Genomic DNA, 56,652 nt, shown 5'->3' on the forward strand with positions numbered 1-56,652 from the left:
GGGGAGGATGTGGCCGAGATCTTAAGGCTGGGAGCGGACGGAGTGCAAATGGGGACCCGCTTTGCCCTTAGCGAAGAGAGCAGTGCTGCTCCCGCCTTTAAGAACTACTTGCTAAATGCCAAAGAAGAAGATATGGTAATCGTGCAAAGCCCGGTAGGTTTGCCTGGGCGGGGAATCAGCAATCCCTTCACGCAAAAACTGGCAGCTAACGAGGATGTGAAGCCCCGTGTCTGCACCCGTTGTCTTAAGCACTGCGCCGGAAATTTTTGTGTTCTCAGCCGCCTCTTACAGGCGCAGTCCGGGGATATGGACGAGGGCCTGATTTTCTCAGGTTCCAAGTTCCATAAAATCAAAGAGATATTATCGGTGCACCAGATTTTCGAGAATTTGAAAAAAGAGATACTCCAAGTGTGTGATTAAAGGAGGAAAGGTTAAAACATGAAGCACCGCGCGGTAATTACGGGAATGGGAGTGATATCTCCGGTTGGCAACAACCTTGAGGAATTTTGGGATAACTTGATAAACGGGAGATCGGGTATTGATCTTGCTACCCGTTTTGATACCAGCACTTTGCCTACGAAGGTTGCGGGGGAAGTCAGAAACTTCGAACCTACAGAATGGCTCGACAAGAAAGAAAGCAGGCGCATGGACCGTTTTGCCCAGTTCGCGGTAGCAGCTGCCAAGATGGCGGTTAAAGATGCCGGGCTGGATTTAGAGCAGATTGACCGGGACCGGGCCGGAGCGGTTATCGGCTGTGGCATTGGCGGGGTTATTACTTTTGAAGAGCAGAAAGAAGTCTTAATTGCCAAAGGGCCAGGTCGGGTAAGCCCGTTTTTTGTGCCGATGCTGATTAGCAATATGGCTGCCGGGCACATTTCGATCGCCTTCGGTTTGCAGGGGCCAAGCCTCACGGTTACTACTGCCTGCGCTTCGGCCACTGATGCTATCGGAAGGGCTTTGCGCCTGATTCAGAGCGGGGAAGTCGACTTAGTGCTGTGCGGCGGAACGGAGGCGCCCTTGACTGAACTGGCGTTTGCCGGGTTCTGTTCGATGAAGGCAATGTCTACCGAAAAAGAAAATCCGGCTGAAGCCTGTCGTCCTTTCGACCAGCGCCGCAGTGGCTTTGTGATGGGAGAAGGGTCAGGGATTCTGGTGCTTGAGTCTCTCGAACACGCACAAGCGCGCGGAGCTCGTATTTATGCCGAATTGGCCGGATATGGTGCATCCTCTGACGCCTATCATATAACGACTCCGGTTCCGGGAGGAGAAGGAGCGGCGAAAGCTATGCGCAAAGCCTTGGCGGATGCAGCCCTGAATCCGGAAGACGTGACTTATATTAATGCCCATGGCACCGGCACTGATGCCAATGATGCCACGGAAACTGCAGCGATCAAGGGAGTTTTTGGCCCGGCGGCGGCGCAAGTGGCAATTAGTTCAACTAAATCGATGACCGGGCATTTAATGGGGGCAGCAGGCGGGGTTGAAGCCATCATTTCGGCCTTGGCGATTGAGCGCGGAGTGATCCCCCCCACCATTAATTATGGAGAACCGGATCCGGACTGTGATCTTGATTATGTGCCCAATAAAGCTCGGATGGCAGAGGTTAAGGCAGCGATGTCGAATAATCTTGGTTTTGGCGGACACAATGCTACGGTTATTCTTAAGAAATTTGCCTAAAGATAAGGGGTCGTGCCAATTGTGAAAAAGCACCGCCGTAATTATAGTGTGCGTCCGGACAAAGCGGGCAGCGGGGAATCTGAGACGGGCAGCCGTAAGCGGGTCGGTTGGCGGCTGGCGCAGAAGCTCGGGCTGGAAGGCCAGCCGGATCATCTCCTGGTTACTGCCTTGACCCATCCTTCCTTTCTCTTTGAGAACCCTGTTTCAGGGAAGGAGAATAACCAAAGGCTGGAGTTTCTCGGGGATGCCATCCTGGATTTCATCGTGGGGGAATATCTCTATCTTAATTACCCTGGAAAACCTGAAGGGGAACTTACCAAGATGCGGGCCGCAGTTGTCAACGAAACCACCTTGGCGCAAAAGGCTAGAGAGATTGAACTTGGCACGGAGCTGTTGCTGGGCCGGGGTGAACAGGCTTCCGGGGGCAGAGAGCGCCCGTCGATCTTGGCCGACGCCTGGGAAGCGGTAATTGGAGCTATCTATCTCAAGTACGGCTTGGCCGAAGCGCGCAGGATTATTATAAATCTCCTGAAGCCTGCGATCGAGGAAGTGGCCAAAGGAAACTACGGAGATTATAAGACCATGCTGCAGGAAAAGGCGCAGCGGGAAGAACACGAAGTCTCATATCGGATTCTGGCAGAAGATGGGCCGGATCACTGTAAAGAGTTCACAGCAGGGGTTTTCCTCAAGGGCAAGCTCATGGCAAGCGGCAGTGGCCGCACGAAAAAAGAAGCGGAACAGCACGCCGCGCAACAAGTATTGGAACAATGGGGGAGGGAGAGCGATGGGCGCTGAACTCCCTGTTTTTTTGAAAGAAATTCAAATTCAGGGGTTTAAGTCATTTGCTGACCGGATACGGCTTGAACTTGGCACGGGGTTAAGTGTGATCGTAGGGCCGAACGGGAGTGGCAAGAGTAATGTGGTTGATGCCCTGCGCTGGGTTTTAGGGGAGCAAAGTGCTAAAAGTCTGCGCGGGAGCAAAATGGAAGATGTGATTTTTTCCGGGAGTTCCCGCCGCCGTCCGGTAGGAATGGCCGAAGTCACGCTCGTTTTTGACAATGCGAGTGGGCTTTTTCCGTTGGATTTTCGGGAAGTAACCATCACCAGGCGAGTGTACCGGGACGGGGAAGGACAGTATTTTATCAATAAGGCTCCCTGCCGTCTGAAAGATATCCATGAGCTTTTTATGGATACGGGGGCAGGCAAGGAGGGTTTTTCCGTCATCGGCCAGGGCCGGGTGGAAGAAATTCTGAACTCCAAAGCCGAGGAAAGGCGCTTCCTCATCGAAGAAGCGGCCGGGATCAGCAAGTACCGTGTGCGCAAGCGCGAAGCCGTCAAACGTCTGGAGGATACCGAGCGCAACCTGGAACGGCTGGAAGACATTAAGCAAGAGATTGAAATTCAGTTGGAGCCGCTGGCAGTTCAGGCTGAGTCTGCTAAACGCTTTGTAGTGCTGGCAGAGGAGAAGCGTCATTTAGAAATCCAGTTGGCTGTGTCCGAACTGAGCGGGGTCAGAGGGAAAACGGACAGGGCCGAGCAGGAACGTACAGGATTAATTGATGCGCAGGCTGAGGCCCAAGCAGGTTTGGCCCGCTCTGAAGCCTTGTATGTGGAGGACAAGCTTGCTTTAGGCAGGCTGGAAGAGCGCTTGCAGGAGCGGCAGCAGGCAGTATTTGCCGCCGAACAGCTAAGTCAGGGCGCTGACAATAATTTGAAGTTGAACCAGGAGCGTCAGCATAATTGCGCGGAACAACATAAAAGAGTTGCCGCAGAGTCCCAGGAAGAAGTAGTGAAGCGCACCAGAATTCAGGAAAAGATAGAATCCCTGGCCGGGCGGCAAAGTGTCCTCCGGGCTACGGTTAGGGAAGCCCTGGCTAAGCTGAAAGAAGAGGAAGGTAAGCTCCTCCGGCTCAAAGAGAGCCACGGGGTTGAAGAACTGGAGCGGCTGAAAGCGGAGTTGTTTGAAATTCTGACTGAACAAAGCCGATGTTCCAATGAACTTACAGGCTTTAAGCACAACCTGGCAGCAATAAATCAGGAACAGAGCCAAATCTCGGCTGAACGCAGTGCTAAAGAAGCCCAGCTTCAAGAACTTGCGGTTGCCCATGAGAACCTTGATTCCTCTCTTAAGGAGCTGGAGCTTAAGGAAAGAGAGTATGCCGGTCTGGAGGAGACTTTCCAACTAAAGCTGGCTGAGCTTGGCAAAGCCCTGGCTGAGGAGGGCCGGACAGATACGGAGTTATCGCGGCGGCTGGAGCAGACTAAGGCCAAATATCAGGCTCTCAAAGCCCTCGAAGATTCTTTGGAAGGATATCAGCGCGGGGTGCGCGAAGTTTTGCTAGCTAAGAAAAAAGGAGTAAAGGCCTGCAGTGGTCTGTGCGGCACGGTGGCTGACCTGGTAAAAGTGGAAGAGAAATTAGAACTGGCGATCGAGACTGCGGCAGGTGGGAGCCTGCAAAGTGTGGTCGCTGAGACGTTGGACTTTGCTAAAGCCGGTATCGCATACTTAAAGGAACAGAAGCTGGGGCGGGCAACTTTTCTACCCTTGGACGTTATTCAAGGGAGCAGGCTGGAGCCGGAACGCGCAGTCCGGAGTGACCCGGGCTTTGTCGGATTGGCCAGTGATTTGGTCCAGGTGGAGCCAAAGTACCGTCCTGCTCTGGAATTTGTGTTAGGACGCACTTTGGTAGCGGCAGATATGGACTCTGCCACTAGGATCGCACGCCACAGCGGGTATAGAGTGCGGATTGTAACCCTGGAAGGGGACCAAATTCATCCAGGAGGCTCCCTTACCGGGGGCAGTGTCCAGCGGAAGGGTCCAAATCTCCTGACGCGCTCGCGCGAACTCAAAGAACTGGTACAGGAATTGGACCGCCTCGAACAAACAAAGGCTGAACAAACAAAGAGATTAGCGCTTATACGCGCAGACAGGGAGGAAGCGGAATCTCAGTATGCCGCCCTTGATGCCGGGAGTCGGGAGCTTAGGGAGGAAAAGGCGGCCCTAAGTGTGCGGGTGGAACAAGTGCGCCTGCAGCTCAAAAGGCTGGAAGATGAGCTTAAGCTCCTGGGACTCCGTGCTCAAGAGGCCGTTGGACGGCAGACAGAAATAATGACCGCTTTTAATCAGGCTGCTGCCGGTTTAGCGGAGATTGAGGACAAGGCAGGGAGCGTGCGCCGGGACTTGGCTCAAAAAGAACAACTGGCCAAGGAAACGGCGGCGGGAATCGAAGCTTTGACCACAGAACTAACTGAGAGTAAAGTACAATATGCCAAGTGGGAACAGGAACTCACCCAGGCCGAATCTCTCCTGGCTGCGGAGCGTATAGCGCTTCAGGAGAATGAAAAAGCGCTCGCTGCCAAGCAGGAAAATGAGCGTCAGCTTTTACAAGCCCTGGGTACTCTTGAACAAGAGCGAGAAAACCTGCAGCAACGCTTGGCTGAAGTAAGAGACACTCTTAGACGTGAGCAGGAACTTCTGATCCAGTTGCGGCTCGAAAAAGAGACACTCTCGGCTGCGGTGGTTAGGCGGGAAGAAGAGGCTCAGGACAAGCGTCGGGAATTACACGAACTTGACCAGAAACTGCATGTGCTTGAGGTTCGGCTGGCCCGTTTAGAAGCGGAATGGGAGAGCGGCCTTAAACACCTGGCTGAGGAGTTTTCCCTAAGTTGGGAGGAAGCCAGAGCTTTGAATTCCAGTCAAGGACGGGAAGGCCTAGCGCAAAGGATTCAGGAGCTGAAAGCTGAGATCGAAGGCATCGGACCGGTCAATCAGGCCGCAATCGAGGAATACCCAAAGCTAAGGCAAAGGCATGAGTTTTTAACGGCCCAGCACCGTGACTTAGTGGACGCGTACCGAACTTTGCGCTCTTTAATCTCGGAACTGGACAAGACGATGAACGAGCGCTTTCACAGCGGTTTTGAAGCAGTGCGCGATGCCTTTGGCGAAGTGTTTAAGGAACTGTTTCATGGCGGACAGGCTGAACTCAGGCTGGTGGAACCAGATAATCTGTTGGAAACGGGGATAGAGATAGTGGCCCAGCCTCCGGGCAAAAAGCTTCAGCTCTTATCCTTACTCTCGGGAGGGGAAAGGGCTCTAACCGCAATTGCCCTGCTTTTTGCCCTGTTGCGCGTGAAGCCGAGCCCGTTTTGTGTCCTGGATGAGATTGAGGCATCACTTGATGACGTCAATGTGACCAGGTTTGCCGAGTATCTCAGGCGCTTGGCCCATTCGACCCAATTTATAGTTATTTCCCACCGCAAGGGAACCATGGAAGCGGCAGACGTCCTCTGCGGGATTACGATGGAGGAGTCAGGGGTGTCGAAGCTGTTGACGGTGCAGATGGATGAGCCTTGGGATGACCCGGCTTCAGCTTAAGAAATGTTGGCATGCTCCACAGCACGCTCAGCCTTCTCATTGCGGCACCTCGATTGAGCAGAGGGAGGAATTGTGATAAAATAGCGGCAGACATCCCCTTAGGAAGGAAGGCATAAAATGGCAGGCTTTTTTGCCCAGCTTAAAGCAGGATTAACTAAAACACGGGAAAATTTCGTGCAAAAAGTCGAGCAGTTATTTACAGGGCGCACGAAAATAGATGATGACTTATATGAGGAATTGGAAGAACTCCTCATCCGCTCTGATGTTGGTGTGAATACTTCCCTTGAACTGGTCCGGCGTTTGCGGGAAGAGGTAAAGAGAAAGAAAATTTCCGAGGCTGGCGAAATCCAGACAGTATTGCAAGAACTTATTGCGGAAATGCTGGGGGAGCAGCAGACTCTTAATATTGCCGCAGGTGGGCCAAGTATTATCTTGGTGGTGGGCGTGAACGGGGTTGGCAAAACCACTACGATCGGAAAACTCGCCAACCACCTGCGCCAGGAAGGTAAGAGAGTGCTCCTGGCAGCGGGTGACACTTTCCGGGCTGCAGCCATTGACCAGTTAGAAATATGGGGTACACGCAGCGGAGCGGAAGTGATCAAGCAGAAAGAAGGGGCTGATCCGGCGGCAGTGGCATATGACGCCATCCAGGCAGCCAAGTCGCGCGCGGCGGATGTGGTGCTCATGGATACTGCCGGACGCCTTCACAACAAAGTGAACTTAATGGAAGAACTGCGTAAGGTCAAGAAGGTTATCTCCCGGGAAATTCCGGAAGCCCCGCATGAAGTGCTGTTGGTGCTTGACGCCACCACTGGCCAGAACGCTTTGCAGCAGGCTAAGCTTTTTCAGGAAGTGGCCGGAGTCACGGGTATAGTGCTGACCAAGCTTGACGGAACGGCCAAAGGCGGTGTCGTACTGGGGATTCAGGGAGAGATAGGGATTCCGGTAAAATGGATCGGGATCGGAGAGGGAATGGAGGATTTGCGCCCGTTCGTGCCTGGGGATTTTGCGGCAGCGCTTTTTGATCACGCAGAAGAGTAGCCGCGCCAGCGGCAAGGGGGTCTGTATTTGAGAAAGGAGGTTGGGATGTGAAAGCGATCGAATGGCTGGGGAATGCCCTCAAAATTTTGGATCAGACTAAACTCCCGCTTCAAACTCTTTTCAGGGAAGCAAAATCGTATGAGGAAGTAGCGGAAGCGATTGAACGCATGGAGGTGCGCGGGGCGCCGGCTATTGGCGCGGCGGCTGCTTATGGCTATGCTTTAGGGGCTTTGTCCTTTAGCGGGCCGCGGGCAGAGTTTACCACTTACATGGAAGAGGTGCAAAACCGGCTGGCAGCTACCCGCCCTACTGCTGTCAACTTGTTCTGGGCTTTAAGGCGCATGGAAGATCGTCTGCGGGAAGTGTGGGATGAGGAAGATTTGGATGATATAAGGCAGGCTCTGATCGCAGAAGCGGACAGTATTGCGGAAGATGACCGGCGCATGAACCGTTTAATCGGCGAGCACGGCAATTCTCTCATCCCGGAGAACGCGGACATATTAACCCACTGTAATGCTGGAGCTTTGGCTACAGTCGAGTACGGCACAGCCCTTGGGATTATGCGCTCTGCTCATGCGGCCGGGAAAAAGATTCATGTGTATGCGGATGAGACGCGGCCATTTCTGCAGGGAGCACGGCTGACCACGTGGGAACTGATGCAGGATAAAATTCCGGTCACCTTAATCGCCGATAATATGGCCGGAAGCCTGATGCAGCAGGGGAAAATCGACCTTGTTGTCGTAGGGGCGGATCGGATTGCAGCCAATGGAGATACAGCCAATAAGATTGGTACTTATTCACTGGCGGTATTGGCCCAGGTGCACAGCATTCCCTTTTATGTGGCTGCTCCCACTTCTACTATCGATTTGAAAGTCCCAAGCGGGCAGGATATTCCGATTGAGGAGCGTTCCCCGCAGGAGATGCGGGAAGTGTTCGGAGTGCCGATCGCTCCGCCAGATGTACAAGTTTATAACCCTGCCTTTGATGTTACTCCCGCTAAGTATATTACCGGGATTATCACGGAAAAGGGAATCGTCTCTTCTCCTTATTCCGTCAATTTGCTTAAGCTGATGGTTCGCTCATGAGCCTTAAACAAGATTTGCTTAAAGCCGGCAGAAAAATCCTGGCCTCTGGAATGGTGGCAGGCACCTGGGGCAACCTCTCGGCCTGGGATCAGGAACGGGAGGGTTTTTGGATTACCCCAAGCGGCATGGACTACCTAACACTTACCGAGGATGACCTGGTCTTGCTTAACCGCGAAGGCCAGGTTTTAAGCGGCACGCGCAAACCGTCCTCAGAATACATGCTCCACGCCCATATTTACGAACAACGGCCTGATGTCAAGGGGATTATACATACGCATTCAGTTTACGCTACGGCTCATGCTGTAACGAGAACGGAGATTCCGGCTGTGGTGGAAGATTTAGCCCAGATCGTGGGAGGGGCCGTTGCGACCGCTTCCTATGAATCCCCCGGTACGCGTGAATTAGGGATAGCAGCTGTTCGCGCTCTTGGAAACAAAAGCGCGGTACTCCTCGCCAACCACGGGCTGGTAGGAGTGGGGCCAAACCTCACTGAAGCATTAAAAGTTTGCCAGATCGTAGAGAAGGCCGCGCAAATCAACCTCTTGGCCCGGCTAATCGGAACCCCTGTTTCTTTAGACCAAGAAGATATTGCTAAGATGCGGTATAGTTATTTACATAGTTATGGGCAGAGGTGAGGAGGTTTGAGTATGAAGATACTGATTCGTGCGATGGTCCTGCCAATGACGGGATCTGATGTTTTTTACCCGGATGGGGAAATAGCGATAGAGGAGGACCGCATTCTCTCAGTGGGAGAGCGGGGTTCAGCCCCGGATGGTTTTACACCCGATAGGGTTTTGGACTATCCTGATGATGTCTTTATGCCTGGCCTGATAAATACTCATACCCATGCAGCGATGACCCTGCTGCGCAGTTATGCCGATGACCTCCCTTTGATGCCCTGGCTTGAAACGAAGGTCTGGCCGTTTGAGGAGAAGCTCACAGATGAAGATATCTATTGGGGCACGGCGTTAGCTTTGTGCGAAATGATCCGTTCCGGCACCACTACCATGCTCGACATGTATGCATCGATGGATCAGGTCGCGCAAGCGGCACTCAAGGCCGGGACGAGGGCTGTTATTTCCCGCGGCTTGATCGGGAACGGACCCAACGGGCGCAAAGCCTTAGCGGAGAATATCCAGCTTATTCAACGTTATCATAAGGCGGGGGACGGACGCATCCAAGTGATGTTTGGCCCGCACGCCCCCTACACCTGCTCTGGGGATTTTCTGCAGGAAGTTAAGGCAGAAGCTGACCGCCACGGGGTCGGAATCCACATTCACGTGGCGGAAACACTGGACGAGATCAAGATTATCCGGGACCAGTATGGCAAAACTCCGGTTGAGTGGCTGGATGAGCTTGGCCTTTTCGGCGGCCAGGTGGTGGCAGCCCATTGTGTCCATTTAACGGAAAAAGATATGGACATTCTCGCCGCCAAGGGAGTAGCCGTGGCTCATAATCCGGAGAGCAACATGAAGCTGAACAGCGGCACGGCACCCATTCCAGAACTGCGTGCCCGCGGAGTGACGGTGGGTTTAGGCACGGACGGGGCTTCAAGCAATAACAATCTCGACCTCTTCGGTGAAATGCGTTCCGCCGCCTTCCAGCAAAAGCTCAAAGCAGGTTCAACCGCTCTTCCGGCCTATGAAGTCCTGGAAATGGCGACCATCGGCGGGGCTAAGGCTCTGGGCCTTGAAGAAGTGGGAATGCTGGCCCCAGACTTTAAAGCGGATCTCATCAGTGTCAACATGGATCAGCCCCACTTTTACCCGCGCTTTTCCATTCCTGCGCATTTGGTGTACGCGGCTCACGCCGGAGACGTCCGCACCGTTATCGTGGACGGCAAGCTCTTAATGGAAGAAAGAAAACTCCTCACCCTCGATGAAAAGAGGATCTGTCAGGAAGTCGAGGAGCGAGCCAAGCGGATTGAGGGAGAATTGATTTAATAGGATAAGCCTTGAATGCGAACAGAGTATCAGGGAGTTTTTTGTCTATGTAGCCATCGATTTAGCACCAAATCCAGAATGAATACGATTAACGAGGCTAAGATAATGGATGTCAAGAAGGCGAATATCAACACTGGAATTACTAGAACATCTCCTCTGGGTCCTCCAATATAACGATTAACTATGATGATTACTGGAAAAACAATTCTTTCAATAAGAAAAGACATACCGGCTTTCTGCCCCATAATGAGAGCAAAAACGAAAGGCGTAAAAAGAATGCCTTTCTGAAATTGGGGTAAGATTCGTTGTTTTTCTCCATAATCTGGAACTCTTAGTTTGGCAATAGAAAATCGCGATTATTAAGTGATGCCTAAAATCAGCCATTCCGAGTTAAAACGAGAGTATTATCATCATGAATTGGCTGATTTTTGATTTCTTAAATACAAAGGGAGTATCGCTTGCTACTTAAAAGTAGTTTTGCGACACTCCTTTGTGATTGAAGCGCTCATTTTATTTGTAAGCATATTTTCTGCTTTGTCTTAAAATTTATTGCCTTAAATTTATTCCCCCTCTACACCAAAGTAGGAGGGATTTCATTTATACTTTCTATAGTCTATCCACCAAAGTAGACCAACTAACAGCACCACCGACTCCATTTACAGAGGTTTCCAGTTTATATTGGGAATATCCAACTGGCCAGCCGCCTGGCATCTCATAGTGATCTGTAAGGTACGCATAGGAATATCCATGCGTTGGATCACCGGGAATGATATATTTATCAGAATCATCTAGGCTCCAATAATCAGGCCATTGATAATCAGGAACTGTCCCATACGCATGATTATAGATGCCCGTCACAATTCCATTAGAGGTGTACCACCAGGTGTCTAATTCACACGATCCCATGTACGTCCCATCATAATAATCATCTATGACATAATTAACACTATTGTATACATCCTGTATATTGTAACCGTCTTTATTTGAGGATTGGACTCTAAATACTGTAAGCCAAGTTTTGCCGTTAATTGTTTGTTTATAAACACTTAAATCTTTAATTTCGTATTTCTTACCAATTTCGATTACAGGAATATCGGCAATGTCAAATACCTTTCCGTAAATTTCATAGAGGTCTCCAACACGTTTTAGTTTTTTCTTTTCTGTAAGTTCTGAATTGTTTTTAACAGGCGTTGAATTCAACAATGAATCTTTATTGATGGATCTTGGTGAAGTTTGTGCAAAAGTCGGGACTACGTTTACTAATACTGTTAGCACTACAACTAGAATTAAAAAAAATTTCTTAACCATTTTCATTTTTCCCCTTTCGTCTCTCTAAAATTCGAACATAGCTATAATAAATCTTCCTTTATTTCCTCCTTTCGTTTTTTACTTTAATTGCCTTCTAGAAGATTTTTTTCTCTTTCCTCAACAAGGCAAAACTTATTTATTTCATAAATAGAGTTGACTGAGCATTTTACTTTTGATTCTTTTTCTCAAATATTTATTTAATTTTTGTTGTCTTTGATAGTTTTAATTATCCACATAATAAAAGCCGAAATAATAGCCGCAAATGCAATAGCGGTTCGATTAGTAAGAACTAAAATGATTATTACAATGATACCTATACCAAGGAATAGAGCCTTCCGCTTCATAGTTAATCCCCCATTTTATTGATATTATAAATGCGCTTCCGTGTATCTCTTTGGTACAAAATGAACTACCTAAAACTACGGTTAGCGATGCTAATCCATTTTTCTAAAATCATAATATTTCGATCCACTTAATGGACACCATTGAAGCTTGGTTTACGGAGTTGCCATTTCTATAGCCCTATAGGCACTAGGCACACCTAATATGAAATAGGAAGTGCTTTTAGACTGGTCGAGCCTTCTAGCAGATTGTCTGATACTAGATATCACTCGTTGAGCGGACCAGTCAGGGTGGGCACTCCAGACAAGAGCTGCCACTCCTGATACGAAAGCCGACGCAACAGACGTACCATCGCTAAGAGTAAGCTTGTTTGGACCTAAGGCCCCAACGCTGTAGGATAAAATCTCTGTTCCTGGAGCAACTAGATTGAGATTGTTTCCCGTATTGGAAAAAGGGGCTATATTATAATCTTTAGTCAATGCTCCAACAGCTACAACTTCAGGTAAGGCAGCGGGATATAAAATACTCGGATTTTCTCCTTCTAAGTGGTTACCTGCGGCAGCAATGATAAGACATCCTTTGGCTTGAGCATACTCAACTGCCTCTTGTAACGGGGCATCCAACGAAGCTTTTCCCCAACTTAAGTTAATAATTCTTGCTCCGTTATCTGCTGCCCACCGAATCCCTGATTGTATATTTTGGACATTGCCATCATGTGGATTATCAAGCACCTTCACCGGCATAATTTTTGCCTGAGGGGCAACTCCGATAATCCCGAGCCCCTGCCCATTTCCTGCAATAAGGCTTGCTATCTGTGTTCCGTGCCCAAAGCTATCATTGGTCTCCGCAAAGCTTGAACCTCCGGAAAGTGCATTAAAACCAGGTCTTAAATTTCCCTTGAGATCGTCGATACTACTATCTACTCCGGTATCAACTACTGCAACAGTGATTCCATTGCCTGTAATACCCATTGACCAGACTATTGGAGCTTCAACTGCTTGTAATCCCCACTCTGAGGAGTGTTCGCTAATTGTAAGTAGTGAAGGAGAAATAGCACTTTGCAAAGAAAAAGATAAAATGACAAAAAGTATCACGAAAAAGGTCACACGTTTCACCGATAAATGTTCCTTCCAATTTTAATTGGTTCCATCACATTGTAATTACTACCTCAAGTCGAATTTACTAAAAAGAGCCGGGTCGAAAGTCCTAATCCCTCCTTGTCTAGCTAACTGAACGTTAGGGTGGGTGCTAAGGGTCTGGAATTTGTACAAAGCCTTTTTTTATTCTCATACTTTCATATAAAGCGCAGCTATGGTCTTGGTAAGAGTCTGTCCCGAGATCACCGTGGCGTGAGCACTTGGGTTGGGTTCGGCATCTTGCCTTATAACTTAAGGCAGCTAGCAGAACTTAAATAAAGAATCCGGTGGAAAAACAAAGGTGCAACCGCTTCGTTCGGAATCTGTGTGTTCATTATTTTGCCACGTCTACGCCAACGGGGGTTTTTCACCAGACACTAAATAGCAAGGTTAATGTAAGAATTACCATAAATACTTGAAAATAACTTCTTCATTTTTCTATTCTTCGTTGTAATTAGTATGCTCCCGGATTATCTTCCGAGGGCTATTTTAAGCTTCCTCGCGATGCCCTAGCTATGATTATTTGGTGATTAGGGACAAATGCCATTAACTATGCATTTCATTTCACTACCTCGCTTTCGACTATAGTAGTTTTTTGTCCTTCTACCATATAGAGTATCTGAGTACATATTTTGGTTACATCTTTTCTGGAAAAATGTTAGAATATTTTTAGAATACCTTATCCTTGAGAGAGGGGGAGAGGCTATGTCCAATACCGAAGACCCAAACCCTATATCCATAGAGATTTTCGAGAGACTGTGCGAAGCACACTATGCTGATATCTATTACACTGTTTGTTTCATCACTAAAGACCCGGTTCTTGCGCAGGATGGGGTTCAGCAAGCCTTTATAAAGGCATTTAAACAGTTTGGTACTCTAAGGAAAAAAGAAAAATTTCCTTCCTGGATCGTTGCAATTGCGCTCAATGAAATAAAGCATATCAAAAAGAGGGAATCCTACCTTAAGATAGTTCCAATAGAGTCAAGCCTTCATAAAGTTGCTGCGTCAGACGATGATTTAGACATGAAAATTGATGTCCAAGGGGTGCTTAGTAAGCTTAAAGATCACGAAGCGGAAATCTTGGTATTGAAATACTTTGCTGATTTACCAGTCACTCAGATATCAGAAATATTAGAAATTAGCGAGCATAACGTCAAACAAAGGTTACATAGGGCTAGGTTAAAGTATCGAGAATTAACCGGAGCGGAAATTGGCGGTGATTATCATGGCGTATTCTGAACTAGAATTTGAAAAGAAGATCAAGGAGCAAATCGCTAAGGAATTGGCTAATACCATAGAAGTTCCGCCTTTTGAAGAACAATGGGCAAAGGTTAAGGCTGAATTATTGAAAGAAACCACTCCGGTAAAGCCCGAACTCAAGAGGTTTAAGCTGCGCAAACTGGCGTGGATAGCTGTTGCCCTAATGGTTATAGGTTCCTTCAGTATGATCAGCCCTGGCGTTGCCAATGGTTTTGGCAGTAAAATCGTAGAATTTTTTAATTACGCCGTTGGCAAGACAACCCGTAATCAAGCGGTAACATATAAGAACCCGAATGAACCAAGTGTTCCTCCGGATGTTAATAGTGTCGATGTTCCGCAAGCAAAAGAAGTCAGCCTTGCTGAAGCGCAAGCTTTAATTTCGACGAATCTGGCCGTTCCCGGTTACCTGCCGCCAGGAATGAAGTTTAGGCGGGCGTTATTGACCAATTTAAGCAATGGATTTTACAATCTTACTATCGAGTATGAATTAAACGGCAATGTGATCGTTTTTGAACAGCAGAGAATTGCCAAGGCAACGTCACTGGGCACGTTATATGATACGGATGATACAGTGGTTAAAGATTTAATCATTAATGGGAACCCTGCTGTACTTTTTAGCAATAAAAATGGCATGAACACAATTAACTGGCAGCTGGGAGGACTTCTATTGCATATCACAGGAAAAGTGGATCAAGTAGAACTTCAAAAAATGGCTCAGTCTATCACTTAATCACATTTTCTTTGAGAAACTGCCTATTTAGAGCTGTTTCTCTCTAGCTTAGTAAATGTACAAAGAAGGAGTGTAGGATTGCCCCTTTTCATTAATTCCGCCGTCAACTGAAGTATGCTCTGCAAAAACCCGGTAGTAATATCCTTTGGAAACAGATAAATACTGGGTTCCGCTGACATAGGACGAAGTGTAGTCAGTATATTGGTAGCTGTCCACGGTGTACCACTGACCGCTTGAGTAATATTGAAGGTACAGCGTTAACCCTATTTGATCAACGGCGTAAATGGTAGAAGTATATCCGGAAATCTTTATCAAGCCATCACCGAGATCTGAGATCCAGCATTTTCCGTCTGCGATTGTCACATAAGCCGCCGGGGTAACGGTCCCGGTCAGGTCTGCAGTGGCCGGTGAAGCTAATACCGGTGTAGCAAATAGTAAGATCGAAATCAGTAATAATACAGGAATAAGCTTTTTCATTCGTTGTACTCCTTTCTTAAACCACGCTTTTGTGTGTAGAGTTCTTGATCATAGCCATATTTTGTTCACGGCATATTATCCTTAATGCCATCTCATCTGAATCACCTTCCTTTGCGTAACAAGTTAAATTTTCGTCCTTCTACCCTATAGAGTATCTGAGCACGTACTTTGGTTACATCTCCGAAGAAAAATGTTCAGAGATTTTCCGGTGTGCAAACCTTACAACCTTAAATCCGGATTAAGCCGAGGGGCAGGCCAAGATAATTGAGGAAGATCGACCGGAAGGAAGCAAGCCCCAGGGTATCCTGAGGCTTGTTTTTTGGCCTTGATTGCTATCAGGAAAATCATACCGTTTTCTAGTACTATCAATAAGGAAAGGGGGGGGGAATCTGATGACCAACCCGCACTGGCAACAGGCTATTGAGGAATTTAGCAAAAGTATTAAGGAAAAACTAGCGTCCAACATCAAAGATGTAAGACTTTTTGGCTCAGTGGCTAGGGGAAGCAGTACCCCGGAGTCTGACATAGATATTTTGGTCCTTGTTGAAAAAGAGGATAAATTAACTGATGATACTATAATGGATGCTGCTGTGGATGTTAACCTTAGTTACGATGTGGTGATTTCACCTATCATTATGACTGTCTCCCATTATACTAATCAACTCTTCAGAGAGACTGCATTCTATTATGCTCTTGAGCAGGAGGGAGTCTCTTTATGATTTCTGATTTAAGCAAGTGGAGACTAGAAAAAGCCGAAACAACTTTCAGGGACGGAGAAGAACTTGAACGTCTTGGCTCATATCATAGTGCGATAAACAGATATTACTACGCTACATTTCACGCAGTACGTGCGTTATTGGCTACAAAGGTGTCTCGATTCTGCAAAACATTCCGGCGTAATATCGAATTTTAACCGAGAATTTGTAAAGGTAGGTGTGATAAGCAGAACCTCGAGCAGGGCTCTGTCCGATTTATTCAGACTTCGTTCTCATGCGGATTACGATGATTTTCGAATATTTACTAAAGAAGATTGTATTATGGCGAAGGAACAAGCTAGAGGTATCATTCACGAAATCACCAATAACCTTAAATAAGCTTTAAGGCCGACCTCATCAGCGTCAACCTGGACCAACCTCATTGTTACCCGCGTTTTTCAATCCCCGCCCATTTGGTGTACGCGGCTCACGCCGGGGACGTCCGCACCGTCATCGTAGACGGCAAAATCTTAATGGAAGAAAGGAAACTCCTCACCCTTGATGAAAAGAGGATTTGTCAGGAAGTTGAGGAGCGGGCCAAGAGGATTGAGGGAGAATTGATCTGATTGAAAGTGGGAAAAGGAAGACCCCCGAACTTCGGAGGTCTTTTTGGCTTGAGTAGGTATTAGCACGATCAGTGTGTCTTATTAAGAGAGTAAGCTATCTTTAATAAAAGCCGTGGCCTCATCTAGGCTATCCGCATGTCATACAGACGCCGTTCCTGAGCATTTGCTTTGAACATTTCTTCAATCGAAAGTGCTTTACGAATTGCCGGATTACTCATCGCAATCGCCTCCAGTGCTTCTCCTTGGATATCACTAAGATAGATTAACCATTCTTCTATGGCATTATATGTGACCTAGTTCTGTGGTCGCGACAACATCGAGTCGAATTGCTTTATCCAAATATCGTTCCGGATCGATCTCTCGATCCTCAAATGTTACACTTTTGATCCGATCGTGAGGGGGTCTGTTCTGTGCTGCATTAAGAAAGTCGATTAAGACGTCTTTTCCTTCCTCCGAGCCAAAGACCCGTTTGAAAAAATAATCGTTGGTGCGACGGAGGATAAACGAGGAATTAATCGTCATGCATCCTACCTCCCTTATTCTCATATTATACCAGATTGTCGTTTCTCTTGCACTTTAAACATTCCATGGTGCGGCCTTGTCGAGCAACTCCATCACCGGAAAAACTTATGAGGTGCCTTCTCTCCGGAAACTCGAAAAGACCCCGAAGAGGTTTCCCTGATTGGGGCTGATTCGACGATTCGACAAATGTCGGGAAGTACCAGACCCCTTCTGGGAGGAAAAGGGAAACCCCCGAAACGATCTTCGGAGGCCTTTTCCGACCCGTGCATAAGGCGGGGGACGGACGCATCCAAGTGATGTTTGGCCCGCACGCCCCCTACACCTGCTCTGGGGATTTTCTGCAGGAAGTTAAGGCAGAAGCTGACCGATACGGGGTCGGAATTAATATTCATGTAGCGGAAACTCGGGATGAGATCAAAATTATCCGGGACCAGTACGGCAAAACCCCGGTTGAGTGGCTGGACGAGCTCGGGCTTTTCGGGGGGCAGGTGGTGGCAGCCCATTGTGTCCATTTAACGGAAAAAGATATGGACATTCTCGCCGCCAAGGGAGTAGCCGTGGCTCATAATCCGGAGAGCAACATGAAGCTGAACAGCGGCACGGCACCCATTCCAGAACTGCGTGCCCGCGGAGTGACGGTGGGTTTAGGCACGGACGGGGCTTCAAGCAATAACAATCTCGACCTCTTCGGTGAAATGCGTTCCGCCGCCTTCCAGCAAAAGCTCAAAGCAGGTTCAACCGCTCTTCCGGCCTATGAAGTCCTGGAAATGGCGACCATCGGCGGGGCTAAGGCTCTGGGCCTTGAAGAAGTGGGAATGCTCGCTCCGGGCTTTAAGGCCGACCTCATCGGCATTAACCTGGACCAGCCCCATTTTTACCCGCGTTTTTCCATCCCCGCCCACCTGGTGTACTCGGCTCACGCCGGAGACGTTCGCACTGCGATTGTCAACGGCAAGTTCTTAATGGAAGAAAGGAAGCTCCTCACCCTTGATGAACAGAGGATTTGTCAAGAGGTTGAGGAGCGGGCCAAGAGGATTGAGGGAGAATTGGCTTAGCCGGACTTACTTTGAATGATTAATAGAATAATCATCAGCTATGATATCGCGGGGTCTCTCTTGTACTTTTTTTATTGAATTAATTAATACGTATCCAAATATCACTCCGCTAATTATTGCAGCCTGATCATTATAATTCCAGGGTAATAATATTGGATAAACAAAATTCCCGATTGGAGAAAAATATAACAAATGTGAGGTAGTTATAACTAATGTAGGAATTCCCAAAGTAACAAGTTTTAGCCAATCTATTCCCCAGCTTCCTCTAATTTTCATTTTAGTTAGAAAATTTGGGCCCTCTAAAAGTAGCCCCATTAACACTGGGAATATCGCGTCAAATATCATAGATGGATAAGCATTAAGGGTTTGGGATTTTTCTAAGTTTAATTTAAGTCCGTAGGAGAGACAAAAATACAATGATACACATATCAGCATTGAATAAATGACATATACTAGTACACGTTTATTAATCTTAGTTCCTCTCCTCTCATTTTAGTTACCTTAATTTTAAAAATAACAAGTATTATTAAACTTGAAAAGTGCTACAGGCTGAATTTAGGTTTTTATGTCTTAATTTTAATTCTAGAACCAGCCGACTGATGAGTTTATTGTAGTAATATAACCCCATGAACCGTAAACCGTACCATAAAGTTGTGCCTGAAAGCTTTCAGATGGGTATATATATGGCCAATTTGCCCATTCTCCATCCCACCAGCCAATAGTGTTCGAGGTGTAGGGGCTACTACTTGAAAAATAAGGATAATAATCGCTGCTGGTAGCTGATGCGACAAAACTCCCACCTTCAACTTTTACACCCATAGCAGCTGTCTGGAAATGAGCATCATGAGTATAATAACGAGTTTCGCCCCTGGTCCAGTAACCTGTCATGCCGGTCCACTTATAATACCTCAGATCACCAGTGGAACCGTAAACGTATTCCCAGTAAGCAGTTTCATGTTGAGTAATAGTCGAAATTACTGTATCTGTTCCTGAACCTGAATTTGCATACGCAATAGTTGGCGACAGTAAGTGAGCGATACCAGATTCAGTGACATTTTGGATGTTTACAGGTACTTCCAAATCGGTTTGACCAATATAATGAGTTTCTCCATCTTGAACATACTTGCGAATCAGTTTATGTTTGGCCTTAGTGTGCAACGGAATCTGTTTCCCATCTTTATCAATTGCGGAAGACACTATTTTTGGAGTCAGAGGCAAATTATCTAATACAACATCCTCGTCCGATTCTATTGAGCTGGATATAACATGTTTTACGGGTGGCTGAGCTGAAACAACATAAGGAATTAGTGTAAATATAATTGTTAATATCAATAGCAGACGTTTCTTTTTAACCATTTTATTCATCCTTTCTTATTTTTAATAAAGTAAGTTTCCCTAAACCTAAATTCAGCCTGAAAGCAACCCTGGGATCTAAATAAATTTTTTAGTTTTTAAGGGATAAAGGATAATGTCTCATTCCCCCCTCTATAGAAAGTATTTAATTCCGTCGCCTACCATATAGAGTATCTTAGGACATATTTTGGTTACATCTTTTCTAAAAAAATGTTAGAATATTTTTCAGAACACCAGAGTCTGAGAGGGGGAGAGGCTATGTCAAATACAGAAGACCCAAACCCCATATCCATAGAGATTTTCGAAGCACTGTGTGAGCAGCATTATGAAAATATCTATTACACTTTTTATCACTAAGGATCCGGTTCTTGCGCAGGATGGGGTTCAGCAAGCGTTTATAAAGGCTTTTAAAGAGTTTGGCACACTAAGGAAAAAAGAAAGATTTTCTTCTTGGATCGTTGCAATTGCCCTCAATGAAATAAAGCATATCAAAACAAGAGAATCCTACCTTAAAATAGTTCCGATAGACTCAAGCCTTCATAAAATAGCTTCGTCAGACGATGATTTAGACATAAAAATTGATCCGGGACCAGTACGGCAAAACCCCGATTGAGTGGCTGGACGAGCTCGGGCTTTACGGGGGACAGGTGGTGGCTGCCCATTGTGTCCACCTAACGGAAAATGATATGGATATTCTCGCCGCCAAGGGAGTGGCCGTAGCTCATAATCCGGAGAGTAGTATGAAGCTTAACAGCGGCACGGCCCCCATTCCTGAACTGCGTGCCCGCGGCGTGACGGTAGGATTGGGCACGGACGGAGCTTCGAGCAATAACAACCTCGACCTCTTCGGGGAAATGCGTTCGGCAGCGTTCCAGCAAAAGCTAAAGGTAGGTCCAACCGCTCTGCCGGCCTATGAGGTCATAGAAATGGCCACCATCGCCGGGGCCAAGACTCTCGGACTCGAAAAAGTAGGAATGCTCGCTCCGGGCTTTAAGGCCGACCTCATCAGCGTTAACCTGGACCAGCCCCACTTTTACCCGCGCTTTTCCATTCCTGCGCATTTGGTGTACGCGGCTCATGCCGGAGACGTGCGCACCGTAATCGTGGACGGTAAAATCTTAATGGAAGAAAGGAAACTCCTCACGCTGGACGAAAAGAGGATTTGTCGGGAAGTAGAGGAGCGGGCCAAGCGGATTGAGGGAGAATTGGCTTGATTAGAATATTCCAGCGAAGACAATCTTGGAGCCTTTTCTAACTTGGAATTTAATCATAATGATCTTCTCCAATATCATCAATTTTCCAATTCCCAATATTATTTTCTCTAATTTAGAAATACTCGGCTTCGACAGTCTGTAGGCATAAAAATCGCCTTAAAACCAATTGCGCCAAGGGCTTAAGGCAATTGTGGATAACATTGTCGTGTATCTACGTTTTTGACTCCTTCAGAACGGAAATACCTCATATTTTCGCGGGTTCCGGGATTTCAAGCAAGAAGAATTCTCTTTTGTGCTTCGGTTAATTCCGTTCCCTGCTATACTTTTCTGTCAATCAATTCGTATTCTTCAGGTCCAAGTCTTCCAACTCCGACGCAAGTTTTTCCACGTTTGGCGCGTGTTCACCTCCGGCTAGTCTGACGAGAAGAAGAGCCAACCAACATAGAGCAACATGGGCGCGAATACGTTCTTCCTTGCGATTACACACTGGGTGAAGTTCTAAAGAAGCGTATCATCCGTGGTGCGAATCAGGCATTTTCCGTCCATCCGTTCCATCTCTTTTATGGCCCGGGTATTAACAGTATCGATTAAAAATAGGATGTATAGTAAGTATCTGTACCAGTCATTCCCGAAAACTCTTCATTATCATATAATGTCTCCGCTTTAATTCTATAAGTCACACCTGTATAACCAGTAAGCCAACTATAACTAACTTTCTGAATAAGGTCCGTTCTAGGATATGGTAAGATATAACTGCGATATAAACCATTCGAGAAACTACTTCCATATAATGTTGAAACAGTACCATTATAGGTATCCACTAATGTTACGTCTTGTATTAGTGCTGATCCTCTTGAAATCTCTGGACTATATGATGATACAATATAGACAAGATAATCATGTCCATCAACATATTGATAACCGTTTTGATCATATTGATTACCAACATAAGTAGTGTGTACATTAAAACTTTTTATACCGAAATCTGGGCTCCATCCTGAATGAGTAGAAGTTCCGGATGCTGAAACATCGGTAGCATAAGCATTTCCTACAAGAACTAGATTAATAATATTATAGAAAATAAGATATATAAATATTTCTTCATTTCCCTTACCTCCTTATAAATATAATTTAGATTTATCGATAATAAAACCTCTATTTTGGTATTGCTTGTTTATTTCTAAGGATGTTTTATCCTTAGCTTCCTTTTTTATTTTTTTCCAATAGTCTTCATGTTCATTAACAATTTGTCTATCTATTTGATTATTAGTATTTTTTAAAACTTTTAGTTCACCTTTTTTTATTCCAGCTTCAATTGCATAATCATAAGCTTTCTTAAATGTAACTATTCTGTAAGCATTATAGTATTCATATGTTTTCCAATAATCTTCAATACTTATATTAGCTGCGGCACAAAAATCATCTACTAATTTTTTAGTAGTAGCTACTGTTTCATACAATACTCTTTCTGATTCGATAAAATCATCAATTTCGTCTTTTGACGGAAGAATATTATTTTTTATTGCATAACTAATTATCAATTTTTCCTCAACTAAAGTGTTAAAAACTGCTTTATCACTTACATCCACATCTCCAGCTACTTGCCGCAAGCCTTTTCTAAATTCAATCTCTTGAATAGTAATTGGTAATAAATTAACATTTGTAACAACATCTTCGTTATTTACTAATTTATTTTCTACTGAGTTAATTGATTTAGAAAGCAGTTCAGAATTAGTTTTAATGTAATTACCTGCTAATTCAATATATTTTTGATCAGCATAAGAATAATGGTTTGATATACCAAAAGTTCCTGCAATAAAAAGTAGAGATAAAAAACCTACAATTAAAAATCTTAACTTTTTGGTCATTAGTATACCTCCTCGAAATCCGTTTTTAACTCATAGTCATATAGTATCTTCAATTAAAAAGTAAGTTAACGCTTATTTTTTCAGTACCCATTATTCACTTCGTTTTCCAGCTATTTGATTATGTTTTATTTTAGATAAAAAGGAATTAAATGATTTAATGAAGTTGTAGAGGGATTAGATACGTCTCTTGGAATCAGTGTAACAGGCTGCCCAAGAAACTATATATTCCTCTACGCCCCTTTGGGTGGTTGTCTTACTGAGTTCGTTTTATTTACTAATACCATTTCATTGAGAGGGGGGAGAGGCTGTGTCAAATATCGAAGACCCAAACCCGGTTTCCATAGAGATGTTCGAAAGATTATGTGAAGCACACTATACGGATATCTATTACACTGTTTGTTACATTACCAAAGACCCAGTTCTTTCACAGGATGGGGTTCAGCAAGCCTTTATCAAGGCTTTTCGAGAATTTCATAAACTAAGAAAAAAAGAAAAATTTACTTCTTGGATCGTAGCCATTGCTCTTAATGAAATGAAGCATATCCAAAAGAGGGAAGCTCACCTCAAAATCGTTCCGATAGACTCAAACCTTCATAAAATAGTTGCGGCTGACGATGATTTAGACATGAAGCTGGATGTCCAAGAGGTACTTAATAAACTTAATGAGCATGAAGCGGAAATTCTGGTACTGAAATACTTTGCCGATTTATCAGTGGCCCGGATATCAGAAATATTAGAAATCAGCGAACAAAATGTCAAACAAAGACTGCATAGGGCTAGGTTAAAGTATCGTGAATTGACCGAAGCGGAAAATGGCGGTGATTATCATGGCATATTCTGAAATAGAGTTTCAAAAGAAGATCAAAGAACATATCGCCAAGGAATTGGCTAATACCATTGAAGTTCCGCCATTTGAAGAGCAGTGGGCGAAGGTTAAAGGCGAATTATTGAAAGAAATTACTAAGGCAGAATCAGAACCTACTCCGGCGCAGTCAGAACCTACCTCAGCACAGTCAAAACTCAATAGGTTTAGGATGCGCAAGCTGGCGTGGGTCGCTGTTGTCGTTATGGCTATAGGATCCTTCAGTATGATCAGCCCGAATGTTGCCAATGGTTTTGGCAGTAAAATCGTAGAATTCTTTAACTTCGCTATTGGCAAGACTACTCGCAACCAGGCGGTAACATATAAAAACCCGAATGAACCGAATGTTCCTCCCGATGTTAATAAGGTCGATGTCCCGCAAGCAAAAGAAGTCAGCCTTGCTGAAGCGCAAGCTTTAGTTTCGACGAATTTGGCTGTTCCCAGCTACCTCCCTCCAGGAATGAAGCTTAGGCGTGCGTTGTTCACTAATCTAAATAATGACTTTTACAATCTTACTATCGAATATGAATTAAACGGGAACGTCATTGTTTTTGAGCAGGAGAGAATTGCTAGGGCAACATCGAGGGGTACCTTATATGACACAGATGATACAGTGGTTAAAGATTTAGTGATTAATGGGAACCCCGCTGTACTCTTTAGCCATAAAAGTGGCATGAACACAATAAACTGGCAGCTGAGAGGGTTATTATTGCACATTTCAGGGAAATTAGATCAAAAGGAGCTTGAAAAAATGGCTCAGTCTATCACTTGATCACATTTTGAGGCAGACCGCCCATAGGTTCTGGGTTTCTCTGATTTAGTAGATGTACACAGATTGAGAATAGGATTGCGCTTTTTCATTAATTCCGCCGTCAACTGAAGTATGATCTGCAATAACACGGTAGTAATATCCTTTGGAGACGGATAAATACTGGGTTCCGCTGACATAGGACGAAGAGTAGTCAGTATATTGGTAGCTATTCACGGTGTACCACTGACCGCTTGAGTAATATTGAAGATAAAGCGTTAATCCTATTCGATCAACGGCATAACTCGTAGAGGTATACCCTGTTATCATTATGAGACCTTCACCGAGATCAGAAATCCGGCATTCTCCACCGGCGATGGTCACGTAAGATGCCGGGGTAACAGTCCCGGTTAGCTCAGTGGTAGTTGGTGAAGCTAATACCGGTGTAGCAAACAGCAGCATCGAAATCAGTAATAAGACAGGAATAAGCTTTTTCATTAGTTGTACCCCTTTCATTAAAGTACTTTGTGATTGCATAGTCCTCAATTTTAGCCATTTTTTCTCATGGAGTAGCCCCCTAATGCCGCTTCATTAAATCACCTTCCTTTACCGTATAAGTTAATTAATGTCCTTCCAACTTATAGAGTATCTGGGAATGGACTTTGGTTACATTTCCAGAAGAAAATTGTCCGGGAATTTTCCGATGTGCAAACCTAACGTGACAATCTGGCTTAAGCCAGGGAACAGTTAAAAATAAGTTAAGAAATAGGCGTAAGAAAACAAGCCCTAGGGTTTTTGGGGCTTGTTTTATAGTCTATATGGAAAATCATACCGTTTTCTGGTATACTTTTTACAGGAAGGAGGAAAATCCGATGACCAATCCTACCTGGCAAAAGGCTATTGAGGAATTTAGCAGAACTATTAAGCGAAAATTAGCATCCAATATCAAAGATGTCAGACTTTTTGGTTCGGTAGCTAGGGGAAACGGCACTCCCGAGTCTGACATAGATATTTTGGTTCTTGTAGAAAAAGAAGATAAATTAACTGATGATACGATAATGGATAGTGCTGTAGATGTTAACCTAAATTACGATGTGGTGATTTCACCTATCATTATGACCGTCTCCCATTATACTAACCAACTTTTCAAAGAGACTGCTTTCTATTATGCTCTTGAGCAGGAGGGAGTCTCTATATGATACCTGATTTAAGCAAGTGGAGATTAGAAAAAGCCGAAGTTACTTTTAGAGATGGGGAAGAACTTGAACGCCTCGGCTCATATCATAGTGCGATAAACAGATATTACTATGCCGCATTTCACGCGGTACGTGCGCTATTGGCTACAAAGAGTCTTGATTCAGCAAAACATTCGGGCGTCATATCATATTTTAATAGAGAATTTGTTAAGATCGGTGTGATAAGCCGGACATCCAGTCGGGCTTTGTCTGATTTATTTAGACTTCGTTCTCACGCCGATTACGATGATTTCAGAGAATTTTCCAGAGAAGATTGTAATATGGTCGTGCAGCTAGAGATAATACTTTGCTAGCCAGATTTTTCACCTTAACCCAAGGAAAGATTAAAAACCGGCTGTTATTTACAATGAGGAGCAACCGCTGACTGCGAGCTTCTTTGTTCCAGCCAATCCACGTATCCCGCTCGGACAAAGCCCACGATGACGCTGAAAACAGCAAGCAACCCAGCCGTTGTTTCGGTTCATTCCCGGACCAAATAAAATACCGTTGATGAGCACCAAACGGACGCTTGTAACCCAAGACATGATACCGCTCTACGTATTCATTCCACAAACGAATGCTGTACCGACTACGTACGGCTTCCAGCTTAATGGGAGATACATCCCCTACGATTCCATGCAGGTCTGGTTTCGCCTCAGTCTGTTCTCCGGTTAGGATTTGTTCTTCTTGTGAAAGAGGCTTGGTAGTTCGTTTTTTCGGTAACACGATCTCGGACTGTTTTTCAAGCTTCTCTAACAATTGCTGGCAGGCATGAATCTTATATTTACCATTCGGATCCACCCAAGATAACCCTTCACAAATGGTTTTGGCCAACTCGTACCGGCTTAATTGAGGAAACATCTGTACGATATACTTAGCATCCTGCAATTCTTGTTCGCTAAACCATCGTCCGCTCAGTAAGGTGGCTTCTTTTTCGTTAGAATGTTCCATAGTGCGATCAGCTCCTTCTGGATATCCCACACTATTATCTCATCATAACGGCAAAAATCTGTCCAGCCTTACTTTGCGAAAAAATTTTTCTAACAAAACCTGTTATCCCTTACCAGCATGAAATCTAAAATTTATGCGTCAGTTCTGGCATCCTCTAGCGACATCATCTTTCACATCCTTTTGTCCAATAATTCACCGGTATGTAACTGATGAAATCCCCTCATTCTCTCTTGGCAGCAAAGTTAATCTCACCGTTGTTATTTGCAGGTTTTATAGGGGAAACCTTAGTTACTGTAAGATTCTAGGGGATTGGGGAGGTTTTCTCTAGGAGAACTTGAATGAAGCCCCTCAAAATCAGTAAAGCTATGCCTAATAGAATTTTGCTTTTTTTCGTAAAATTCAAATTCATAATATTATCTCCCGGTTGAGAAATTATTAGCGTGAAATAGAAACTATCTCCATTTATTGTATCATAGAACACCGATATTTTATCACTACGTTTTTATTAGACGCTAACCTTGACAAACATCCTGCTTTGCTCTAAAATACCTCCTGTAAAGTAAAAATGCTTTACAGGAGGTTTCCTATGGAAAAGATAGCCCAAATGGCCCTCCTTGCGGATTTTTATGGACCGCTCTTGACCGAGAAGCAGAGAAACGCCTGGGATTTGCATTTTGAGCAGGATCTTTCCCTGGCTGAGATAGCCGAAGTGGAGAAAACCAGCCGCCAGGCTGTTCATGATATGCTGAAACGGACTGAGCGGATTTTATTGGAATATGAAGAGAAGCTGGGCTTGGTCCAGAGGTTCATCAGTGAGCGGGAAAAGCTTTTGGAGATCAGCGGGCTGCTGGCGGAAATAAATACGGATGACTTTGCCAACGGCTCTGCTTTGAAGCGGCATCGGTTAATCCGGGCCAAACTTGAAGATATTTTACAGGAACTATAAGACGAGGATTGGACGGAAAGAATTTTTTAGAAGTCATGCACCGGTAAAGGAAAGTGGGGGAAGGCATGTTTCAGGGCCTAAGCGAAAAACTGCAAGAGACATTCAAACGGCTCAAAGGCAAAGGGAAGCTTAACGAAGCAGACGTCAACGAGGCTATGCGGGAAGTGCGAATGGCTCTCCTGGAAGCTGACGTTAACTATAAAGTCGTCAAAGATTTTGTGGCTAAAGTCAAGGAACGTGCTGTCGGACAGGAAGTCTTGGAATCCCTGTCTCCGGCCCAACAGGTCATTAAAATCGTCAATGAAGAAATGGTTGAGCTCATGGGCGGGGTCAGCAGCAAAATCCAGATTGCATCCAAACCTCCGACCGTGATTATGCTGGTAGGGTTGCAAGGAGCCGGTAAGACCACCCATGCTGCCAAATTGGGCAATATGCTTAAAAAACAGGGCAAACACCCGTTAATGGTTGCCTGTGATATCTACCGGCCGGCGGCGATCAAACAGCTTCAGGTGCTGGGGGAGCAGATAAATATTCCGGTGTTTGCGGAAGGGCAGAAAAACCCGGTGGAAATTGCCGGGAATGCCCTGCGCCAGGCGGGGATGACGGGTGCGGATGTGGTAATCATCGATACTGCCGGACGTCTCCATATTAATGAAGAATTGATGGAGGAGCTCAGCAATATCAAAAGCGCAGTCAAGCCTCATGAAATCCTGTTAGTGGTCGATGCCATGACCGGTCAGGATGCTGTGAACGTAGCGGAGAGCTTCCACAATCAACTGGGTCTTGACGGGGTGATCCTGACTAAACTGGACGGGGACACCCGCGGCGGGGCTGCCCTTTCCGTAAAAGCGGTAACAGGCTGTCCGATTAAGTTTGCCGGAATCGGGGAAAAAATAGATGCCCTTGAGGCTTTTTACCCGGACCGCATGGCTTCACGAATCCTGGGGATGGGGGATGTCCTGACTCTGATTGAAAAGGCTCAGCAGGCTTTTGACGACAAGAAAGCCAAGGAAATGGAGCAAAAACTGCGCAAGCAGGAATTCACCCTGGATGATTTTCTCGATCAAATGCAGCAGATAAAAAAGATGGGCCCGCTGTCCTCCGTTCTCGAGATGATTCCCGGCGTGGGCAAGCAGCTTAAAGACGTTCAGATTGATGAGAAAGAGATGGGACATGTTGAAGCCATTATCCGCTCCATGACTGCCGAGGAGCGCCGCAAACCTGTTATTATCAAGGATTCGCGCAAACGGCGGATTGCTAAAGGAAGCGGCACCAGCATTCAGGAGGTCGGGCGCTTGCTCAAACAGTTTGAACAGATGCAGAAGATGATGAAACAGTTTGCCGGGGGCGGCATGGGCCTTCTGGGCAAGGGCAAAAAAGGGAAAAAGGGCAAGGGCCCAGGCATGAAATTTCCTTTTTCCTAATCCAGCTTCTATCTAAGTTTAAGATAGATTATAAGAGAGTATCCTAGTGAGGAGGTGAAATATTTAATGGCAACGAAAATTCGTTTACGCCGCATGGGAGCTAAGAAAAACCCGTTCTACCGCATGGTTGTGGCAGACTCCAATTCTCCCCGTGACGGGCGTTTTATTGAAGAAATCGGATATTATGATCCCACTAAGCGTCCGGAGGTTCTTAAAATTGACGAGGAAAAAGCCCTGAAATGGCTGTCTACCGGCGCTCAACCTTCTGATACTGCTAAATCTTTGCTGCGCCAAGCAGGAGTCTTAGCTAAGTTCCACTCTAAGAACTAGAGATTGGTGAGGGGGGTGGTTCCTGTGAAGGAACTTCTGGAAGTCCTCGCGAAAGCCTTGGTAGATCACCCCGAAGATGTCATGGTTGCCCAGGTGGAGACAGAGAAGAGTGTTAACTTGCAACTGGTGGTAGCTCCTGGAGATATGGGCAAAGTGATAGGGAAGCAGGGGAAGATTGCTAACGCAATTCGTACGCTTGTGAAAGCGGCTGCTGTCAAAGACGGACGCCGGGTTCATGTTGACATTGACCAATGACGTTGAGAAGGGCGCTAAGCCCTTTTTGGCGTTTTATCCACGGGAAGGGGCAGCGGTATGGACGAAGTCTTGGTAGGAGCGGTTGTAAAAGCGCATGGAGTTAAAGGGGAGTTAAAAATCTATCCCCTGACCCATGATCCGATGAGGTTTAAACATTTGCGCGAGATCATTCTGACCAATGGTGCAGCGAAGCAGCGTTTTACGGTAAAAAATGCCGTGGTCCAGCCAGACTTCGTCTACCTAGCCCTTGATGGGATCGAAAGTATGGATGAAGGGGAAAAATACCGGGGCTGGGAAGTCAGGATAGACCGTTCTGAGGTGCCGCCGCTTGCAGAAGGATGGTATTATTTTGAACTGGAAGGGCTTCAAGTCTACGAGGGGGAGCGGTATCTGGGAATACTGACCCAGGTGCTGGAAACAGGTGCCAATGATGTCTACCTTGTCCAAGGGCCATTGGGGGAAATTTGCGTTCCGGCGCTGAAAACTGTTGTGAAGAAAGTTGATGTTGCGGGGCGGCGCATGGATGTCGAACTACCGCCAGGGCTGGTGGAAGAGGAATAATGATTAAGTTTACCGTACTCACCCTGTTTCCGGAGATGTTTGCTCCGATTCAAGAAAGTATTCTAAAACGGGCGCAAGAAGCTGAGCTGCTACAGATTGAGCTTGTCAACTTTCGTGCTTATGCTTTAAGCAAGCATAAGAATGTGGATGATGTCCCTTATGGCGGCGGTCCAGGCATGGTTTTAAAACCGGAGCCGATTTACGCTGCGGTCAGGGATCTGCCAGGACCTCAAGAACCTCAGAGTGTACGCAAAATCGTCCTTCTGACCCCGCAGGGACGTCTTTTCAACCAAAGTTTGGCCTGGGAGCTAAGTGCTCTGGATGAAATCGTCTTAATCTGCGGGCATTACGAAGGGTTTGACGAGCGCATCCGGGACTTGGCAGATGAAGAGGTTTCGATCGGGGATTTTGTCTTAACCGGCGGTGAACTGGGCGCTATGGTTGTGATTGATGCGGTTTCCCGCTTGGTTCCCGGGGTTTTGGGAGAAAGCGGCTCTTGTGCGGACGATTCGCACAGTCAGGGAGTGCTGGAATATCCCCAGTACACGCGTCCGCCTGAGTTTGAAGGGAAGCTCATTCCGGAAGTGCTTTTATCCGGTCATCATGCCAATATTGAACGCTGGCGTCGTAAGGAAGCTCTGCGCCGTACCTTTACGCGCCGACCGGATTTGATTCCTGCACTTGAATTTCTTCCCGGTGATTATCCCCTGTTGGAAGAGTTGACGGCCGAGATTCCGGAGATCGGTGCCTGGAGAGGGAAGTGGGAGCACCTGCGCCCACCTAAAAAGAAGCGTCGTTCTTTACAAAACCCTTCTTCAAGGGAGGAAAGCTGAATGGGCGATCTTTATCTCGCTTTGATTCACGCCCCTGTTTACAATAAAAACATGCAGATTGTGGCTACTTCCATCACCAATCTGGACATTCATGACATTGCCCGCTGCGCTGCGACTTTTGGCCTGAAACGCTACTATGTGGTACATCCGGCGGAGGCACAAAGGTCTCTGGCTCAAAGGATTATGGCTTTTTGGCAGGAAGGGTTTGGCGCGGAGTATAACCCTGACCGCCAGCAGGCCTTTGCGCGGGTGCGCTTGGCTGTGGATTTGCGAGAAGTGCTGGAGGAGATAATGCAAGAGCAGGGACACTATCCGGCTCTGGTAGCGACAGATGCCCGAAAGTATCCTAATACAATTAGCTATGCAGCCATGCGCGAACGACTGGAACAGGAAGAGTCCCCTGTTTTGCTGCTTTTTGGCACTGGCTGGGGTCTGGCACGCGAGCTTATGGAAAGTACGGATTTTATTCTTGAGCCAATTTACGGGCCGGGAGAGTACAATCATCTTTCAGTCCGTTCAGCTGTAGCGATTATTTTAGACCGTTTGCGGAGTTCATGAGTTTTGGTTACTGCTTAGGTATTCAGTATTCAGTATTCAGTAGTCAGAATATTTCCAGACAATAAAGCAGACTTACTTCAGGTGGAGAATTAACGGCACATGAAGTCTAGTTGACTTATCTCTGTGGGGACAAACCGCTCTCTCATTCTGACTCCTGACTCCTGAGTACGCTTGCGTAGCGCTGACGCTTATGCTAAAATATATGGGGTTGATAACGGATGGTCCTCTCGCTGGCAGAGCATTTTTAGTGCCATGGTTGCATCGCAAAAAGATCTTAGAAGCTCAGAAGTTTTACATCGCTCTGTGTAACCAGTGTATGAACATCTAGGCAAGGAAGGGGGGAAATTATAATGGATTATATTCGTATGATTGAAGAAGAACAGATGAAAAAAGATCTTCCTCACTTCCGTCCTGGGGATACGGTTCGGGTTCATGTCCGCGTTGTCGAAGGAAGCCGAGAGCGTATTCAGGTTTTTGAAGGAGTAGTGATTAAGATGAAAGGCGGCGGGCTGAGAGAAAATTTCACCGTGCGCCGTGTAACGTCTGGAGTAGGCGTGGAGAGAACTTTCCCGCTTCATTCTCCGCGACTTGATAAAATCGAGGTAGTTCGCATGGGTGTTGTGCGCCGGGCGAAGCTTTACTACCTGCGCGGGTTGTCTGGCAAAGCAGCTCGAATCCGTGAGCGTCGCCGCTAAAAGTCCAAGAGAGCCACAAGCCGGGCTCTCTTTTTTACTCTCTGCGACAGTTATCTTATTACAAATTGATTTCTAACTTGAGTGCGCAACATCCAAATTTTACTGGTGGTATGCTCCCAAAATACCTTGTTCATACTAAGCCTAGTGTGACAAGATGAGAGGGAGTGTTGCAATGGCACAAAGAACAGGTGCAAGAAGGATTTTAGTAATTTTGGCCGGACTCGTGGTTTTGATCGGTTTGGTGCGGGCAGTGGTACTTCAGCCTTACATTATTCCTTCGTCATCGATGGAACCGACGCTGATGCCGGGTGACCGGATTCTTGTCAATCGGCTGGCTTACCGCTTCTGGGTTCCCAACCGGGGGGATATTGTAGTTTTCGCTTTTCCCCTTGACCCCAAGCGTACATTTGTCAAAAGGATAATTGCACTCGAAGGGGAAACGGTGGAACTCAAAGATAACCTGGTGTTCATTGATGGCCGCGTGATTCAGGAACCGTACTTAAAAGCAGGGGATTACCCACCATACGGGCCCTTGACAATTCCTAAAGGCAAAGTCCTAGTCCTGGGCGACAACCGTAACCAAAGTGGAGATTCCCGTGAATGGGGTCTCTTAGAAAAAAGCTATTTAATAGGAAAGTCCTGGCTCGTTTATTATCCGCTCAACCGCCTGCGGGCATTCTAACAGGGTTAGTTAATTTGACGTGTAGAGGAACAACATATGAGTATTCAATGGTTTCCCGGCCATATGGCCAAAGCCAGAAGGTTGTTGCTTGAACAACTGCGCTGGGTGGATGCGGTGATTGAACTGGGAGATGCCCGCCTGCCTGAAAGCAGCCTCAACCCGATGCTCAGGGAAATGCTTGCAGGAAAGCCGAAGCTTCTGGTCTTAAATAAAAGCGACTTGGCTGATAACACCTGGACCGAGCGCTGGTTAGAAAGGCTGGGCCAGGAAGGCCTTGTTTTTCCTGTCAGCGCTACCGCTGGTTCCGGGGTTGGCCGGATTATACCGCAGTTAGAATCTTTGGTTAGGGGAAAACAGGAACAACTGGCTGCCAGAGGGGTTCGTGCCCGCCCCCTACGGGTAATGGTGGTCGGGATTCCGAACATAGGGAAGTCCTCCTTGATCAATCAGCTTACAGGGGGAGCAAGAGCGAAGACCGGCAATAAACCGGGAGTGACCAGGGGCAACCAGTGGGTTAGAATCAATCCGCGTGTTGAACTTCTCGATACTCCTGGTTTGCTGTGGCCGAAGTTTGATGACCCTGAAGCAGGAAGAAAACTGGCGGCAGCTGGAAGTATTAAAGACGAAGTGGTAGATTCGGAAGAATTGGCTCTGTGGCTGATAGAGTGGCTGCAAGAAAACTACCCTGCCTCACTCGAACGGTATCGCCGCGGCCAGGAAAAGCTTTCCCTTGAGGATATTGGCAGGGCCAGGGGCTGCCTTGTTCAGGGAGGACGGGTTGATACTTTGAAAGCGGCTCAGATTTTTTTTAAGGAATTCAGAGCAGGTTTACTCGGCAAAGTCACTATGGATAAATTCTAACCATAGTTAACCAAGTAATGAGTTAATAGTGTTAATTACCAATTTCTAAATTTCGAAAAGGGTTCTATTGGTTTTTAGACAAGGCATATAAAGTAGAGGTTTGGTTATATTTACTATTAACTTTTCTGAATAGTGATATACCTATTTCTAATGCAGTCATAACTTATACATATGCAAACAAGTCATTTAGAAAAAGGAAGTAGAATAGATTTGTCGAACAAAAGTAATGGGAATAAGAACATTAAATCTCTCTCAGATATGAGTGTTAAGGAGGTCGCGGATGCTTTGAGCAAAGATCCGGCAGAAGACCTCCTTAAGGCGTGTGCATATGACGATAGGGAAGGGATTCGGCGTTTGCTTGAACGCCATTGCAAGCACCAACAGGCACAAGCGTTTGAACAGGCCCGCATCCAAGTGCTTTTACGGGAAGAGAAAATGTTGTGGGAACAAGGATTTCTCTTGGTGGCGGGAGTAGATGAGGCGGGACGGGGACCGCTCGCTGGTCCGGTAGCGGCGGGTGCTTGCATTCTGCCTGTGCAGTTTGACCTACCGGGTTTGAATGATTCCAAGAAGCTTACAGAGGGCAAACGAGAAAAGCTTTTTGGGCAGATTCAAAAACAGGCGTTGGCCTTTGCCATTGGCAGTGCGGAACCGGCGGAAATTGATCTTTACAACATCCTGCAGGCAAGTAAGCTGGCGATGAAACGCGCGGTTGAAGGCTTAAAGATTCGGCCTCACCATCTACTTATCGATGCGGTAAGCCTCCCGCTCGTTAATATCCCCCAAAAAGCGATCATTCGGGGGGATGCCTTAAGTGCTAGCATCGCTGCTGCCTCTATTTTGGCGAAAGTTACGCGCGACCACTGGATGCGCGACTTACATACGCTTTATCCTGAATATGGCTTTGACAAAAACAAAGGGTATGGCACAAATGAGCACTTGCAAGTTTTGCGGCGTCTCGGGCCCAGCCCCATTCACCGGCGTAGCTTTGCCCCAGTTGGCCGGGAAGTGGCGGAAAACTAAAAGAAAGCCTGCGATGCCTGCATGATACCAAATTTATTGACGCATCCTATGGGATGTGGCACAATAAGTTTGGCCTATAACAAATTTTTACTTTAAGTTTTAATAAGGAAGGGAGGGTAAGAGGAGATGTCAGATAATTTTGCAGCGGTCGGGGTTTTACTTGTTTTTGCCATTGCTTTGCCGGTAATCATGATGTTAATACCCAAACTATTGGCACCCAACAAGCCACATGCCCAAAAATTGATAGCCTATGAATGCGGTAATGAACCGATAGCCAAGACGGCTTGGCTTGGATTTAAGAGCAATTACTTTCTGTATGCAATCGTATTTACGGCCTTTGATGTAGAAACTGTGTTCTTATATCCGTGGGCACTGACGTTCCGTAAACTGGGGACGTTTGCTTTCATTGAAATGTTTATCTTTATCACTATCCTCTTAGTCGGTTTCTGGTACGCTTGGAAGGAAGGTGCTTTAGAGTGGATGTAGCTAAGGAGAAAGAGCTCCGTGAGGCCGAACTGATGGTCGAAAAGAATGTAGTGGTTACCTCTATCGATAAGGTGCTAAACTGGGCTCGGGGGCACTCCTTTTGGCCGGTGACCTTTGGTTTGGCTTGCTGTGCGATTGAAATGATGGCGACCGGTGGGCCTCGCTATGATATCGCCCGCTTTGGCTGGGAAGTATTCAGGGCATCGCCGCGCCAGGCTGATCTTATGATCGTTGCGGGCACTTGCAACCGGAAAATGGCCCCGCTCCTGCGCCGTATTTATGATCAAATGCCGGAGCCAAAGTGGGTTATTGCCATGGGAAGTTGTTCCAGCGCCGGAGGCCCTTTCGTCGATTCCTATTCAATGTTTGGCGGGGTAGACAAAATTGTGCCGGTGGATGTATATATTCCGGGTTGTCCTCCACGGCCTGAATCATTGTTGTTCGGGATCATGCAGCTGCAGGAGAAAGTCGCCAATCCCGCAAAGGTGAGGTTATTAAAGCATGGAAAATAAAGAGATTTTGAGAAAACATGTTGATGAACTAGCCGCTAAGGTAAATGGAGAAGTACAAGAGATTCTCGGTGCTCTGGTTTTGACTGTTAAAGGTTCTTACATTACCGAAACCTTAACTGCTGCTAAAAACTTTGCGGATGTTCCTTGTGATTTTCTCCACGATTTAACGGCTGTGGATGTGGGAGACCAATTCGCGGTAGTGTATCAGCTTTCAAGCTTGAACGGCCCGCAAACCCTCCGGGTGAAGGGCATGATCGACCGGGATACTCCGGCCATCGACTCGGTGACCCGGATCTGGCGAGGAGCGAATTTCCTTGAGCGCGAGGCTTACGATATGTTTGGGATCCAGTTCAAAGGGCATCCTAATCTGAAACGGATCTACCTGTGGGAAGAGTTTGAAGGGTATCCGCTGCGCAAGGATTACGTGACTGAAAGTGTTGAAAAGCGTGCAGTCATACTGACGATGAAACCAGGGGAGTAAGGGGGAAAGAACCATGACATTGGAAAGAACGGAAGAACTAGCCTTAAACCTGGGTCCCCAGCACCCCAGTATGCACGGTGTGTTTCGCATGGTGGCCCATTTTGACGGGGAAATCATTACTAAGATTGAACCTAAAATAGGGTATCTGCACCGCGGCTTGGAGAAGTTGGCAGAAAGCCGTACCTATGCGCAATTTATTCCGTACACTGACCGTTTGGATTATCTGGCAGCACCCCACAACAACATGGCTTATGTGCAAGCGGTAGAAAAGCTGGCAAATATCCAGATTCCTGAACGTGCTGAGTACCTGCGGGTGATTTTTGCTGAGTTGGCCCGGATCGCCAGTCATCTGGTATTCATTGGCAGTTTGGCCTTGGATATGGCGGGTTGGACCGCCTGGGGCTACTGTTTCCGGGATCGGGAACGGATTCTTGACCTTTTTGAAATGACTGCCGGCAGCCGCTTGACTGTCAATGCGATGCGCATCGGCGGGTTCAGTCAGGAGGTGCCGGATGAGTTTTGGCCGGCTTTGAAATCTTTCCTGGATGATCTGCCAGAGATGCTGGAAGAATATCAAGGTATTTTCTATGGCAATGAGATCGCCATGGGGCGCATGAAGAGTGTTGGGATCTTAACTAAAGAGGACGCTGCGAACTTTTCCACCACGGGTCCGGTTTTGCGCGCTTCCGGAGTGAAGCATGACCTGCGCAAAGATGCTCCTTACGGGATCTATGACCGCTTTGAGTTCGAGGTACCGGTCCTTTATGGGTGTGACTCTTATGACCGGGGTTTGATCAGGCTGCTGGAAATTAAAGAAAGCGCGAAAATTATCCGGCAGGCGATGCGCGACATCCCGGAAGGTCCGATCATGGCGAAAGTGCCGAAAGTTTTGAAGCCACCCGTGGGGGAGGTTTACCATGCGGTGGAGAACCCCAAAGGGGAGTTAGGCTTTTATCTTGTGAGTGATGGCAGTACGAAACCGGCCCGGCTGCGTATCCGTTCTGCTACCTTCATAAATATCCAATTGCTGCCGGCAATTTCTCCGGGGTGGAAGATTCAGGACGTCATTGCGATTTTTGCCACCTTGGATGCTGTGCTGGGTGAAGTGGACAAGTAGGAAATAAGGGGAGAAGAAGATGGACGCATTGAACAAATTGCCACTGAATATTGCGGCTGCCATCCGTGGATTGTTTGGAGATCCCCACTCCATTTGGGCAGATTTAACCATGACTGTGATCGGGATTGTTCTGGTTATTGTGCTCATCGTCCTGGCTGCCTTGATCCTTATTTTGCTGGAACGCAAAATTGGGGGATGGGCATCCCAAAGGCCGGGACCGAACAGGTTGGGTCCACGGGGATGGTTTCAAACGATAGCCGATGCTTTAAAACTATTGGGTAAAGAAGATGTTACACCGGCGGAGGCTGACCGCTTTATCTTCAAGATTGCGCCGATGATCGTGTTTGCCCTGCCGATGATGACTTTAGCAGTAATCCCTTTCGGCATGGGTATGGTACCTATTGACTTGGATCTGGGCATTATGTATTACCTAGCGATCTCCGCTATCTCAACTTTGGCTCTGTTGATGGCGGGCTGGGGTTCCAACAGCAATTATTCCATGCTCGGGGGCATGCGGGCTGTAGCTCAGATGATCAGCTATGAGATTCCCCTGATCTTTTCTTTGCTTGGGGTTGTCATGATTACCCAAACCTTTAATTTAACAAAAATTGTTGAGGCCCAAAGTACGATTCCTTTTGTGGTGATTCAGCCAATCGCCTTTGTAATTTACTTTATTGCCGGGATCGCTGAAGTAAACCGGGCACCGTTTGACTTGGTCGAAGCGGATCAGGAAATTGTGGCCGGACCGTTCACTGAATACACGGGACTGCGCTGGGGTCTGTTCTTCCTCGGGGAATACGGCAACATGACGGCTGTGGCCGCCTTAATTACGACCATGTTTTTAGGGGGCTGGCAAGGGCCGGGCTTCCTGCCTGGTATTGTCTGGTTCTTCCTTAAAGTAGGCATCATCATTTTCTTGATGATGTGGATCCGCTGGACCTTCCCGCGCATGAGAGTCGATCATCTCATGGGCTTAGCCTGGAAAGTGCTGCTTCCGCTCTCTCTGCTTAACATTTTGTTAACGGGTCTCGGTATCTATATTTACCAATACGTCCTGCGGATTGGAGGGTAACAGAGTGTTTGGTAAAGGTCTATTCAAAGGTTTGCACATCTCGCTCAAACGCATGCTGGGGCCCAATGTTACTCAGTATTATCCTGAGGAAAAACCGAATCTACCCCCTCGGGTTCGGAGTTCCATGGGTCTTGACCCGGACAAGTGCATTTCGTGTGGAATCTGTGCCAATACTTGTCCGAATAAGGTAATCACCTTAACAAGTGAAAAGGGCGACAACAACAAAAAAGTCCTCAAGACCTATCAGATGGACGTGGGACGCTGTCTCTTCTGCGGGCTTTGTACTGAGGCCTGTCCTACAAGTGCGCTGACTGTCACGCAGCAATATGAGAACGCAGTTTATGAGGCGGACGAATTGCAGTGGGATATGATTAAAAGGCATCGGCATCAGACTGGGAAGGAGGGGTAAGAGTGGGTACAACAATCGTTTTCTTTATCTTTGCTATTTTGGCTGTAGCAGCCGCTTGGGGGGTTGTCACCTCTAAGAACATCGTGCACAGCGCCTTCTTTTTGGCCCTTACCTTTGCCGGTGTGGCCGTGCTGTATGTGCTTCTCAATGCCGACTTCTTGGCAGCGGTGCAGCTTTTGGTTTATATGGGCGCGGTAAACATCATGGTGATTTTTGCGGTGATGTTAACCTTGCGGGGGGATGTCAAAGAAAGCAGCCGCGAGAACAGAAACTGGGGCTGGGGTGCTTTGGTGGCAGCCCTGGTGTTTGTCATGATAGCGCTGGTAATTCTCACCAATGCCGACTGGCGGATTCTACCCGCTCCCTGGAGTGGGCAAGGGTCAGCTCTCGCTCTGTCGGAACTGATGCTTAAGAGCTACATGGTTCCGTTTGAGGCGGCGGCTATTCTGCTTACCTTGGCATTGGTTGGAGCGGTCATCTTGGCGAAGGGAGTGAAAGAGAGCAAATGAGTTTTAGTGTAGGGCTTTCAACCTATCTTTTGGTCGGAGCGATGCTCTTCAGCCTTGGTCTCTACGGTTTATTCGCTAAGAAAAACGTAATAGCAGTTCTAATGTCAATTGAACTCATGCTCAATGCGGTCAACCTTAATTTCGTCGCTTTTAACCGTTTCTTAGGGAACGAGAACCTCCTGCATGGCTTTGTGACTGCCGTGTTTGTAATTGTGCTGGCGGCAGCTGAAGTTGCGGTCGGCTTGGCCTTGGTTATCAGCATATATCGTACGCGGAAATCAACCAGTGTGGATGATTTCAACTGGTTGAAGTGGTGAGATAGTCTAATGGAGAAGGTAGGTGTTCAAGGAAATGCATGATCTCTTTCAGTGGGCATGGTTAATACCCTTTCTGCCCTTCCTGTCTTTTCTGCTGATCGCCCTCATTACGAGGAGATCCAAAGGACTGTCTGCCACCATCTCGATCCTTGCCATCCTAACCGCGTTAGGTTTGGCAATTGCTATCGGAATTGGTGTGATTCAGTCCTGGAACGGAGAGGAATTTATCGGGCGCGAAGCGATCGTCTCCGCTAACTGGTTAAATATTGGCGGCTTGCAGATTGACTTCGGCACGATTGTTGATCCCCTGAGTGCCATGATGCTGTTTGTGGTAACCTTGGTGGCGTCAATGGTTCAGATCTATTCCCTGGGGTATATGCACGGCGACCGTGGCTGGTCCCGTTATTATGCGTACCAGTCCTTGTTTGCGGCTTCCATGCTCGGGCTGGTTATCTCGACCAACCTTTTGCAACTGTTTGTTTTCTGGGAACTGGTCGGACTTTGTTCTTACCTCCTGATCGGTTTCTGGTACTTTAAAGTTTCCGCCCGCGAGGCTGCCAAGAAAGCCTTCATTACCACCAGGGTCGGAGACTTTGGTTTGCTTTTAGGGATTTTGTTCTTGTATAACAAGTTTGGCACTCTGGATTTTGCGGCTTTATCCGCAGCCATGAATACAAACTTTCAGGACTTTGCCCTCATCGGCGGGTTAAGCTATCTGACCGTGATGGCGATTCTCGTCTTCATTGGACCGGTCGGAAAATCCGGCCAGTTCCCGCTCCATGTCTGGCTGCCTGATGCCATGGAAGGCCCGACCCCTGTCAGTGCTTTGATTCACGCGGCCACGATGGTCGTGGCGGGTGTCTACCTGGTGGCCCGCATTTACTTCCTGTTTGACCATGCGTCCCCGGCAGCCTTGCAGCTTGTGGCCGGGTTAGGGGCATTTACGGCCATATTTGCGGCGACGATTGCCATTGCCCAAGATGACATCAAACGGATCTTAGCTTATTCCACGCTCAGCCAGTTGGGCTACATGATGTTTGCCTTGGGAGTAGGCTCTTTGACAGCATCCATGTTCCACCTCATGACCCACGCCTTTTTCAAGGCTCTCATGTTCTTGGGCGCAGGTTCTGTGATTCATGCCCTGCATGAGAAACAAAACATTTGGGATATGGGCGGGCTGTGGAAGAAAATGCCGATTACCGGCTGGACCTTTTTTATTGGAGTCTTAGCGATTTCCGGAGTTCCGCCGTTTGCCGGGTTCTGGTCTAAAGATGAGATTCTGGCGGCCGCTCTCCATAACGGACATCCGGTGATTTACGCAGTGGGCTTGTTCACAGCGTTCTTAACAGCGTTTTATATGAGCAGACTGTTCTTCGTGGCTTTCACTGGACCTTCCAAACCGGAAAACCATCCGCATGAATCCCCCTGGACCATGACCCTACCCCTTATCATCCTGGGTGCTCTCAGTGTGGTAGGTGGCTTGGTCGCTCTGCCCGAGCATAATTTTGCCTTCTATGTCCACTTCGGGGAATTAGAACATGAAGCGATGGACTGGGCTTTGGCCGGAATTTCGGTGGTTGCCGGTTTGATTGGTATCGGGCTTGCGTACACGATTTATGTGAAGAAGGCTATTGCCGCTGAAAGCATCGTGGCGAAATTCCCGGGCATCTATAAGATTCTTAAAAACAAGTACTACATTGATGAACTTTATCTGTGGCTTATCCATCATATTATGGATGGATTCGCTAAGGTTCTGTACTGGATCGACCTCTATATTGTAGACGGGATCATTAACGGTCTGGCTTTGTTTACCCGTGGCAGTGCCCGCACTCTGCGCCGTACGCAAACGGGACAATTACAAACTTACGCTTTGGTGTTCTTCTTTGCCGTAGTCGTGATCTATTTGGTATTCGCGCTGGGCGAAGGCCAGCTTGCGGCACTTAACCCCTTAGCGATGCTGGGAGGTGTGAAATAATGTCAGCAGCGACAGCAGGCTCAATGATCTTGCCCTTCACCCTCTTGGCCCCGGTGCTCGCAGCATTGATCATCGTTTTTCTGCCTAAAGAGGAAGGAAAGACGATTAAAATTGTCTCGGCACTTGGCACTTTTGCAGCGCTTGCATTGTCAGTGTACGTCTTCTTCGCCTATGACCGTTCAGTGGGCGGGATGCAGTTTAATCTGATCCTCCCCTGGACCAAGGATCTGGGTGTTAACATGGCCTTTGGTGTTGACGGAATCAGCATACCAATGCTCGTTCTCACCAACCTGATCGGATTTACGGCAGTTTACTCTTCTTGGAACCAGGACAAAAGGGTGAAAGAGTTCTTTGTCTTGCTTCTGATCCTGATTACCGGGGTTATGGGAACATTCATCGCCCGCGACCTCTTTATCTTCTTCCTCTTCTATGAGATCGTGGTCATCCCGATTTATATCATGGTTATCATCTGGGGTAGTACGAAAAGGGTCAGCAAGGAATATGCCGGGATGAAGCTTACCATTTACCTTCTGATCGGTTCGGCATTCCTTCTGGTTGGCTTAGTGATGCTGTACCTTAACGCTAAGCAGCTTAACGGCGGGCAGGGAACATTTATGTTCGATGAGCTGGCCAAATTCCAGTACGATCCCACATTCCAGAAGGTCGTCTTTGGCTTAATGGCTTTCGGCTTTGGTTCTCTGATCTCCATGTTCCCGTTCCACTCCTGGTCGCCTGACGGTTATGCCGGCGCCCCAACTGCGGTGAGTATGATTCACGCCGGGGTCTTGAAGAAAATCGGCGGCTACGGTCTCATCCGTTTGGGACTGATGGTGCTGCCGGTGGGTGCTAAGTTCTGGGCACCTGTGATCGCGACTCTGGCAGTTACCGGAGTGCTGTACGCAGCTTTTATCGCCTTAGCCCAGAAAGACCTCAAGTATGTCGTCGGGTATTCCTCAGTTAGTCACATGGGCTATGTTTTGATAGCCTTGGCTGCGTTTAACGTAACCAGTCTTAATGGAGCAGTTGAAATGATGTTCGCTCACGGCGTGATGTCCGCTCTCTTCTTCTCCATGATTGGCTTTGTGTATGAGAAGTCCCATACTCGTAATATCAGCGAATTGGGCGGATTGGCACGGCAAATGCCCCGCCTAGCTGTGGGCTTCCTGATCGCCGGGATGGCATCCCTGGGACTACCGGGTACGGTTAACTTTATTGCAGAGTTTACAATCTTTATGGGAACTGTGCGCGCTTTCCCCGTGCAGGCTATACTCGGGATCGTAGGGATTATCTTCACTGCAGCTTATATCCTGAGGGTGCTGGCGAATGTCCTCTTTGGACCGCGCCGTCCGGAATGGGATCACTTAAAAGACCTGCGCGGCCCGGAAATGGTTCCACTCGTGGTGCTTGTATTTGTGCTCTTTGTTACTGGAATCTTCCCGAACATCGTGTACAGTGTAATTAACTCCGGTGTCACGCACTCCGACCTGAGCAAGGTTATGGAGACAGTGGGCCTGGCGAAGATGGGAGGGTTATTCTAATGCTTGACTTTAATTTCGCAATGCTCACACCTGAAATCGCTGTGGCTGCCCTCACCCTGATTCTCCTGGCCATTGGCTTGCTTATTCCACCAGGAGCGCGCAAAGGAATGATGCCTCTTACAGTATTCGCCCTGCTCGGGGTTCTTGCTTATGCAGTGTATGATTTTTTCCTTGGTCCGCATGGGGTAACTCTGGGTGGAATGTATATTCACGATCAGTTTGCAGGATTTTTCAAGATTTTGTTCTTGTCTGCGGCTGTGTTAGTCGCTCTTTCTTCAGGGTCCTATGTCCAATCATTCCCCTCCCATCGCGGTGATTTTTACGCGCTCCTGATGGGTGCTACCCTGGGCATGATGCTTATGTCAGGGGCCGGGGATCTGCTTACGCTTTATGTAGGGTTAGAGCTGATGACGATTACTTTCTATATTTTGGTTGCGTACTGGCTTACTGAAGAGAAGTCTGCCGAAGCCGGGATCAAATACCTGGTGCTGGGAGCAGCGTCCTCCGCCATTCTTCTCTACGGCATCAGCCTGATTTACGGACTCACAGGCTCTCTGCTGCTCACAGATATCCGCCAGGCAATGTTTGCAACTCAGATTTCTCCGGTTACAATCCTGGCCAGCGTCTTCCTTCTGGCAGGATTCGGCTTTAAAATCTCGCTGGTGCCTTTCCACATGTGGGCTGCGGATATTTATGAAGGCGCTCCCACGCCGGTAACCGCGTTCTTGGCTGTGGCCTCAAAAGCCGCTGCCTTTGCGGCCTTGATCCGGGTTTATGTCCTCACGGTCGGGGTGCAGACCTTTTCTCCCCCGTCAATCGGAGGACATTGGACCGGGCAAAACCTGCTCTTGATCCTTGCGGCCCTGACCATGATTGTGGGCAACCTCATTGCCATTCCCCAGACCAACATCAAACGCTTACTGGCGTTCTCAAGTGTTGCTCAGGCAGGTTACCTTATGGTCGGCATCATTCCGGCTTCGCCGGACGGTGTCAAAGCAGTGCTCTTCTATGCCATGATTTACGTCTTTGGCAACATGGGAGCGTTTGCGGTTGCAACCCATATCGGGCAGGCCCAAGGCAGTGATGAGATCAAGGATTTTGCCGGCTTGGCCAAGCGCTCGCCGGTAGCGGCTGCGGTGATGACTGCTTCCATGCTCTCGCTCGCCGGAATTCCGCCTCTGGCCGGGTTCGTCGGCAAGTTCTACCTCTTCTCGGCAGTGATGACTGAAGGGTTTACCGCGATCGCCTATATCGGCTTCGTGATGAGCATGGTGTCTGTCTACTACTACCTCTCAGTTATCAAAGTAATGTATCTAACAGAAGGAGAAGGCCTGCCGGAAGTTCCGGTTAAAGGGGCGTCCAAGTTTACCATGGTCTTTACCTTGCTGATTACTCTGGCTATTGGTCTTTATCCCACTCCGCTGGCGCAAATGGCTATTGCCGCTGCTACGAGTTTGGTGAAGTAGAGCTTTGAGTATTAGTACAAGATAGGAGTCAACAAATAAGGGTTCTCACCGCAAACGGTGAGAACCCTTATTGATATCTCGCATAATAAAGTTCAGCTGGAGCTATTAACCCTAAGTAAAGGATTTCACCGATGGGATGGCGAAAAAACAAATCATAATGGAAAAATTGGATGTTAAGGGGATACATCTATGAATAAACGATCCCTTGGCCAACAAGGAGAAGAATATGCCGTCGGGGTGCTCGTAAAAGCCGGTTTAACGATTGCAGAGCGTAATTACCGCTGCCCTAAAGGGGAAATGGATATTATCGCCACCAAGGGAACAGACCTTGTCTTTGTTGAGGTTCGGGCGCGCAGTTCAGGGGTACGGGGCTGGGCAGAAGAAAGCATAACAGCAAAAAAGCGCCAGCGCTTGCGAGCGATTGCTGTTTATTACCTGATGGAGAAAGGATACCGGGATTGGCCCCCGCTTAGGTTCGATGTTATGGCACTGAGGGTTGAGCAGGGCCAGTTTGCGGCAAACTGGATACAGGGGATCTAGCATGCTCTACAATTGTGGAGGAAACTTCACAAATTGTTCATGCTTCAATTATATTTTAATGCTAACATAGAGTTATACACAACAACCTTAACCCATTTAGCCTGGGCTAGTGATATCAGCAGAATTCACAAACAGATTGGAGGCTGACAAAGTGGACCCAATTCTTGTTGTCGATGATGAAGAGAAAATTAGAGGTCTTGTCCGTATGTATTTAGAGAAAGAAAGGTACACGGTTGACGAAGCGGAAAACGGGCGCATTGCCTTGGAAAAGTTCCGTTCCGGGAGCTATTCTTTGCTTATTGTAGATTTAATGATGCCTGATATTGACGGCTGGCGTGTATGCCGCGAAGTGCGGGAAAACTCAGATGTGCCGATAATAATCCTGACCGCGCGTGGTGAGGAGTTTGACAGGGTCCTGGGTTTTGAACTGGGGGCGGACGATTACCTGGTAAAGCCTTTTAGCACCAGAGAGTTGATGGCCAGGGTGAAAGCACTCTTGCGCCGGGCTCAGGGTTCGTCACGCGCCGGCAATGATTCTGAGCTTACATTCGGAGCGTTAAGGATTGACAAAGAGAGGCATCGCGTTAGTATCAATGAAGAGGCAGTGAGCTTTACCCCGCGTGAGTTCGATCTGCTTTATTTTCTGGCTAAGAACCGCGGGCGGGTTTTTTCGCGCGAGCAGCTAATGGAAACAGTCTGGGGCTATGATTTTTATGGGGATGCACGGACTGTTGATACTCATATTAAGAAACTACGTGAAAAGCTGGATCATCCTCAGGTTAAGAAAATGGTTGCCACAGTCTGGGGTGTGGGGTACAAGTTCGACCCAGACGCCCGGGTTTAAGCAAGACAAAAAGGAGTACGGATTGTGAAACGCCGCATAAGCATTTCCATAAAATTATGGCTAGCAATGACCTTGCTCATTTTAACTGTCCTCGGAGGTTTGGGGGCAGTCATTACCTGGCTTTTCAGCGATTTTTACCTCCAGGACAGGCTAAATTCTTTGCGCAGTGATGCGGTGGAAACAGCCCAGCAATTGGAGAACATTTCGGATTGGGACCAGCGTCTGGCATGGTTGCAAACAGTGAAGCTAACTTCCGGCACGCAAATCGTGCTGATTGATCCTCAGGGGAATGTTCTGGCAGCAGGAGGAGTCATGAATTCTGCCGGGCCCAGAGGAGCCAAGGGCTGGGGCGGCTCCCAAATGGGTGGGTTTATGAGTGGGCGGATGCGCTCTTCCATGATTACTGATTTTTTCACTCACGAGGACTTAGTACGGGTTTTGGCGGGAGAAACTATTTCGACTAAGGCTTCACTCAGCGGAGGCGGAGATGAGGCCATGCTGATTGCCGCAGTTCCTGTTGGACATAATCCCGCTGAGGGAGTGGTACTGCTGGGAAGCTCGCCTGCTCCGGTGCAGGCAAGCACGTTTGCTTTCCGGCGGCTTATTTTCTATGCGTCGTTAGCTGCGATTGTGCTGGCTGCATTAGTTAGTTATTTTCTCGCACGTCAGGTCACGCGGCCCTTAGCCTTAATGCAAAAAGCAGCAAGCAGAATGGCCAAGGGAGAGTTTGAACCGGTTATCGGGGTTGATAGCAGGGATGAACTGGGCGACCTGGCAGCGGGTCTCAATTCAATGGGAGAAAGTTTGCGTAACCATGTATCCTGGTTGTCAGATGAACGTAATTTGCTCAAGGGGATAGTTGAAGGAATTAGTGATGCAGTGATCATGCTTGCTCCGGACGGCACGATGCAATATGCCAATGAAGCAGCCAAAATGTTGTGGCAGGAACATGACAATGAAAATTACAATGCGCGCAGGCAGGAAATTATTTCCATGCTGCAAAAGATTATAGAGGATGTGGACCAGGAAGAAAAGGGATGTGTCCTGACCCTTGGCACGCAAGTGATTCAGGCAGCAGTGGCACAGATGGTGCAGGGGGGCGGCCCAGGTGGATATGTTGCGGTTCTGAGGGATGTAACCGCAACGCTTCGGGCAGAGAAAGAACGGCGTGACTTTCTGGCCAGCGTGACGCATGAACTGCGCACACCTTTGCATCTGATACAGGGATATTTAGAAGCCATTCAGGACGGAGTGGTAAAAAAAGATGACGAGGCCAGCCACATACAATTGGTTCTGGATGAAGCCAAGCGACTAGCCCGCTTAGTGCAAGAACTTCAGGATTTGAACCGCCTTGAGCGCACCCAGACTTTAGCACTTGAGACGGTGGCAGTGACGGAATTCTTCCAGGATCTTAACCAGTTGTTTCAGGGGCGGGCACAAGCACTTGATATCAGGCTGGAATTCGCAGGCAGGGATGATCTAAGGCTTAAAGCAGACCGCGACCGCCTGCGCCAAGTGTTTATTAACCTTTTGGATAATGCGATGCGTCATACTCCAAGTGGCGGAAAGATTCTGGTCAAAGGCGCGCTCTTAGAGGACACGGTACGGTTTACAGTTGAAGACCAAGGGGAAGGGATTTCAAAAGAAGCACTCCCCAACATTTTTGATCGTTTCTACCGTGTGGATAAAGCCCGTTCCCGCAAAGAAGGAGGCATGGGCTTGGGTCTGGCGATTGTGAAGCAAATCGTGGAAGCCCATGGGGGCAAGGTTAATGTGCAAAGCGAGGTTGGCCGCGGCACTACTTTTATAATAGAACTGCCGCTAAATCCCTGGATCTAATGCTCTGTATTGCAACGCTTCGGCTAAGTGCATCGGTTCGATTGTCTCTGCTTCAGCCATATCGGCGATTGTGCGCGCTACCCGTAAAATGCGGTCATGAGCCCTGGCGCTTAAGTGACTGCTATCAAACACACGGCGCAGCAGGTATTCTCCTTCGTGACTGAGAGGGCAGAACTCTTTAGTTTCCTGCGCACTCATCTCGGCATTGGCTCTGGTTTCGCCCAGGCGTACCCATTGGCGCTCGCGGGCTGCGATCACTCGTTTGCTTACTGTAGACGACGATTCATTTTCAGAACTGCGCGTGCGTAGTTCTGAAAACTGAATCCGGGGTACTTCCACCTGCAAATCGAACCTGTCCAAAAGCGGTCCGGAAATGCGGCGGCGGTAGTTTTGCACTTGAAGTGGGGTACAGGCACAGACCCTGCCCTTATCTCCGAGAAAGCCGCAGGGGCAGGGATTCATACTTGCAATTACAGAGATGCGGGCTGGATACTCCACGCTTCCTTTTTGGCGTGTTACTACCAGACGCCGGTCTTCTAAAGGCTGGCGCAGAGACTCGAGGATTTCACGCGGAAATTCCGGCAATTCATCCAAAAATAGAACTCCGTGATTAGCGAGGCTTAATTCTCCCGGGCGCAAGTCGCGCCCACCTCCGATAATGCCGGCAATGGTCGCAGTATGATGGGGATGCCGAAACGGGCGCTCGCTAATTAGGGTGCCTTTATTGGCAAGGAGTCCTGCCACGCTGTAAAGCTGAGTAACTTCCATGCTCTCAGCCGCATTTAAGGGCGGGAGGATTCCCGCAAAAGCACGGGCGAGCATGGTTTTGCCGGACCCCGGAGGCCCGACCATGATCAGGTTATGTCCACCGGCGGCTGCAATCTCCAAAGTGCGTTTGGCTTGTAGCTGCCCTTGAATATCAGAGAAGTCAATAGCCACCCTCTTTTCTGCTAAAGGCGGGGCTAGTGCTGGGGAGTAATCTGTAAAATCCTCGTTACGTTCTAAAACCTTAACTATGGTGCTTAAGGTTGGAGCGCTGTTGCTGGAGATTTTTGACACCAGACGCGCTTCGCCCAGGTTTTCAGGAGGAACCACCAGGCTGTATCTTTCTGGGTGTTCGGCTATGGTAACGGCCATTGTTAGAATTCCGGGCACAGGACGCAAGATTCCCTCCAGGGACAATTCTCCGGAGAATACATATTTATCCAGGTCTGCTGCCCGGCATTGTTCAGTAGCGGCTAAAATCCCGATTGCGATTGGCAGATCAAGCCCTGACCCTTCTTTTCGCAAGTCGGCCGGGGCCAGATTTACCGTGACCCGCTGCAACGGAAAATTAAAACCGGAGTTGCGCAATGCAGAACGCACCCGGTCCCTAGCTTCGCGGACGGCGGTGGCCGGCAGCCCGACAATTTCGAACGCAGGCAAGCCATTGGACACGTCCACTTCAACCCGGATTAAGTGGGCCTGCAGCCCGATGACAGACATACCGAAGACTGATGCAAACATGCTAAGCACCCCCAAAGCTTGGAATTCGACCCAAGCCGTGGGGTTTCCTGCTTTTTCAGTGAAATATTCGGGAAAAATACGGACACTTTAAGTTATATATGCAATTTAATACGTGGAAACTATTCCCCATATCCTCCCATCATTAATGGCAGGAGGTTGGATATTCACAAAAACTGTTACAAACATTGCCGCAAACTGAAAGGGTTTTACCTGAAATGGAGGTTAAGCCAATGATTACATTTGGTTTACTTGATATATCAGGGCAGAAAGTATAAGTTTTAGGGATACTTGCACAACTTTGGGGACACCCCTTATTTGTATTGCTTACTTGCTTTAAACCCGCATGAATAAAGGCACCTATATTATTATTTCAGGCGCCTAAATCCATGAAAAATTGTCGAAGACGATATAGAGGAAGTCCTTTCTAGTCCAGGAGAAAGAGTTGTATTTCTTGGGTGTGATGTAAAAATCTGCACCGCTACCACCCTGCCGCCTGGCAGGAGATAGCATCCAATTGCTGCCGAATAATGAACCTTTGAAATGAAATCTTAGGAAATTTCCAATAATTTATATTCCTTCAATCTCCGGTAAAGAGTTGGTCTGCTTACGCCCAGCACTTGTGCGGCCTGGGTGATGTTACCGTTCTTGAGAGCCAACGTATTTAATATAGTTTCTCTTTGCAATATTGCTAGCGAAGTTCCAGCTTTAGGTGCCTTTAAATTTTGGGCCATTTCTAAAGGCAAGTGCTCAGGTAAAATGGAACCCTCCACCAACACGGCTACTCTCTCAGCCGTGTTTTGTAATTCCCGGATATTACCGGGCCAACTATACTCGCGGAGAATTTTCTGCACTGCCATCGTGGTTTCCGGGACATTTTTCTTCAACCGGTAACAAGAATCTTTCAGAAACCGGTTCCAAAGAACCGGGATATCTTCTGGGCGCTGTCTAAGTGACGGTAGCGTTATTTTAATCACATTTAAACGGTAATAAAGATCCATTCTAAAGCGGCCTTGGCGTACTTCCGAAAGCAAATCCCGGTTCGTCGCGGCGATCATCCTGACGTCAATAGGAATTACCTTATGTCCGCCCAGCCTGACTATCTCCCGATTCTGCAAAACCCTTAGCAAGGTGACTTGAACATCTTGAGGCAACTCCCCAATTTCATCCAGAAATAACGTTCCCCCGTCGGCTAGCTCAAACTTGCCCGCATTTCCATGTTTCTTGGCGCCGGTAAAAGTCCCTTCCTCATAACCAAATAGTTCACTTACAACAAGTTCCCTGGGTATAGCGCCGCAATTGACGGTGATTAAAGGTCCGTTGTTCCGAGTACTGGCAAAATGAATTGCCTGGGCAAACATCTCTTTTCCGGTTCCCGTTTCACCTTCTAGGAGAACATTAACATTACTGGCAGCCGCTTTCTTAGCTATGACCACCGCATCTTGAAAGGATTTGCTTTCACCGATGAGAAAGCCGGAGAAATTATCTATGCTGTCATCGTTAAAGACTTTCTCTGTAAGTTGTTTTTTTTCAAACCATAAAATTCTTTTTTGACCTAAAGCATCGGAATTGATGCTAATTTCTTCATCGTTATTGATCGGAAACCTAAATGATCTGTGATTCCCATTAAGATTTATTTTGTGACGCCATTGGTTTTCCAGTTCGCTGATGCTCATGGGGGTTGTCCCTAAACCCGCCTTGGCAATTGTATTAGCTAAAATGATCCGATCATCGGCATCAACAAGCAGTCCGGCCCGCGTAATTTCAGAAAACAGGTATTCGGAAAAGTATTTGTGCCAGGATACATCTTTTTTTAAGTCGGCTTCTCTTATCATCACTTCCAGTAAACTTGCTGTCAGCCAGGCGATAGTCGCAATAGCCGGAAGTTGTCCGGTGTAACAGTTAATTGTAACAACTCCAGCAAGCTCTTTTGTAGGAGTAAAGATCGGGTAAGAAGCACCGTCGTATTGATGAAATGCCGAGCAGTAGTGCTGATAATTCTGAGTGACAATCGGCTTTTTATGTCTTAGGGAAATTCCAATACAAGTGGTCCCAACAGATGTTTCCGTCCAGATAGCTCCCGGGATATACCCATTTTCATCAGATTCTTCGATTCCTTGTTTATCACCGCCCAGGTAGAGTATTAGACCTTCACTGTTAGCCAAGGTGATAGTAGCCCTTAATTGTTCTAGCATAGAATTTATCATAGTCTTGATATCGTCCGTAAGGCTTAAGTACACAGGGTTGCTTTTTTGATAATTAACGAGGTCTTGGCGGCTTATGGTCAAATGTCTTTTTATTAAGAACGGGTCAATATTTGCTTCCTTTGACCTTTGCCAAGAAGTGCGGATTAAGGGTGGAATATTTGGTGCAAGATTTCCCCCTTCAATGAACTTCTTCCATTCCATTTGAGTAAACATTTAATCCCCCCAGTGATTGGAGATAGTCCAGTCAATTTATTAGAAACCTAGTTAATCAATTCTATAATATAGTTTTCAATTTGGAAAAAACAGCTTTTTTCTCCTACAAGTTGTTTTTTGAGCCCAAAAGGTTTGTAACAGCAACTCAAACGTTTTACTTTGCCATTAGATCGATAGATTCTTAAGGCCTTAGAGAATTTTTTATGTGAGAGAAATTTTTAGTTTTGTCTGAGTATCCCAACAGAGAGGGAAGTGTAAAAATTTGAAACAGCGTAACACATCGTTACAAACTAATTGAGTCATGTTATGCCAAACTGTTTTAGAATATTTAGAAAATACTGTAACATTGTTTAACAGTCTTTTTGCAAAAGGAGGCAAAGAGAGCTTGATTATCGCTGCTTTTTAATTGGTACGCTTTTTGCGTATGTAATATTTCATAGCTGAAGGGGGTGCTATAAAGATATTGAGAAGCAAATCGTCTAACTATTTAGATGCAATACTTAAGGAAAGAAGGTGGAAATGTGCAACAACAGCAAAAAAATCCCTATTTCTTACGAGACTTAATTGTAGAGCAAGCTCAAAAATGGGGAGATAAGACTTTTCTCTATTTTGAAGATGAGCAATACAGTTACAGGAATATCGACCAAACAAGCAACCGGCTGGCAAACGGCTTAATTGATTTGGGTGTTGTTAAAGGTGAAAAGGTAGGCGTAATGCTTCCTAACCATCCTGACTTTATTTTTAGCTGGTTCGCTCTAGCCAAAATAGGGTGCGTGATCGTTCCGGTTAATACAGCGCTCAAGGGTGATGGTTTGGCTTATATATTGGACCATTCCGATTCGAAAACAGTAATTATCAGTCACCAGTACTGGGAACAGTTTGAGAGGATTAAACCGCAGCTAACTAAGGTAAAACGAATTATTATAAGTACGGCGGACGCACCGTCCGGATACCAATTGCCGGCAAATACAATGCCTCTGGATAATGTTTATAGCTCTAATGATACTTTACCGGAGGTAACGCTTGCAGCCAATGATATGGCCAGAATAATGTATACTTCCGGTACCACCGGGATTCCTAAAGGAGTAGTGCAATTTCAGCCAATCACAATCATGCCTAAGTATACACCTGAAGATGTCGCTTACACCTGTTTACCCCTGTTCCATGCCAACGCCATGATCCTTACGACCCAGTCTGCCATGGCAGCAGGAGCCGCCATGGTATTGAGCAGGCGGTTTAGCGCCAGCAAGTTCTGGGATGAGATACGGCGATACGGGGCCACATCAACTTCATTAATCGGCGCCATGATTACGATTTTGTTTAAACAGGCCCCCCAAGAAAACGATGCCTATAATCCGGTGAGGTTTGCGTTCAGCGGGGCAGCACCCAGGGATATCTGGCAGGCCTTTGAAAAAAGATTTGGTCTTCAATTGTTGGAGGGCTACGCCGCCGTTGACGGGGCGGGTGTATTGGAAAACGATAATGGCATTCTCGGTTCCATAGGAAAGCCTGTTGGCTTATGTGAGGCGAAGGTGGTTGACGAGAATGGCAACGAAGTCGGTCCAAATACCGTTGGGGAATTGCTGACCAGGATTAAAGGGGCCACCGGAAACATGGTCATCTATTACAAAAACGAAGAGGAAACCAGGAAGAAGAATTCAGGCGGCTGGGTCTGGAGCGGTGACTATGTTTATTACGACAATGATGGCAATTTCTTTTTTGTCGACCGTAAAAAGGATGCATTACGCCGCCGGGGGGAAAATGTCTCATCTTGGGAGGTTGAAAGGATTATCAACCAGCACCCGGACGTCCTGGAATCAGCAGTGTTTGGGGTTGCATCAGAGCTTGGCGAGGACGATATTATGGCTATTATTGTGCCCCAGCCGGGGAAAAAGCCGGATATCATGTCGATTATCAAGTGGTGTGATGAAAGAATGGCTTACTTCATGGTTCCAAGGTATATCGAGTTTTGGGATAGTTTGGAAAAAACCAGTACTTATCGGGTACAAAAAGTTGAATTGAAAAAACGGGGTGTTACCAAGGATACCTGGGATGCCGAAAAATCGAAAGTCAAAATTCCCAGTTAGAAAAAGCAACACAAAACATTCGGAGGGGGAAGTGTTATATGGTTGATACTTTGAAACAAGCGGATAACAGTCTTACTCAGGGGCTTAGCCCAGATTGGAACGAAACAGAAAAAGTAATTCTTACCCGGCGGAGTGTGCGTCTTTATAAAGAGAAGCAAGTTCCGGAAGAACTGATCAAGAGAATCTTGGAAGCCGGACGTTTTGCTCCTGCGGCAGGGAACTTCCAGCCATGGAAGTTCGTAGTAGTCAGAGACCCCAAGATATTAAACTTCCTTGAAGAAACCACCATCGGGGTATGCCAAAAAATTATTGAAATGTCTGGTAACTCTAAACCACCCCAACCGCTTCACCCGCTTCCGATGGCCGCCACACGTGAAATTGCCAATAGAAGGTTTGGTGTCCTGCACGGTGCTCCAACCGCTATTCTTATCTTTAAAGATGTGCGCGGACTGCATAGTCCGGATCTCGATTGCGGTATTGCGGGTCAAAACATGGTCATTACTGCTTCCAGCCTTGGTCTGGGAACTTGCTGGATTAACTTTCTTCATGTGGCGTTTGAGTTTGTACCACAGGTAAAAGACCTTTTTGGAGTTGAATACCCATTTGAGTTTCTAACCAGCATTGCCATTGGCTATCCCAAGGGTAATCCATCTGGGATGGTGGACAGAGAGACACATGCTGTGGAATGGTATGAAAACGACAGCAAGAATGTGATTTATTAAGGAGGGTGAGAGAATGGAGAAGATTCTATTTCTTGATTGGGAAAATACTGACTTGCGCGAAAGCAAATTTGGAGTCGTAAGTTTCGAGCAGGACAAGTGTAATGGCTGTAACTGGTGTGTTCAAGCTTGCCCAAGCAACGCGTTGGAGATAAATGAGAAAAAAGCTAGGATGATTGTACCTAATGAGTGCCAGGCTTGCGGTGATTGTCAGGCAATTTGCCCAAATGAAGCTATCTCGGTGGTTGAATCATGTCAGTGGCCCGGATATTACAAACTGGTTGAAAGGGGAAAACTTGTCAAACCACGTCTAAATTGGTGATGAGTGTAAATCTAAGTTTCGAGGAGTTGGCAAGGAGGAATTAAGTATGAAAGCGCTAGTGTTCCATGGTAAAGGCACAATTCGGGTGGACGATGTACCAAAGCCCGTAATTCTGGGGCCGGAGGACGCTATTATTCGCGTTACCACCACCTGCATTTGCGGCAGCGATTTGCATATTCTGCACGGCGACTTGCCGGTGGAACCGGGAACTGTAATTGGACATGAGTTCGTTGGTGTAGTAGAGGAGGTAGGTTCGGCCGTCACCAAGGTAAAACCCGGCGATAGAGTGTTAAGTATGGCCGGGGTCAATTGCGGTCATTGCCACAATTGCCGCAGCCGGCTTATATTTGCCTGTGAAAACGGGGGCATTTTTGGGTGTGGGCCAATGTTTGGCAATCTTCAGGGGGTGCAGGCCGAGTATGCCCGGGTAATGTATGCCGATGAAACTTTGGAAAAGATACCGGAAGGTCTAACAGATGAGCAAGTGATTTTTGTTGGGGATATTTTGGCGACCGCTTACACGGGTGTGATGGGAGTAAATCCCGATGGTAGGGGAATTCAGCCAGGAAGTGTAGTAGCCATTTTCGGAGCCGGACCTGTGGGTCTTTGTACCGTGGCAGTAGCGCGTCTGTTCGGCGCTTTCCAAATTATCGTCGCAGATATGGAAGAGAGCAGGCTGGAAGTGGCCATACGTGGGGGCCGATAAAGTCATTAATGTTAATCAGGCGGATCCGGTAAAGTCGATTATGGATATTACCAGCGGTCGGGGGGCTGACCTGGTCGTTGAGGCTTCAGGCAGTTCAGCAGCTTTTAGCAATTCACTGGCTGCTGCGGCCATCGGCGGAACTGTGTCCGTTATTGGCGTTAATCCACACCCGGTGGAAATATCGTTTCAGCAAATAATTCCGAAGAATCTTACTATTCAAGCTGGATTGGCCAATGTGATCTATACACAAAAACTTCTTAGCCTTATTCAGGCTGGCAAACTGGACGTAACTCCGTTGATTACTCATAGATTCCCCCTGACTGAGGCCGTAAGGGCCTATGAGATATTTGAAAAGAAATTGGATGGGGCCATAAAGGTAATCCTCAAGCCTTGAACTAAGCAATTAGAATAATTGGCAAAAGTCTAACTATCGCGGGAGGTAGCAACGTGGATGTCTTTATTATAGGCGTGGGAATGACGCGTTTTGGGAAATACCTTGATCGTTCGGTTAAAGATCTTACCAGAGAGTCAGTCGAAGAAGCATTGGTCGACGCAGGTCTTCAAAAGGAGGACTTACAGGCAGCCTGGTTTGCTAATTCTACCTGGGGGTTTTTCGAGGGCCAGCATCAGGTGCGGGCCCAGGTAGCTTTGGGGGCTATGGGTATTCATGGCATCCCCGTCTTCAATGTAGAGAGCGCCTGCGGGGGTGGATCCCAGGCGCTTCATTCGGCTTGGCTTGGTGTTGCCTCAGGGGCTTACGACTGTGCGTTAGCTGTTGGTACCGAAAAGCTCTACAATCAGGATAAGGTTAAATCGTTTCAGGCTATTGGGCTCGGGACAGATATGGAAAATGTACCGACCATGCTTGCTGCCTGGAGGGAGAGGCTGAACAAGCTGGGCATACAAATAGAGGATCTGGAGGGTAGTGGTATCAACCGCAGTCCGATGATGGACATCTATGCCTATATGGTAAGCTGGCACATGAGGAAGTATGGTACAACTCAACGTCAGTTGGCGGCTATCAGCGCCAAGAATCACTGGCATGGCTCGTTGAACCCCAAAGCACAGTATCAGGAAGCGATGAGCATCGAAGAGGTACTGGAAGGAAGGCCGGTTGCC

At 47.2% G+C, this 56,652-nt stretch carries 59 protein-coding genes and 3 pseudogenes (2 of these 62 only partly in view); 52 read left to right on the top strand and 10 right to left on the bottom strand.

Translation table 11 applies throughout. The features are described 5' to 3' along the window. The 8 genes from ACYQ2N_RS15850 to ACYQ2N_RS15885 form a co-directional block, all read left to right on the top strand. Window positions 1-420, top strand: partial view of an NAD(P)H-dependent flavin oxidoreductase gene (locus tag ACYQ2N_RS15850; RefSeq protein WP_460000266.1) — the final stretch only. The gene continues 531 nt to the left of window position 1, outside the view; 420 of the gene's 951 nt are visible here — the last part of the coding sequence; the start codon falls outside the window, past its left edge; it ends in the stop codon at window positions 418-420. 18 nt (window positions 421-438) lie between these two features. After that, window positions 439-1,677, top strand: a complete 1,239-nt coding sequence (fabF, locus tag ACYQ2N_RS15855) for a beta-ketoacyl-ACP synthase II (RefSeq protein ID WP_460000268.1) — start codon at window positions 439-441, stop codon at window positions 1,675-1,677. An 18-nt stretch (window positions 1,678-1,695) separates the two neighbouring features. Continuing rightward, entirely contained in the window at window positions 1,696-2,472 is a 777-nt protein-coding gene (gene rnc, locus ACYQ2N_RS15860) for a ribonuclease III (RefSeq protein WP_460000561.1), read from the top strand. Continuing rightward, complete coding sequence (smc, locus tag ACYQ2N_RS15865) at window positions 2,462-6,052, top strand: chromosome segregation protein SMC (RefSeq protein ID WP_460000269.1); 3,591 nt, start codon at window positions 2,462-2,464, stop codon at window positions 6,050-6,052. The genes rnc and smc overlap by 11 nt, the downstream gene beginning before the upstream one ends. A gap of 117 nt (window positions 6,053-6,169) precedes the next feature. Then, complete coding sequence (gene ftsY / locus ACYQ2N_RS15870; protein ID WP_460000271.1) at window positions 6,170-7,093, top strand: signal recognition particle-docking protein FtsY; 924 nt, start codon at window positions 6,170-6,172, stop codon at window positions 7,091-7,093. 47 nt (window positions 7,094-7,140) lie between these two features. Then, a complete protein-coding gene (gene mtnA, locus ACYQ2N_RS15875) occupies window positions 7,141-8,178 on the top strand; it encodes an S-methyl-5-thioribose-1-phosphate isomerase (protein ID WP_460000272.1) in 1,038 nt (345 codons plus the stop codon). Beyond that, window positions 8,175-8,813 carry a class II aldolase/adducin family protein gene (locus tag ACYQ2N_RS15880; protein WP_460000274.1) on the top strand — a complete coding sequence of 213 codons (639 nt, stop codon included), beginning with the start codon at window positions 8,175-8,177 and terminating at the stop codon, window positions 8,811-8,813. Before mtnA ends, ACYQ2N_RS15880 begins: the two co-directional genes overlap by 4 nt. Window positions 8,814-8,825: 12 nt before the next feature. Further along, on the top strand, window positions 8,826-10,121 hold the full coding sequence (locus tag ACYQ2N_RS15885) for an amidohydrolase (RefSeq protein WP_460000275.1): 1,296 nt from the start codon (window positions 8,826-8,828) through the stop codon (window positions 10,119-10,121). A 606-nt stretch (window positions 10,122-10,727) separates the two neighbouring features. Here the strand turns inward: ACYQ2N_RS15885 and ACYQ2N_RS15890 are convergent. Then, window positions 10,728-11,429, bottom strand: a complete 702-nt coding sequence (locus ACYQ2N_RS15890) for a hypothetical protein (protein ID WP_460000276.1) — start codon at window positions 11,427-11,429, stop codon at window positions 10,728-10,730. Window positions 11,430-11,926: 497 nt separating this feature from the next. Beyond that, window positions 11,927-12,886, bottom strand: coding sequence for a S8 family peptidase (locus tag ACYQ2N_RS15895; protein WP_460000277.1), 960 nt, complete (start codon window positions 12,884-12,886; stop codon window positions 11,927-11,929). 726 nt (window positions 12,887-13,612) lie between these two features. Here ACYQ2N_RS15895 and ACYQ2N_RS15900 point away from each other — a divergent pair. Continuing rightward, complete coding sequence (locus tag ACYQ2N_RS15900; protein WP_460000279.1) at window positions 13,613-14,146, top strand: RNA polymerase sigma factor; 534 nt, start codon at window positions 13,613-13,615, stop codon at window positions 14,144-14,146. Then, on the top strand, window positions 14,133-14,897 hold the full coding sequence (locus ACYQ2N_RS15905) for a DUF4367 domain-containing protein (protein WP_460000280.1): 765 nt from the start codon (window positions 14,133-14,135) through the stop codon (window positions 14,895-14,897). Before ACYQ2N_RS15900 ends, ACYQ2N_RS15905 begins: the two co-directional genes overlap by 14 nt. A 48-nt stretch (window positions 14,898-14,945) precedes the next feature. Here the strand turns inward: ACYQ2N_RS15905 and ACYQ2N_RS15910 are convergent, their stop codons facing one another. Next, the gene (locus ACYQ2N_RS15910; RefSeq protein ID WP_460000282.1) at window positions 14,946-15,374 is read right to left on the bottom strand and encodes a hypothetical protein; all 429 of its coding nucleotides are present in this window, start codon (window positions 15,372-15,374) and stop codon (window positions 14,946-14,948) included. Window positions 15,375-15,766: 392 nt separating this feature from the next. Here ACYQ2N_RS15910 and ACYQ2N_RS15915 point away from each other — a divergent pair, with 392 nt between their 5' ends. From ACYQ2N_RS15915 to ACYQ2N_RS15930, 4 genes and pseudogenes are all read left to right on the top strand, one after another. Further along, entirely contained in the window at window positions 15,767-16,093 is a 327-nt protein-coding gene (locus tag ACYQ2N_RS15915; RefSeq protein WP_460000284.1) for a nucleotidyltransferase domain-containing protein, read from the top strand. Continuing rightward, entirely contained in the window at window positions 16,090-16,287 is a 198-nt protein-coding gene (locus tag ACYQ2N_RS15920; RefSeq protein WP_460000285.1) for a HEPN domain-containing protein, read from the top strand. Before ACYQ2N_RS15915 ends, ACYQ2N_RS15920 begins: the two co-directional genes overlap by 4 nt. Further along, a complete protein-coding gene (locus tag ACYQ2N_RS15925; protein WP_460000286.1) occupies window positions 16,223-16,468 on the top strand; it encodes a HEPN domain-containing protein in 246 nt (81 codons plus the stop codon). Before ACYQ2N_RS15920 ends, ACYQ2N_RS15925 begins: the two co-directional genes overlap by 65 nt. A 2-nt stretch (window positions 16,469-16,470) precedes the next feature. Then, window positions 16,471-16,695: pseudogene (locus ACYQ2N_RS15930) on the top strand (N-ethylammeline chlorohydrolase); the annotation flags it as partial. 282 nt (window positions 16,696-16,977) lie between these two features. On the opposite strand, the gene ACYQ2N_RS15935 reads toward ACYQ2N_RS15930, so the two are convergent. Beyond that, complete coding sequence (locus ACYQ2N_RS15935; protein WP_460000287.1) at window positions 16,978-17,217, bottom strand: PD-(D/E)XK nuclease family transposase; 240 nt, start codon at window positions 17,215-17,217, stop codon at window positions 16,978-16,980. 266 nt (window positions 17,218-17,483) lie between these two features. Between ACYQ2N_RS15935 and ACYQ2N_RS15940 the strand changes: the two are divergent. Beyond that, window positions 17,484-18,272: pseudogene (locus tag ACYQ2N_RS15940) on the top strand (amidohydrolase); the annotation flags it as partial. Between the two features lie 582 nt (window positions 18,273-18,854). On the opposite strand, the gene ACYQ2N_RS15945 reads toward ACYQ2N_RS15940, so the two are convergent. Next, window positions 18,855-19,628, bottom strand: coding sequence for a hypothetical protein (locus tag ACYQ2N_RS15945; RefSeq protein ID WP_460000288.1), 774 nt, complete (start codon window positions 19,626-19,628; stop codon window positions 18,855-18,857). 322 nt (window positions 19,629-19,950) lie between these two features. Between ACYQ2N_RS15945 and ACYQ2N_RS15950 the strand changes: the two genes are divergently transcribed. Beyond that, on the top strand, window positions 19,951-20,238 hold the full coding sequence (locus tag ACYQ2N_RS15950) for an RNA polymerase sigma factor (protein WP_460000289.1): 288 nt from the start codon (window positions 19,951-19,953) through the stop codon (window positions 20,236-20,238). Further along, window positions 20,201-20,839 (top strand): annotated as a pseudogene (locus ACYQ2N_RS15955) (amidohydrolase family protein); the annotation flags it as partial. The gene ACYQ2N_RS15950 and the pseudogene ACYQ2N_RS15955, both read left to right, overlap by 38 nt. A 1,118-nt stretch (window positions 20,840-21,957) precedes the next feature. On the opposite strand, the gene ACYQ2N_RS15960 reads toward ACYQ2N_RS15955, so the two are convergent. Next, complete coding sequence (locus ACYQ2N_RS15960; RefSeq protein WP_460000290.1) at window positions 21,958-22,707, bottom strand: hypothetical protein; 750 nt, start codon at window positions 22,705-22,707, stop codon at window positions 21,958-21,960. Window positions 22,708-23,014: 307 nt separating this feature from the next. Here ACYQ2N_RS15960 and ACYQ2N_RS15965 point away from each other — a divergent pair, with 307 nt between their 5' ends. Next, window positions 23,015-23,548 (top strand): RNA polymerase sigma factor, encoded by a 534-nt coding sequence (locus tag ACYQ2N_RS15965; protein ID WP_460000292.1) that lies wholly within the window; start codon window positions 23,015-23,017, stop codon window positions 23,546-23,548. After that, a complete protein-coding gene (locus tag ACYQ2N_RS15970; RefSeq protein WP_460000294.1) occupies window positions 23,535-24,341 on the top strand; it encodes a DUF4367 domain-containing protein in 807 nt (268 codons plus the stop codon). The genes ACYQ2N_RS15965 and ACYQ2N_RS15970 overlap by 14 nt, the downstream gene beginning before the upstream one ends. 45 nt (window positions 24,342-24,386) lie before the next feature. Here ACYQ2N_RS15970 and ACYQ2N_RS15975 read toward each other — a convergent pair whose 3' ends face one another. Beyond that, complete coding sequence (locus ACYQ2N_RS15975) at window positions 24,387-24,815, bottom strand: hypothetical protein (protein WP_460000296.1); 429 nt, start codon at window positions 24,813-24,815, stop codon at window positions 24,387-24,389. Between the two features lie 374 nt (window positions 24,816-25,189). Here ACYQ2N_RS15975 and ACYQ2N_RS15980 point away from each other — a divergent pair, with 374 nt between their 5' ends. Beyond that, complete coding sequence (locus ACYQ2N_RS15980; RefSeq protein ID WP_460000297.1) at window positions 25,190-25,516, top strand: nucleotidyltransferase domain-containing protein; 327 nt, start codon at window positions 25,190-25,192, stop codon at window positions 25,514-25,516. Continuing rightward, the gene (locus ACYQ2N_RS15985) at window positions 25,513-25,866 is read left to right on the top strand and encodes a HEPN domain-containing protein (RefSeq protein WP_460000299.1); all 354 of its coding nucleotides are present in this window, start codon (window positions 25,513-25,515) and stop codon (window positions 25,864-25,866) included. Before ACYQ2N_RS15980 ends, ACYQ2N_RS15985 begins: the two co-directional genes overlap by 4 nt. Here ACYQ2N_RS15985 and ACYQ2N_RS15990 read toward each other — a convergent pair. Further along, complete coding sequence (locus ACYQ2N_RS15990; RefSeq protein ID WP_460000301.1) at window positions 25,805-26,503, bottom strand: Druantia anti-phage system protein DruA; 699 nt, start codon at window positions 26,501-26,503, stop codon at window positions 25,805-25,807. The two genes, ACYQ2N_RS15985 and ACYQ2N_RS15990, sit on opposite strands and share 62 nt — an antisense overlap. Window positions 26,504-27,089: 586 nt before the next feature. Between ACYQ2N_RS15990 and ACYQ2N_RS15995 the strand changes: the two genes are divergently transcribed. From ACYQ2N_RS15995 to ACYQ2N_RS16115, 25 genes are all read left to right on the top strand, one after another. Then, window positions 27,090-27,449 carry a putative DNA-binding protein gene (locus tag ACYQ2N_RS15995; protein WP_460000303.1) on the top strand — a complete coding sequence of 120 codons (360 nt, stop codon included), beginning with the start codon at window positions 27,090-27,092 and terminating at the stop codon, window positions 27,447-27,449. Between the two features lie 65 nt (window positions 27,450-27,514). After that, on the top strand, window positions 27,515-28,873 hold the full coding sequence (ffh, locus tag ACYQ2N_RS16000) for a signal recognition particle protein (RefSeq protein WP_460000305.1): 1,359 nt from the start codon (window positions 27,515-27,517) through the stop codon (window positions 28,871-28,873). Between the two features lie 66 nt (window positions 28,874-28,939). Next, entirely contained in the window at window positions 28,940-29,203 is a 264-nt protein-coding gene (rpsP, locus tag ACYQ2N_RS16005; RefSeq protein ID WP_460000306.1) for a 30S ribosomal protein S16, read from the top strand. 24 nt (window positions 29,204-29,227) lie between these two features. Further along, a complete protein-coding gene (locus ACYQ2N_RS16010; protein ID WP_460000307.1) occupies window positions 29,228-29,458 on the top strand; it encodes a KH domain-containing protein in 231 nt (76 codons plus the stop codon). 57 nt (window positions 29,459-29,515) lie between these two features. Next, window positions 29,516-30,019, top strand: coding sequence for a ribosome maturation factor RimM (rimM, locus tag ACYQ2N_RS16015; RefSeq protein ID WP_460000308.1), 504 nt, complete (start codon window positions 29,516-29,518; stop codon window positions 30,017-30,019). Beyond that, on the top strand, window positions 30,019-30,852 hold the full coding sequence (gene trmD, locus ACYQ2N_RS16020; RefSeq protein ID WP_460000310.1) for a tRNA (guanosine(37)-N1)-methyltransferase TrmD: 834 nt from the start codon (window positions 30,019-30,021) through the stop codon (window positions 30,850-30,852). The genes rimM and trmD overlap by 1 nt, the downstream gene beginning before the upstream one ends. Further along, entirely contained in the window at window positions 30,853-31,410 is a 558-nt protein-coding gene (locus ACYQ2N_RS16025) for an RNA methyltransferase (RefSeq protein ID WP_460000311.1), read from the top strand. A gap of 350 nt (window positions 31,411-31,760) precedes the next feature. After that, entirely contained in the window at window positions 31,761-32,105 is a 345-nt protein-coding gene (rplS, locus tag ACYQ2N_RS16030) for a 50S ribosomal protein L19 (RefSeq protein ID WP_460000313.1), read from the top strand. Window positions 32,106-32,277: 172 nt separating this feature from the next. Further along, window positions 32,278-32,787, top strand: coding sequence for a signal peptidase I (gene lepB / locus ACYQ2N_RS16035; protein ID WP_460000314.1), 510 nt, complete (start codon window positions 32,278-32,280; stop codon window positions 32,785-32,787). Between the two features lie 36 nt (window positions 32,788-32,823). After that, complete coding sequence (ylqF, locus tag ACYQ2N_RS16040; protein ID WP_460000316.1) at window positions 32,824-33,648, top strand: ribosome biogenesis GTPase YlqF; 825 nt, start codon at window positions 32,824-32,826, stop codon at window positions 33,646-33,648. Between the two features lie 240 nt (window positions 33,649-33,888). Continuing rightward, window positions 33,889-34,671 carry a ribonuclease HII gene (gene rnhB / locus ACYQ2N_RS16045; protein WP_460000562.1) on the top strand — a complete coding sequence of 261 codons (783 nt, stop codon included), beginning with the start codon at window positions 33,889-33,891 and terminating at the stop codon, window positions 34,669-34,671. 126 nt (window positions 34,672-34,797) lie between these two features. Next, the gene (locus ACYQ2N_RS16050) at window positions 34,798-35,157 is read left to right on the top strand and encodes an NADH-quinone oxidoreductase subunit A (protein WP_460000317.1); all 360 of its coding nucleotides are present in this window, start codon (window positions 34,798-34,800) and stop codon (window positions 35,155-35,157) included. Then, window positions 35,148-35,669 carry an NADH-quinone oxidoreductase subunit B gene (locus tag ACYQ2N_RS16055; RefSeq protein ID WP_460000319.1) on the top strand — a complete coding sequence of 174 codons (522 nt, stop codon included), beginning with the start codon at window positions 35,148-35,150 and terminating at the stop codon, window positions 35,667-35,669. Before ACYQ2N_RS16050 ends, ACYQ2N_RS16055 begins: the two co-directional genes overlap by 10 nt. Beyond that, entirely contained in the window at window positions 35,659-36,150 is a 492-nt protein-coding gene (locus ACYQ2N_RS16060; RefSeq protein WP_460000321.1) for an NADH-quinone oxidoreductase subunit C, read from the top strand. Before ACYQ2N_RS16055 ends, ACYQ2N_RS16060 begins: the two co-directional genes overlap by 11 nt. A 13-nt stretch (window positions 36,151-36,163) precedes the next feature. After that, window positions 36,164-37,267 (top strand): NADH-quinone oxidoreductase subunit D, encoded by a 1,104-nt coding sequence (locus ACYQ2N_RS16065; protein WP_460000322.1) that lies wholly within the window; start codon window positions 36,164-36,166, stop codon window positions 37,265-37,267. A 19-nt stretch (window positions 37,268-37,286) separates the two neighbouring features. Next, the gene (nuoH, locus tag ACYQ2N_RS16070; protein WP_460000323.1) at window positions 37,287-38,339 is read left to right on the top strand and encodes an NADH-quinone oxidoreductase subunit NuoH; all 1,053 of its coding nucleotides are present in this window, start codon (window positions 37,287-37,289) and stop codon (window positions 38,337-38,339) included. 4 nt (window positions 38,340-38,343) lie between these two features. After that, entirely contained in the window at window positions 38,344-38,748 is a 405-nt protein-coding gene (locus ACYQ2N_RS16075; protein WP_460000325.1) for a NuoI/complex I 23 kDa subunit family protein, read from the top strand. Window positions 38,749-38,750: 2 nt separating this feature from the next. Further along, window positions 38,751-39,257, top strand: a complete 507-nt coding sequence (locus ACYQ2N_RS16080) for an NADH-quinone oxidoreductase subunit J family protein (protein WP_460000326.1) — start codon at window positions 38,751-38,753, stop codon at window positions 39,255-39,257. Beyond that, window positions 39,254-39,574 (top strand): NADH-quinone oxidoreductase subunit NuoK, encoded by a 321-nt coding sequence (nuoK, locus tag ACYQ2N_RS16085; RefSeq protein ID WP_460000327.1) that lies wholly within the window; start codon window positions 39,254-39,256, stop codon window positions 39,572-39,574. The genes ACYQ2N_RS16080 and nuoK overlap by 4 nt, the downstream gene beginning before the upstream one ends. Before the next feature lie 22 nt (window positions 39,575-39,596). Next, window positions 39,597-41,549: an NADH-quinone oxidoreductase subunit L gene (gene nuoL / locus ACYQ2N_RS16090; RefSeq protein ID WP_460000329.1), complete on the top strand. Its 1,953-nt coding sequence runs from the start codon at window positions 39,597-39,599 to the stop codon at window positions 41,547-41,549. Continuing rightward, complete coding sequence (locus ACYQ2N_RS16095; RefSeq protein ID WP_460000330.1) at window positions 41,549-43,087, top strand: complex I subunit 4 family protein; 1,539 nt, start codon at window positions 41,549-41,551, stop codon at window positions 43,085-43,087. The genes nuoL and ACYQ2N_RS16095 overlap by 1 nt, the downstream gene beginning before the upstream one ends. Next, a complete protein-coding gene (locus ACYQ2N_RS16100; protein WP_460000332.1) occupies window positions 43,087-44,553 on the top strand; it encodes an NADH-quinone oxidoreductase subunit N in 1,467 nt (488 codons plus the stop codon). The genes ACYQ2N_RS16095 and ACYQ2N_RS16100 overlap by 1 nt, the downstream gene beginning before the upstream one ends. Before the next feature lie 189 nt (window positions 44,554-44,742). Then, on the top strand, window positions 44,743-45,093 hold the full coding sequence (locus tag ACYQ2N_RS16105) for a YraN family protein (protein ID WP_460000333.1): 351 nt from the start codon (window positions 44,743-44,745) through the stop codon (window positions 45,091-45,093). A gap of 151 nt (window positions 45,094-45,244) precedes the next feature. Beyond that, window positions 45,245-45,937 carry a response regulator transcription factor gene (locus tag ACYQ2N_RS16110; protein WP_460000335.1) on the top strand — a complete coding sequence of 231 codons (693 nt, stop codon included), beginning with the start codon at window positions 45,245-45,247 and terminating at the stop codon, window positions 45,935-45,937. A gap of 66 nt (window positions 45,938-46,003) precedes the next feature. Continuing rightward, entirely contained in the window at window positions 46,004-47,776 is a 1,773-nt protein-coding gene (locus ACYQ2N_RS16115) for a sensor histidine kinase (RefSeq protein ID WP_460000563.1), read from the top strand. Here ACYQ2N_RS16115 and ACYQ2N_RS16120 read toward each other — a convergent pair. Both ACYQ2N_RS16120 and ACYQ2N_RS16125 read right to left on the bottom strand, forming a co-directional pair. Then, complete coding sequence (locus ACYQ2N_RS16120) at window positions 47,759-49,282, bottom strand: YifB family Mg chelatase-like AAA ATPase (RefSeq protein WP_460000337.1); 1,524 nt, start codon at window positions 49,280-49,282, stop codon at window positions 47,759-47,761. The genes ACYQ2N_RS16115 and ACYQ2N_RS16120 overlap by 18 nt on opposite strands. A 548-nt stretch (window positions 49,283-49,830) precedes the next feature. After that, window positions 49,831-51,699 (bottom strand): sigma-54-dependent Fis family transcriptional regulator, encoded by a 1,869-nt coding sequence (locus ACYQ2N_RS16125; RefSeq protein ID WP_460000339.1) that lies wholly within the window; start codon window positions 51,697-51,699, stop codon window positions 49,831-49,833. Between the two features lie 521 nt (window positions 51,700-52,220). Between ACYQ2N_RS16125 and ACYQ2N_RS16130 the strand changes: the two genes are divergently transcribed. The 6 genes in view from ACYQ2N_RS16130 to ACYQ2N_RS16155 are tightly spaced (at most 53 nt apart) and all read left to right on the top strand, a layout consistent with a single transcriptional unit that may run on beyond the window. Beyond that, window positions 52,221-53,786 carry an AMP-binding protein gene (locus tag ACYQ2N_RS16130; protein ID WP_460000340.1) on the top strand — a complete coding sequence of 522 codons (1,566 nt, stop codon included), beginning with the start codon at window positions 52,221-52,223 and terminating at the stop codon, window positions 53,784-53,786. A gap of 38 nt (window positions 53,787-53,824) precedes the next feature. Further along, the gene (locus tag ACYQ2N_RS16135; RefSeq protein ID WP_460000342.1) at window positions 53,825-54,508 is read left to right on the top strand and encodes a nitroreductase family protein; all 684 of its coding nucleotides are present in this window, start codon (window positions 53,825-53,827) and stop codon (window positions 54,506-54,508) included. 13 nt (window positions 54,509-54,521) lie between these two features. Then, window positions 54,522-54,827 (top strand): ATP-binding protein, encoded by a 306-nt coding sequence (locus ACYQ2N_RS16140; RefSeq protein ID WP_460000343.1) that lies wholly within the window; start codon window positions 54,522-54,524, stop codon window positions 54,825-54,827. A gap of 46 nt (window positions 54,828-54,873) precedes the next feature. Beyond that, on the top strand, window positions 54,874-55,533 hold the full coding sequence (locus ACYQ2N_RS16145; protein ID WP_460000345.1) for an alcohol dehydrogenase catalytic domain-containing protein: 660 nt from the start codon (window positions 54,874-54,876) through the stop codon (window positions 55,531-55,533). Next, window positions 55,520-55,927 (top strand): zinc-binding dehydrogenase, encoded by a 408-nt coding sequence (locus ACYQ2N_RS16150; protein WP_460000347.1) that lies wholly within the window; start codon window positions 55,520-55,522, stop codon window positions 55,925-55,927. The genes ACYQ2N_RS16145 and ACYQ2N_RS16150 overlap by 14 nt, the downstream gene beginning before the upstream one ends. A gap of 53 nt (window positions 55,928-55,980) precedes the next feature. Continuing rightward, window positions 55,981-56,652, top strand: partial view of a thiolase family protein gene (locus ACYQ2N_RS16155; protein WP_460000348.1) — the 5' portion only. 573 nt of this gene lie beyond the right edge of the window; only the first 672 of its 1,245 coding nucleotides appear in the window; its start codon is at window positions 55,981-55,983; the stop codon falls past the right edge of the window.

This window comes from Paradesulfitobacterium aromaticivorans (genome assembly GCF_054657415.1).

Excerpts from the sequence above, each read along its gene's own strand:
- fabF (WP_460000268.1), top strand. The coding sequence starts at position 439 with ATGAAGCACCGCGCGGTAATTACGGGAATGGGAGTGATATCTCCGGTT.
- smc (WP_460000269.1), top strand. The coding sequence starts at position 2,462 with ATGGGCGCTGAACTCCCTGTTTTTTTGAAAGAAATTCAAATTCAGGGG.
- ftsY (WP_460000271.1), top strand. The coding sequence starts at position 6,170 with ATGGCAGGCTTTTTTGCCCAGCTTAAAGCAGGATTAACTAAAACACGG.
- ACYQ2N_RS15880 (WP_460000274.1), top strand. The coding sequence starts at position 8,175 with ATGAGCCTTAAACAAGATTTGCTTAAAGCCGGCAGAAAAATCCTGGCC.
- ACYQ2N_RS15885 (WP_460000275.1), top strand. The coding sequence starts at position 8,826 with ATGAAGATACTGATTCGTGCGATGGTCCTGCCAATGACGGGATCTGAT.
- ACYQ2N_RS15890 (WP_460000276.1), bottom strand. The coding sequence starts at position 11,429 with ATGGTTAAGAAATTTTTTTTAATTCTAGTTGTAGTGCTAACAGTATTA.
- ACYQ2N_RS15900 (WP_460000279.1), top strand. The coding sequence starts at position 13,613 with ATGTCCAATACCGAAGACCCAAACCCTATATCCATAGAGATTTTCGAG.
- ACYQ2N_RS15905 (WP_460000280.1), top strand. The coding sequence starts at position 14,133 with ATGGCGTATTCTGAACTAGAATTTGAAAAGAAGATCAAGGAGCAAATC.
- ACYQ2N_RS15910 (WP_460000282.1), bottom strand. The coding sequence starts at position 15,374 with ATGAAAAAGCTTATTCCTGTATTATTACTGATTTCGATCTTACTATTT.
- ACYQ2N_RS15915 (WP_460000284.1), top strand. The coding sequence starts at position 15,767 with ATGACCAACCCGCACTGGCAACAGGCTATTGAGGAATTTAGCAAAAGT.
- ACYQ2N_RS15920 (WP_460000285.1), top strand. The coding sequence starts at position 16,090 with ATGATTTCTGATTTAAGCAAGTGGAGACTAGAAAAAGCCGAAACAACT.
- ACYQ2N_RS15935 (WP_460000287.1), bottom strand. The coding sequence starts at position 17,217 with ATGACGATTAATTCCTCGTTTATCCTCCGTCGCACCAACGATTATTTT.
- ACYQ2N_RS15945 (WP_460000288.1), bottom strand. The coding sequence starts at position 19,628 with ATGGTTAAAAAGAAACGTCTGCTATTGATATTAACAATTATATTTACA.
- ACYQ2N_RS15950 (WP_460000289.1), top strand. The coding sequence starts at position 19,951 with ATGAAAATATCTATTACACTTTTTATCACTAAGGATCCGGTTCTTGCG.
- ACYQ2N_RS15960 (WP_460000290.1), bottom strand. The coding sequence starts at position 22,707 with ATGACCAAAAAGTTAAGATTTTTAATTGTAGGTTTTTTATCTCTACTT.
- ACYQ2N_RS15970 (WP_460000294.1), top strand. The coding sequence starts at position 23,535 with ATGGCATATTCTGAAATAGAGTTTCAAAAGAAGATCAAAGAACATATC.
- ACYQ2N_RS15975 (WP_460000296.1), bottom strand. The coding sequence starts at position 24,815 with ATGAAAAAGCTTATTCCTGTCTTATTACTGATTTCGATGCTGCTGTTT.
- ACYQ2N_RS15980 (WP_460000297.1), top strand. The coding sequence starts at position 25,190 with ATGACCAATCCTACCTGGCAAAAGGCTATTGAGGAATTTAGCAGAACT.
- ACYQ2N_RS15985 (WP_460000299.1), top strand. The coding sequence starts at position 25,513 with ATGATACCTGATTTAAGCAAGTGGAGATTAGAAAAAGCCGAAGTTACT.
- ACYQ2N_RS15990 (WP_460000301.1), bottom strand. The coding sequence starts at position 26,503 with ATGGAACATTCTAACGAAAAAGAAGCCACCTTACTGAGCGGACGATGG.
- ACYQ2N_RS15995 (WP_460000303.1), top strand. The coding sequence starts at position 27,090 with ATGGAAAAGATAGCCCAAATGGCCCTCCTTGCGGATTTTTATGGACCG.
- ffh (WP_460000305.1), top strand. The coding sequence starts at position 27,515 with ATGTTTCAGGGCCTAAGCGAAAAACTGCAAGAGACATTCAAACGGCTC.
- rpsP (WP_460000306.1), top strand. The coding sequence starts at position 28,940 with ATGGCAACGAAAATTCGTTTACGCCGCATGGGAGCTAAGAAAAACCCG.
- rimM (WP_460000308.1), top strand. The coding sequence starts at position 29,516 with ATGGACGAAGTCTTGGTAGGAGCGGTTGTAAAAGCGCATGGAGTTAAA.
- trmD (WP_460000310.1), top strand. The coding sequence starts at position 30,019 with ATGATTAAGTTTACCGTACTCACCCTGTTTCCGGAGATGTTTGCTCCG.
- ACYQ2N_RS16025 (WP_460000311.1), top strand. The coding sequence starts at position 30,853 with ATGGGCGATCTTTATCTCGCTTTGATTCACGCCCCTGTTTACAATAAA.
- rplS (WP_460000313.1), top strand. The coding sequence starts at position 31,761 with ATGGATTATATTCGTATGATTGAAGAAGAACAGATGAAAAAAGATCTT.
- lepB (WP_460000314.1), top strand. The coding sequence starts at position 32,278 with ATGGCACAAAGAACAGGTGCAAGAAGGATTTTAGTAATTTTGGCCGGA.
- ylqF (WP_460000316.1), top strand. The coding sequence starts at position 32,824 with ATGAGTATTCAATGGTTTCCCGGCCATATGGCCAAAGCCAGAAGGTTG.
- ACYQ2N_RS16050 (WP_460000317.1), top strand. The coding sequence starts at position 34,798 with ATGTCAGATAATTTTGCAGCGGTCGGGGTTTTACTTGTTTTTGCCATT.
- ACYQ2N_RS16060 (WP_460000321.1), top strand. The coding sequence starts at position 35,659 with ATGGAAAATAAAGAGATTTTGAGAAAACATGTTGATGAACTAGCCGCT.
- ACYQ2N_RS16065 (WP_460000322.1), top strand. The coding sequence starts at position 36,164 with ATGACATTGGAAAGAACGGAAGAACTAGCCTTAAACCTGGGTCCCCAG.
- nuoH (WP_460000323.1), top strand. The coding sequence starts at position 37,287 with ATGGACGCATTGAACAAATTGCCACTGAATATTGCGGCTGCCATCCGT.
- nuoK (WP_460000327.1), top strand. The coding sequence starts at position 39,254 with ATGAGTTTTAGTGTAGGGCTTTCAACCTATCTTTTGGTCGGAGCGATG.
- ACYQ2N_RS16095 (WP_460000330.1), top strand. The coding sequence starts at position 41,549 with ATGTCAGCAGCGACAGCAGGCTCAATGATCTTGCCCTTCACCCTCTTG.
- ACYQ2N_RS16100 (WP_460000332.1), top strand. The coding sequence starts at position 43,087 with ATGCTTGACTTTAATTTCGCAATGCTCACACCTGAAATCGCTGTGGCT.
- ACYQ2N_RS16105 (WP_460000333.1), top strand. The coding sequence starts at position 44,743 with ATGAATAAACGATCCCTTGGCCAACAAGGAGAAGAATATGCCGTCGGG.
- ACYQ2N_RS16115 (WP_460000563.1), top strand. The coding sequence starts at position 46,004 with ATGACCTTGCTCATTTTAACTGTCCTCGGAGGTTTGGGGGCAGTCATT.
- ACYQ2N_RS16120 (WP_460000337.1), bottom strand. The coding sequence starts at position 49,282 with ATGTTTGCATCAGTCTTCGGTATGTCTGTCATCGGGCTGCAGGCCCAC.
- ACYQ2N_RS16125 (WP_460000339.1), bottom strand. The coding sequence starts at position 51,699 with ATGTTTACTCAAATGGAATGGAAGAAGTTCATTGAAGGGGGAAATCTT.
- ACYQ2N_RS16135 (WP_460000342.1), top strand. The coding sequence starts at position 53,825 with ATGGTTGATACTTTGAAACAAGCGGATAACAGTCTTACTCAGGGGCTT.
- ACYQ2N_RS16140 (WP_460000343.1), top strand. The coding sequence starts at position 54,522 with ATGGAGAAGATTCTATTTCTTGATTGGGAAAATACTGACTTGCGCGAA.
- ACYQ2N_RS16145 (WP_460000345.1), top strand. The coding sequence starts at position 54,874 with ATGAAAGCGCTAGTGTTCCATGGTAAAGGCACAATTCGGGTGGACGAT.